This is a genomic window from Gottschalkia purinilytica (assembly GCF_001190785.1).
GTDB classification, from domain to species: Bacteria; Bacillota; Clostridia; order Tissierellales; family Gottschalkiaceae; genus Gottschalkia_A; species Gottschalkia_A purinilytica.
Genome location: NZ_LGSS01000012.1, coordinates 57,672 through 115,342, shown reverse-complemented (window position 1 = coordinate 115,342; position 57,671 = coordinate 57,672). Strand labels below are relative to the sequence as shown.

Annotated in this window: 52 protein-coding genes (2 of these 52 cut by a window edge); 8 read left to right on the top strand and 44 right to left on the bottom strand. The window is 28.6% G+C overall.

The window, feature by feature from the left end; translation table 11 throughout:
* From CLPU_RS12200 to purR, 27 genes are all read right to left on the bottom strand, one after another.
* Positions 1–212, bottom strand: the 5' end (the start) of a protein-coding gene (locus CLPU_RS12200) for a type III pantothenate kinase (protein ID WP_050355949.1). Its footprint begins 556 nt before the window's first position; 212 of the gene's 768 nt are visible here — the first part of the coding sequence; it begins with the start codon at positions 210–212; the stop codon falls past the left edge of the window.
* Between the two features lie 33 nt (positions 213–245).
* Positions 246–1,022: an ECF transporter S component gene (locus CLPU_RS12195; RefSeq protein ID WP_050355948.1), complete on the bottom strand. Its 777-nt coding sequence runs from the start codon at positions 1,020–1,022 to the stop codon at positions 246–248.
* Between the two features lie 159 nt (positions 1,023–1,181).
* Positions 1,182–2,150, bottom strand: a complete 969-nt coding sequence (locus tag CLPU_RS12190) for a P1 family peptidase (RefSeq protein ID WP_050355947.1) — start codon at positions 2,148–2,150, stop codon at positions 1,182–1,184.
* Positions 2,143–3,129, bottom strand: coding sequence for a biotin--[acetyl-CoA-carboxylase] ligase (locus CLPU_RS12185; RefSeq protein ID WP_050355946.1), 987 nt, complete (start codon positions 3,127–3,129; stop codon positions 2,143–2,145). Before CLPU_RS12185 ends, CLPU_RS12190 begins: the two co-directional genes overlap by 8 nt.
* 113 nt (positions 3,130–3,242) lie before the next feature.
* Complete coding sequence (ftsH, locus tag CLPU_RS12180; RefSeq protein ID WP_050355945.1) at positions 3,243–5,054, bottom strand: ATP-dependent zinc metalloprotease FtsH; 1,812 nt, start codon at positions 5,052–5,054, stop codon at positions 3,243–3,245.
* Positions 5,055–5,130: 76 nt separating this feature from the next.
* Positions 5,131–5,670, bottom strand: a complete 540-nt coding sequence (hpt, locus tag CLPU_RS12175; RefSeq protein ID WP_050355944.1) for a hypoxanthine phosphoribosyltransferase — start codon at positions 5,668–5,670, stop codon at positions 5,131–5,133.
* 53 nt (positions 5,671–5,723) lie between these two features.
* On the bottom strand, positions 5,724–7,109 hold the full coding sequence (tilS, locus tag CLPU_RS12170; RefSeq protein ID WP_050355943.1) for a tRNA lysidine(34) synthetase TilS: 1,386 nt from the start codon (positions 7,107–7,109) through the stop codon (positions 5,724–5,726).
* A gap of 73 nt (positions 7,110–7,182) precedes the next feature.
* A complete protein-coding gene (locus CLPU_RS12165) occupies positions 7,183–8,064 on the bottom strand; it encodes a protein kinase domain-containing protein (protein WP_050355942.1) in 882 nt (293 codons plus the stop codon).
* Between the two features lie 64 nt (positions 8,065–8,128).
* Entirely contained in the window at positions 8,129–8,866 is a 738-nt protein-coding gene (locus CLPU_RS12160; protein WP_050355941.1) for a vWA domain-containing protein, read from the bottom strand.
* A 171-nt stretch (positions 8,867–9,037) separates the two neighbouring features.
* Positions 9,038–11,428, bottom strand: coding sequence for a stage II sporulation protein E (gene spoIIE / locus CLPU_RS12155; protein WP_050355940.1), 2,391 nt, complete (start codon positions 11,426–11,428; stop codon positions 9,038–9,040).
* Positions 11,429–11,988: 560 nt separating this feature from the next.
* The gene (locus tag CLPU_RS12150) at positions 11,989–12,399 is read right to left on the bottom strand and encodes a S1 RNA-binding domain-containing protein (RefSeq protein ID WP_050355939.1); all 411 of its coding nucleotides are present in this window, start codon (positions 12,397–12,399) and stop codon (positions 11,989–11,991) included.
* 106 nt (positions 12,400–12,505) lie between these two features.
* Complete coding sequence (locus tag CLPU_RS12145) at positions 12,506–12,814, bottom strand: FtsB family cell division protein (protein WP_050355938.1); 309 nt, start codon at positions 12,812–12,814, stop codon at positions 12,506–12,508.
* 79 nt (positions 12,815–12,893) lie between these two features.
* Positions 12,894–13,373 carry a spore cortex biosynthesis protein YabQ gene (gene yabQ / locus CLPU_RS12140; protein ID WP_050355937.1) on the bottom strand — a complete coding sequence of 160 codons (480 nt, stop codon included), beginning with the start codon at positions 13,371–13,373 and terminating at the stop codon, positions 12,894–12,896.
* A gap of 40 nt (positions 13,374–13,413) precedes the next feature.
* Positions 13,414–13,698: a sporulation protein YabP gene (gene yabP / locus CLPU_RS12135; RefSeq protein WP_050355936.1), complete on the bottom strand. Its 285-nt coding sequence runs from the start codon at positions 13,696–13,698 to the stop codon at positions 13,414–13,416.
* A gap of 142 nt (positions 13,699–13,840) precedes the next feature.
* On the bottom strand, positions 13,841–14,080 hold the full coding sequence (locus CLPU_RS12130; RefSeq protein ID WP_050355935.1) for an RNA-binding S4 domain-containing protein: 240 nt from the start codon (positions 14,078–14,080) through the stop codon (positions 13,841–13,843).
* 149 nt (positions 14,081–14,229) lie between these two features.
* Positions 14,230–14,511: an HU family DNA-binding protein gene (locus CLPU_RS12125; protein ID WP_050355934.1), complete on the bottom strand. Its 282-nt coding sequence runs from the start codon at positions 14,509–14,511 to the stop codon at positions 14,230–14,232.
* A 115-nt stretch (positions 14,512–14,626) separates the two neighbouring features.
* The gene (gene yabN, locus CLPU_RS12120) at positions 14,627–16,105 is read right to left on the bottom strand and encodes a bifunctional methyltransferase/pyrophosphohydrolase YabN (RefSeq protein ID WP_050355933.1); all 1,479 of its coding nucleotides are present in this window, start codon (positions 16,103–16,105) and stop codon (positions 14,627–14,629) included.
* Between the two features lie 59 nt (positions 16,106–16,164).
* On the bottom strand, positions 16,165–17,778 hold the full coding sequence (locus CLPU_RS12115) for a putative polysaccharide biosynthesis protein (protein ID WP_050355932.1): 1,614 nt from the start codon (positions 17,776–17,778) through the stop codon (positions 16,165–16,167).
* Positions 17,779–17,963: 185 nt separating this feature from the next.
* The gene (locus tag CLPU_RS12110; RefSeq protein ID WP_050355931.1) at positions 17,964–19,574 is read right to left on the bottom strand and encodes a putative polysaccharide biosynthesis protein; all 1,611 of its coding nucleotides are present in this window, start codon (positions 19,572–19,574) and stop codon (positions 17,964–17,966) included.
* Positions 19,575–19,726: 152 nt separating this feature from the next.
* Positions 19,727–20,278 carry a stage V sporulation protein T gene (gene spoVT / locus CLPU_RS12105; RefSeq protein ID WP_050355930.1) on the bottom strand — a complete coding sequence of 184 codons (552 nt, stop codon included), beginning with the start codon at positions 20,276–20,278 and terminating at the stop codon, positions 19,727–19,729.
* 270 nt (positions 20,279–20,548) lie between these two features.
* Complete coding sequence (locus CLPU_RS12100; protein ID WP_050355929.1) at positions 20,549–21,496, bottom strand: peptidylprolyl isomerase; 948 nt, start codon at positions 21,494–21,496, stop codon at positions 20,549–20,551.
* Positions 21,497–21,535: 39 nt separating this feature from the next.
* A complete protein-coding gene (mfd, locus tag CLPU_RS12095) occupies positions 21,536–25,075 on the bottom strand; it encodes a transcription-repair coupling factor (RefSeq protein WP_200898580.1) in 3,540 nt (1,179 codons plus the stop codon).
* A 67-nt stretch (positions 25,076–25,142) separates the two neighbouring features.
* Entirely contained in the window at positions 25,143–25,703 is a 561-nt protein-coding gene (pth, locus tag CLPU_RS12090; RefSeq protein WP_050355928.1) for an aminoacyl-tRNA hydrolase, read from the bottom strand.
* Between the two features lie 53 nt (positions 25,704–25,756).
* On the bottom strand, positions 25,757–26,704 hold the full coding sequence (locus CLPU_RS12085) for a ribose-phosphate diphosphokinase (RefSeq protein WP_050355927.1): 948 nt from the start codon (positions 26,702–26,704) through the stop codon (positions 25,757–25,759).
* Between the two features lie 23 nt (positions 26,705–26,727).
* Entirely contained in the window at positions 26,728–28,113 is a 1,386-nt protein-coding gene (gene glmU, locus CLPU_RS12080; protein ID WP_082154212.1) for a bifunctional UDP-N-acetylglucosamine diphosphorylase/glucosamine-1-phosphate N-acetyltransferase GlmU, read from the bottom strand.
* A gap of 169 nt (positions 28,114–28,282) precedes the next feature.
* Positions 28,283–28,549, bottom strand: coding sequence for a septation regulator SpoVG (spoVG, locus tag CLPU_RS12075; protein ID WP_050355925.1), 267 nt, complete (start codon positions 28,547–28,549; stop codon positions 28,283–28,285).
* Positions 28,550–28,657: 108 nt separating this feature from the next.
* On the bottom strand, positions 28,658–29,479 hold the full coding sequence (gene purR, locus CLPU_RS12070) for a pur operon repressor (RefSeq protein WP_050355924.1): 822 nt from the start codon (positions 29,477–29,479) through the stop codon (positions 28,658–28,660).
* A 292-nt stretch (positions 29,480–29,771) separates the two neighbouring features.
* Between purR and murC the strand changes: the two genes are divergently transcribed.
* Positions 29,772–31,154, top strand: coding sequence for a UDP-N-acetylmuramate--L-alanine ligase (murC, locus tag CLPU_RS12065; protein WP_050355923.1), 1,383 nt, complete (start codon positions 29,772–29,774; stop codon positions 31,152–31,154).
* Positions 31,155–31,208: 54 nt separating this feature from the next.
* Here murC and CLPU_RS12060 read toward each other — a convergent pair whose 3' ends face one another.
* From CLPU_RS12060 to CLPU_RS12020, 10 genes are all read right to left on the bottom strand, one after another.
* The gene (locus CLPU_RS12060; RefSeq protein WP_050355922.1) at positions 31,209–32,171 is read right to left on the bottom strand and encodes an LCP family protein; all 963 of its coding nucleotides are present in this window, start codon (positions 32,169–32,171) and stop codon (positions 31,209–31,211) included.
* A 189-nt stretch (positions 32,172–32,360) separates the two neighbouring features.
* Positions 32,361–33,308 carry an LCP family protein gene (locus CLPU_RS12055; protein WP_050355921.1) on the bottom strand — a complete coding sequence of 316 codons (948 nt, stop codon included), beginning with the start codon at positions 33,306–33,308 and terminating at the stop codon, positions 32,361–32,363.
* A 203-nt stretch (positions 33,309–33,511) separates the two neighbouring features.
* Positions 33,512–33,682, bottom strand: coding sequence for a hypothetical protein (locus CLPU_RS17305; RefSeq protein WP_157857731.1), 171 nt, complete (start codon positions 33,680–33,682; stop codon positions 33,512–33,514).
* 80 nt (positions 33,683–33,762) lie between these two features.
* Positions 33,763–34,722, bottom strand: a complete 960-nt coding sequence (locus CLPU_RS12050) for an acetyl-CoA carboxylase carboxyltransferase subunit alpha (protein WP_268760470.1) — start codon at positions 34,720–34,722, stop codon at positions 33,763–33,765.
* Positions 34,706–35,635, bottom strand: coding sequence for an acetyl-CoA carboxylase, carboxyltransferase subunit beta (gene accD / locus CLPU_RS12045; RefSeq protein WP_050355919.1), 930 nt, complete (start codon positions 35,633–35,635; stop codon positions 34,706–34,708). The genes CLPU_RS12050 and accD overlap by 17 nt, the downstream gene beginning before the upstream one ends.
* A gap of 21 nt (positions 35,636–35,656) precedes the next feature.
* Complete coding sequence (locus CLPU_RS12040; protein WP_050355918.1) at positions 35,657–37,003, bottom strand: acetyl-CoA carboxylase biotin carboxylase subunit; 1,347 nt, start codon at positions 37,001–37,003, stop codon at positions 35,657–35,659.
* 8 nt (positions 37,004–37,011) lie between these two features.
* The gene (accB, locus tag CLPU_RS12035; RefSeq protein WP_235436171.1) at positions 37,012–37,503 is read right to left on the bottom strand and encodes an acetyl-CoA carboxylase biotin carboxyl carrier protein; all 492 of its coding nucleotides are present in this window, start codon (positions 37,501–37,503) and stop codon (positions 37,012–37,014) included.
* 275 nt (positions 37,504–37,778) lie between these two features.
* Positions 37,779–38,492: a coenzyme F420-0:L-glutamate ligase gene (locus CLPU_RS12030; RefSeq protein ID WP_082154211.1), complete on the bottom strand. Its 714-nt coding sequence runs from the start codon at positions 38,490–38,492 to the stop codon at positions 37,779–37,781.
* Positions 38,493–38,980: 488 nt separating this feature from the next.
* On the bottom strand, positions 38,981–39,724 hold the full coding sequence (locus CLPU_RS12025) for an ATP-binding protein (RefSeq protein WP_050355916.1): 744 nt from the start codon (positions 39,722–39,724) through the stop codon (positions 38,981–38,983).
* Positions 39,725–39,983: 259 nt separating this feature from the next.
* Positions 39,984–40,172 carry a hypothetical protein gene (locus tag CLPU_RS12020; protein ID WP_050355915.1) on the bottom strand — a complete coding sequence of 63 codons (189 nt, stop codon included), beginning with the start codon at positions 40,170–40,172 and terminating at the stop codon, positions 39,984–39,986.
* 779 nt (positions 40,173–40,951) lie between these two features.
* Here CLPU_RS12020 and CLPU_RS12015 point away from each other — a divergent pair.
* The 3 genes from CLPU_RS12015 (at position 40,952) to CLPU_RS12005 (ending at position 43,639) form a co-directional block, all read left to right on the top strand.
* Positions 40,952–41,590 carry a nitroreductase family protein gene (locus CLPU_RS12015; protein ID WP_050355914.1) on the top strand — a complete coding sequence of 213 codons (639 nt, stop codon included), beginning with the start codon at positions 40,952–40,954 and terminating at the stop codon, positions 41,588–41,590.
* A 75-nt stretch (positions 41,591–41,665) separates the two neighbouring features.
* The gene (locus CLPU_RS12010) at positions 41,666–41,866 is read left to right on the top strand and encodes an H-type small acid-soluble spore protein (protein WP_050355913.1); all 201 of its coding nucleotides are present in this window, start codon (positions 41,666–41,668) and stop codon (positions 41,864–41,866) included.
* Positions 41,867–42,082: 216 nt separating this feature from the next.
* Entirely contained in the window at positions 42,083–43,639 is a 1,557-nt protein-coding gene (locus tag CLPU_RS12005) for an ABC-F family ATP-binding cassette domain-containing protein (protein ID WP_050355912.1), read from the top strand.
* A gap of 118 nt (positions 43,640–43,757) precedes the next feature.
* Here CLPU_RS12005 and CLPU_RS12000 read toward each other — a convergent pair whose 3' ends face one another.
* Complete coding sequence (locus CLPU_RS12000) at positions 43,758–44,150, bottom strand: DUF2721 domain-containing protein (protein ID WP_050355911.1); 393 nt, start codon at positions 44,148–44,150, stop codon at positions 43,758–43,760.
* Between the two features lie 189 nt (positions 44,151–44,339).
* Between CLPU_RS12000 and CLPU_RS11995 the strand changes: the two genes are divergently transcribed.
* Complete coding sequence (locus tag CLPU_RS11995) at positions 44,340–45,134, top strand: nitroreductase family protein (RefSeq protein ID WP_050355910.1); 795 nt, start codon at positions 44,340–44,342, stop codon at positions 45,132–45,134.
* Between the two features lie 184 nt (positions 45,135–45,318).
* On the opposite strand, the gene CLPU_RS11990 is transcribed toward CLPU_RS11995, so the two are convergent.
* The 3 genes from CLPU_RS11990 to CLPU_RS11980 all read right to left on the bottom strand — a co-directional run bounded on the left by CLPU_RS11990 (position 45,319) and on the right by CLPU_RS11980 (position 48,694).
* Entirely contained in the window at positions 45,319–46,611 is a 1,293-nt protein-coding gene (locus CLPU_RS11990; protein WP_479691163.1) for a glucose-6-phosphate isomerase, read from the bottom strand.
* Positions 46,612–46,691: 80 nt separating this feature from the next.
* A complete protein-coding gene (locus CLPU_RS11985) occupies positions 46,692–47,501 on the bottom strand; it encodes a metallophosphoesterase (RefSeq protein WP_050355908.1) in 810 nt (269 codons plus the stop codon).
* 71 nt (positions 47,502–47,572) lie between these two features.
* Positions 47,573–48,694 carry a SpoIIE family protein phosphatase gene (locus CLPU_RS11980; protein ID WP_050355907.1) on the bottom strand — a complete coding sequence of 374 codons (1,122 nt, stop codon included), beginning with the start codon at positions 48,692–48,694 and terminating at the stop codon, positions 47,573–47,575.
* A 384-nt stretch (positions 48,695–49,078) separates the two neighbouring features.
* Between CLPU_RS11980 and CLPU_RS11975 the strand changes: the two genes are divergently transcribed.
* Both CLPU_RS11975 and CLPU_RS11970 read left to right on the top strand, forming a co-directional pair.
* The gene (locus CLPU_RS11975) at positions 49,079–49,489 is read left to right on the top strand and encodes a DUF5362 family protein (RefSeq protein WP_050355906.1); all 411 of its coding nucleotides are present in this window, start codon (positions 49,079–49,081) and stop codon (positions 49,487–49,489) included.
* Between the two features lie 162 nt (positions 49,490–49,651).
* Entirely contained in the window at positions 49,652–50,620 is a 969-nt protein-coding gene (locus tag CLPU_RS11970; protein WP_050355905.1) for a DUF4003 family protein, read from the top strand.
* Positions 50,621–50,655: 35 nt separating this feature from the next.
* Here the strand turns inward: CLPU_RS11970 and CLPU_RS11965 are convergent, their stop codons facing one another.
* The 3 genes from CLPU_RS11965 to CLPU_RS11955 form a co-directional block, all read right to left on the bottom strand.
* Complete coding sequence (locus CLPU_RS11965; RefSeq protein WP_050355904.1) at positions 50,656–52,482, bottom strand: ABC transporter ATP-binding protein; 1,827 nt, start codon at positions 52,480–52,482, stop codon at positions 50,656–50,658.
* Positions 52,483–52,529: 47 nt separating this feature from the next.
* Positions 52,530–54,332 carry an ABC transporter ATP-binding protein gene (locus tag CLPU_RS11960; protein WP_050355903.1) on the bottom strand — a complete coding sequence of 601 codons (1,803 nt, stop codon included), beginning with the start codon at positions 54,330–54,332 and terminating at the stop codon, positions 52,530–52,532.
* Between the two features lie 511 nt (positions 54,333–54,843).
* A complete protein-coding gene (locus CLPU_RS11955; protein ID WP_050355902.1) occupies positions 54,844–56,340 on the bottom strand; it encodes a B12-binding domain-containing radical SAM protein in 1,497 nt (498 codons plus the stop codon).
* 676 nt (positions 56,341–57,016) lie between these two features.
* Here CLPU_RS11955 and hcp point away from each other — a divergent pair.
* Positions 57,017–57,671 carry the beginning of a hydroxylamine reductase gene (gene hcp, locus CLPU_RS11950; RefSeq protein ID WP_200898583.1) on the top strand. 986 nt of this gene lie beyond the right edge of the window, so the window shows 655 of its 1,641 coding nt (coding positions 1–655); it begins with the start codon at positions 57,017–57,019; the stop codon falls past the right edge of the window.

Below are 57,671 nucleotides of genomic sequence, written 5' to 3'. Positions count from 1 at the left end.
TACATTATTGTAGGTACTACTGAAGATATTACTACTGACTCTATATTATTTATATCCATTGTACTATGTTCAAATAGTTGTCTAATTAAAACACCATACTCATCTGATGTTTTATCTCTATCTGTAGCTATTCTCCAAGATTTTAATAACTTGTTTTTATCATATACTCCTAGTACTATGTTAGTATTTCCTACATCACAAACTAAAATCATTGGTTCACCTCTTTAATATATATAAAATAGGATTTATCTCTTATCTGTTCTTTTTATTCCGATAACAACACTAGTGACTATAAGCATTCCTACTATTGCTTCTGGTATACCATTTGCTATAGCTACTCCTAGTATTGTTTTTCCCACCATTTCAGGATTACCTCCTGTTTTCTCTACAAACCATTTTCCGTATAGTAAGTATATCATCCCCAGCACTCCAACTGTGTTTGTAAGAGTACCTACTACTGCTGATAAAACTACTTCTATAGACTGTTCTTTAAATTTTTTATATGAAAAATATCCTATTAATAACGTAATTATTATTAATAACCCACTGAAAACTAACTGCCAAAGTCCAATTTCATTCGTATTATATGAATTTAATTGTATTACAAAATTTCTTATTAAGTATACTATAACTCCACTCCATACTAAAGTTACAACTATGGTTGAAAGTCTCTTACCAGCTTTTTTTAATGTTATAAAAGTATAGTAAGAAGTTATACCTATTAAAACCCTAGGTAATATTGAAACCAGTGGATTATAAAATACTGGTGAAATAACCGTAGGAGCCGTTATAGATCTTATTATGCTAAATATTCCAAATATAACTCCTACCATAGCACCAACAACTGGTCCTTCAAGTATTGCACCTATTATTACTGGAATATGCATTATAGTTGCATTAGTAGGTCCTACTGGGATAAAACCTATAGGTGTCATTCCCAGAATAGCTGATATAGCTCCTAATACTCCAATAATAGTTAACTTTCTTAACGAAAAAGATGTTTTACTATTTTGTTTTATCATAAAAAAACCTCCCGTTCTAGTTCCTAATTAGGATACTAGTCGTATTTACTATTTATTTTGCTATAAACATAAATCAAATAGTCTAGTTCTATTAAAGATACTAGCCATTTTACCTCATTATATTCTAGCAGTTTTACATTTTTTATTCAATAAATATATCTACACTTTTTGTTGTATATCCTTCCAACAATAAAACTTATCATATCTTTCAGCTGACTTTATAGCATTTGAAATAGCCATACATACAACTTCAGTAGCTAAAGTCCCTACTAGATTTATATCACTTTTAACTTTATTAGTAGCCATTGTAAAAATAGTATCTCCATCAAACATAGTATGAATAGGATTTATTGATCTAGCTAATCCATTTTGAGCTAACTGAGCTACTTTGTTTGCTTGAGATTTATTTAAGATAGCATTAGTAGCTACTACTCCTATAGTGGTGTTCTTTCCTGAAAATCCTTTAAGATATTTACTCTTTTGCATTACTTCATAAGAATTACATAGTTTTTTAGTATTTGAATCTATAGTTCCTGCCATTAAAGTGTTTGTTTTGTAATCATATACATCACCAAAACTATTTACAGCTATTATAGCTCCAACCCATAATTCTCCTATATTTATACTTGCACTACCTATTCCTGACTTCATAGAGCATTCTGTTCCTAATATTTTACCTATTGTGGCTCCTGTTCCACATCCTATATTCCCTTGTCTATTTTCATTCTCGGACGCACTTTTACATGCTTCATATCCCATATGGAGGTCTGGTCTTATTTTATAATCTCCTATACCCAAATCAAATATCACTGCACTACATACTATAGGAACTTTCGTTATGCCAACATCAAATCCTATATTTTTTTCTTCAAGGTACTTCATAACCCCAGAAGATGCATCTAGTCCGAATGCACTTCCCCCTGATAATACAACTGCATGTACCTTATCTACTGCATTTTCCGACTTTAACAAATCTGTCTCTCTAGTTCCAGGAGCCGAGCCTCTTACTTCAACACCAGCCGTAGCACCCTCTTCGCACATTATAACAGTGCACCCTGTCATTCCTTGTAAGTCTTGAGCATGGCCTACTTTTATTCCATGTATATCAGTTATATATCCCTTATACATACCCATTTATCCCCCTGACTGAAACTTCTCCTGATATTATTTTTGTTATTTCTCCTAGATTATCTTTTACTATTAACTCGCCAGTATCTGTTATATCAACTGCTAATCTTTCTATCTCTTTTCCCTTAGATATTATCTTTATCTTCTTACCTATTAATATAGACCTATCTCTACATATTTTTATTGAAGATTCTATGTTTCCCTTTTCTAAAAATTCATTATATAATTTTTCAAAGTTATTTAATATATTCCCTATTATTTGTTTTCTACTAACTTCTTTTCCTAATTCTTCTTTTATAGAAGTAGCCTTTTCCCTTACCTCTTTAGGAAAGTCATTATAATCTATATTAGCATTTATCCCTATTCCTACTACTAAATAGTTTATTTTTATCATTTCTCCACTCATTTCAGTAAGAATACCGCATATTTTTTTCCCATTTAAAACTATATCATTAGGCCACTTTATATGTGATTCTATACCTATTTCTTCTAATCCAGTATATACCGATGCAGCTGCTATTTGTGTTATCTTAGTAGCATCCATGGGATCTATATTAGGTCTTAAAATTATACTCATCCATATTCCTTTTCCTTTCGGGGATACCCAATTTCTTCCTAACCGTCCTTTTCCTCCTGTTTGCTCTTCTGCAATAACTACAACTCCCTCTTCTTCTCCATTGTCAGCAAGAGCTTTTCCTTTTATGTTTGTAGAATTTATAGAATCAAAATGTATTATTTTTTTCCCTATATTTTTCGTATTCAAAAACGGTTTTATTTCCTCATATGTAACTATATCTGGTGAAGATAACAGTCTATATCCTTTTCTAGATACAGAATCTATATTATATCCTTCTTCTTTTAATAATTTAATATACTTCCATATTGCAGTTCTGCTTACATTTAGCTTATTACTTATCTCTTGTCCTGAAATAAACTCCTCTTCATTTTCTTTAAGTATTCGTATTATGGCTTCCTTCAAGTTTTACCATCTCCTTAGTACATTTATCAACATTATTAGTATCATAAGTTTAATATAATATAATTCAACAAAAAAAAGAAGACTGATATCAGTCTTCTTTTAAATTGATAATGTTATGCTTCAACAAATATTCTTTCAAACTCTTTAGCATCTAGTGTTTCTTTTTCTAATAATGCTTCTGATAGTTTATGAAGTTTATCGATATTTTCTTTTAAAAGCTCTTCTGCTTTATTATAAGCTTTATCTATTATATTTCTCATTTCTTTATCTATAGAAGCAGCTACTTCTTCACTATAGTTTCTACTTCTAGCTAAGTCTCTTCCTATAAATACTTCATCATCATCTGCTCCATAAGTCATAGAGCCTAACTTATCACTCATACCATAGTGTGTAACCATATCTCTAGCAATGCTAGTAGCTCTTTCTAGGTCATTTTGTGCTCCTGTACTTATATCTTTTAAAACTAATTTTTCTGCTATTCTTCCACCTAGAAGTATTACTATTTGATTTTCCATTTCAGTTTTTGTAGAATAGTATCTATCTTCTTCTGGAAGATTCATAGTAAATCCTCCAGCTCTTCCTCTAGGTATTATAGTTACCATATGCACAGGATCTGCCCCTGGAATAAGTCTTGAAGCTAAAGCATGACCTGCTTCATGATAAGCAGTAAGCCTTCTTTCTTTTTCACTTATAACTCTACTTTTCTTTTCTGGTCCAGCTATAACTTTAGTAGATGCTTCTTCAATAAGGCTCATAGGAATTTTCTTTAAGTCTTTCCTAGCAGCTAATAGCGCTGCCTCATTAACTAAATTTTCTAAGTCAGCTGGAGTAAATCCTGGTGTTCTTCTAGCAACTACTTTTAAGTCAACATCTTCTTCTAGAGGTTTGCTTCTAGTATGAATTCCTAGTATAGCTTCTCTACCTTTTATATCCGGAACTCCAACATATACCTGTCTATCAAATCTTCCAGGTCTTAATAATGCTGGGTCTAAAATATCAGGTCTATTTGTAGCTGCTATCATGATTATTCCTTCATTTTCTCCAAATCCATCCATTTCAACTAATAGTTGATTTAGTGTTTGTTCTCTTTCATCATGACCTCCACCTAGGCCAGCTCCTCTTCTTCTTCCTACCGCATCTATCTCATCTATAAATATTATACAAGGTGAATTTTTCTTTGCTTGCTCAAATAAATCTCTTACACGAGAAGCACCCACTCCAACAAACATTTCAACAAAGTCTGAACCACTTATGCTGAAGAACGGAACTCCTGCTTCACCTGCAACTGCTTTTGATAAATAAGTTTTACCGGTACCTGGAGGACCTACCATTAAAACTCCTTTAGGTATTCTGGCACCTAATTCTATATATTTTTTAGGATTTTTAAGAAAATCCACTATTTCCTTTAGTTCTTCTTTTTCTTCTTCTAATCCAGCTACATCTGCAAATGTTACTTTTTTGGTATCGTCTTTATGCATCTTAGCTTTACTTTTACCAAATGACATTACACGACTACCGCCACCTTGAGATTGTTGCATAAAAACAAACCAAAATATTATAAACACAAGGATAATAAATATGGTTGGTAAAAATGACAAGAATATAGGTGTTTCTGGTTCTTGTTCACCTGCTATATGAGTTATTTTCCCTTCAGATATAGGTGTCTTTAAATGATCATTATAAAAAGTATCTGGAGTAACAGGTAATACTAGTGAAAAATTTGTTCCATTTTTAAGTTTTCCTTTTACTGTACCGTCTTTAACAATTGTTATTGACTTTACATTTTCTTTATCAATTTCTTTAATAAGTTGTGTATAACCTATAGTTTTCGGTTGATTAAAATCCTTTGAGACAAACGTTACTAAAAACGCTAAAGCTATGAATATAAGCAAATAAAAGCTTATACCTCTAAAAAACTTCCTCAACTATAGTCCTCCTTTCAAAGTGCCATTATAATATTTATTCATTGTACCACAAATGTAAAAATGTTACAACGACCTTTTATTTTGAGTATGTTTCCTCTTTTAAGATACATACATCTGGTAAATTTCTATATCCTTCTGAAAAATCAATTCCATATCCTACTACAAATTCATCTGGTATATCAAATCCCTTATACTTTAATTCTACATCTATTTTTCTTCTTTCTGGCTTATCAAGTAAAGTACATATTTTTACACTATTGGCTCCCCTAGATTTTAAGTTGCTAACTAAGTAACTTAATGTAAGTCCTGTATCTATTATATCCTCAACTATTAATATATCCTTTCCTTCTATAGTTAAATCTAAATCTTTTAAAATTCTCACTACTCCTGAAGATTCTGTAGAGTTTCCATAACTTGATACAGCCATAAAGTCTATTTCAAGTGGAATATCTATATTTCTTACTAGATCTCCTAAAAATACAAAAGCTCCTTTCAATACTCCTATAAGAACTAATTTCTTTCCTTTATAGTCTTCAGAAATTTGTTTTCCAATTTCCTTAGTTTTTTCTTCTAATTGTTCTTTTGATACGAGCACTTTTTCTATATCTTTTTGCATAGTTCTCCTCCTTTTAATTCTTTGAAATTTAAATTTTTATTAAAGTATAAAGCCTAAGTATTTATGTATTTTAAAACTAGTACATTTTTAGTATTAGAAGTAATTTTATATTTTTCACTTATCCTATACCCTACAATCCACATTATATCCCCATCATGTTCTATAATAGGGATTATATCTCTATATTCTTTTGGTATCTTTTCATCTATAAAGAAGTCTTTAAGCTTTTTACTACCATTCATACCCATTGGAGTAAATCTATCTCCATTCTTTCTATTTCTTATATAGATATTATCACTTAATTTATCATAATCAAAATATTTAATAAATCTATTACTAAAATTAAGATCGATTAAAGATACGGGCAATATTTTTGCCTCTATTTTAGCATCTAGCTCCTCTATCAATGTTACAGTGTTTATACCCACTTTATAATTATAACTGATTCTTTCTCTTATTGCATTTTTTTCTACGATTAAATTATTGTAATTTTTTCTTACAATTATATTATTAGATATATTTATAAGCTTACCTGTAGTTTTGGAGTTAGCTAATTTTATTATATCTTTTATATGTTTTTCTTCTATTCCTTGTAAATTACCATTTATTTTTTCTAAGGAATATCTTAAAACTCTATTTCTTATAGCATTATGTAGTTTTAAAAACTTCTCATTGTTAATATGTATTGATAATTCGTCTTCCATAATAACTATGTCTTCATAGCATTTTTTTGTATAACTTATCAAGAAATCGCTATCATTTTTCATAATTTTTGAAGTTCTTGACAAAGTATCTATAATTCCTAAATTAAAATTCTCTACTATGTATGGTATTAGTTCTAGTCTTACTTTATTTCTTCCATAAATAGTCTCAAAGTTAGTTCTATCTATTCTAGGTTCTATATTATTTTCTTCACAGTATTTTTCTATTTCTTCTCTTCCTACATCTAATAAAGGTCTTATAATATCACCATTTTTATATTCCATGCCTCTAAGACCATCTATTCCTGTACCTCTTATAAATCTCATAATAAGTGTTTCTGCCTGGTCATTTTTATTATGAGCTACTGCTATTTTACCTTTCTTAAATCTATTTAATATTTCTCTAAAAAATGAGTATCTTATTTCTCTTCCTGCCTCTTCTTTAGTAAGTTTATATTTTTTAGCATATTCATCCATGTTAACTTTCTTAGAGTAAAATGGTATATTAAAGTCGCTACAAACCTTCTTTACGTATTTTTCATCTTCATCAGCATCTTCCCCTCTTACCCCATGGTTCACATGAGCAACATGAATTTTAAAGTTAATACTACTTGAAAGATCCATAAGAACATATAGAAGTGTCATAGAGTCATGACCTCCAGACACTCCTATAATAATATTATCATCTTTTTCAATGAGATTGTATTGTATTATCGTATTCTTAACTATATGCTTCATCAGTTATCACCTAATAGTATATTATAATTAAATAAAATTCTACATATGCTTTCTATTTTCCTTTTAAGCTATACTATTTTATTCCTAAGATTAATACAGCTATGACAAAGCAAATACTCCCAGCTAATATCATATCTATCATGTCCACTTTTAAGTCATATGTAGTTTTATGTATATCTTTTTTAATGCATATTTTATTCTTTAAATCTTCTTTGTAATTATTAATTATATCATATTTCCCATTTAAAGCCTTAATTAATATTTTTTTTAGACTTGTATTTATCTTTAATTTATTAATTGAGTTTTTTACATCCCATATATTATCAACTAATGGGGTATATTCTTTCCCTAACAACATACTAACTATTATCATATTCACACTAAATATTAAATTTGAAGTATACCCTTTATTCAATCCAATTCCCCAAGATGCCATATTATAAGTTGGTGTATATTCTTTTATACAATATTTATTTTCAATAACGCTTCCATAGTCTATTAATAATATATTCTTATTAACTTTATCTATCATTATATTTTCTAGTTTTATATCACTATATATATATCCTAAATTATATATGCCTTCAAGAGAATTTAAAAGTGTTATCCCTATTATCAAAATATCATTTAATTTTAACTTCGTTAATCTTATAGCTTCTTTTAAATTATATCCTTCTACAATATCCATAACAAGAAAATAATAGATTTTTCCATATTCTTCATAGTCGTCTATATCATAAACACTAGGTGTACAACTTATTCCCTTTAATTTTTTCATATTTTCATATTCTCTTGTTATAGAATTCATATCATTACTAATTTTTAGTGCTTTATATGTACCTAATTCATCTTTTACTTTATAGACAGTTCCTACGCCTCCCTGTCCAAGTTTTTTTATTATAGTATATTTCTTCTTATTCCATTTACCTATAATACTTTGTGTAGTATAAATCATAGTATAATTACATCCTTTCCATGTATAAGCCTACATACCTTAATAGGATATGTAGGCCTATACTTTATATAATATTGCTACTTAATATTCCATCTTCTTTAAATTCTTCTATATCCTCATCTTCTCTATCCATAACTAGAAGCTGTATACCTGCTTTTAGTGCTGATGCTGTAGGAGTTCTTCCTCCAATTTCTATTTTCTGAAGTGCTTTCTCTAGTTCCACTATATTTTCAGTAAAATTACATAGTATATTGAAATCCTGTCCTTTATGTCCTGGATATCCTATAACAGAAATTTCAGTTTTACCTTTTCTTCCATTTAAGACTCTAAGCAAATTCAATATACTACTTTTGGCAATATTTATTTTGTTTTTCATACTTCCACTACAATCTATAATCACACAAGATTTTATATCTATTTCATCACCTAGCTTATCTATAACATCTGTTATTTTTTTTCTAGAACTTGGATGTATTTCATCTAACTCTGTTCCAACTATTTCCTTCAATTCTTTATTAACTGCTTCTTCTATTGTTTTATATACTGATTTCATAGTTACCATACTCATTGCTGAAGTTAACTCCTGTATGTTCGTATATTCCCATACACCTCCACCTAAAGTAGCTATATCTTGTATTTCAGCAAGAGATTCTTCTTTTTCTTCGTTGCTTATAATTCCTATAGTACTTATTGCTACTCCCCTTTCATTTCCTTCCTTCGCAATTATAGTAGGATCTCCTCCAATATTTGATTCACCATCAGTAACTAGTATAATTTGCTTAAATTCTATATTTTTATCCATAGCTATTCCCCCTAGCTTTTATATTTTTTATTCTTTCTTATTATTAACAATCAAAGGAAATTTAAACCATTTTATACAATGAAATTATTTTTAATTAAGGCAAAAAAGATAGATGAATTATTCATCTATCTTTTATAAAAGTTTAGGGGGCTATAGGTAAATCTATATATTCTAGACTCTTTTCCAAATTTTTGTAACTAAAACAGTCATATCATCTCTTTTTGAGCTTTCACTTATATCTATTGCTGCGTCCAGTATTTTATCTGCCATTTTTTGTGGATTTAATGTGTCTATGTCTAAAATAATATCTGACATCCATTTTTCCTTATCATCTGTAAATTCATTAGCATCTAGTATTCCATCTGACATAGTTATTATAAAGTCACCGTCATCTAGATCTTCTTCATATACCTGAAAATCAACATCCTTTAATATTCCAACAGGTAATGAATGTGAATTTATCACATCAACTCTATCCTTTCTTTTTATGAAAGTAGGTGCTGATCCTATCTTTATAAATTGAGTTTTACCTCTATATAGATCTAGAATAGACATATCTATAGTAGCAAGCATTTCATCAGTAGACTTTAGTACCAATATAGAATTTATAGTTTTAAGTGCTACTTCTTTGTCAAATCCTGCTTCAAGGAATTTTTCTAGTAGAGATATAGTTATATTACTTTCTTGATTAGCCTTATATCCCATACCCATACCATCACTTAGAGCAACAAAGTAATTATTTTGTCTTTCCCCAAATGTATAACTATCACCTGAAACATGATTAAATCCTTCATCTAGTCTAGAAACTTTAGTTATTGCTCCAAATCGATTTCCTTTTACAAGCTTTAATTTTGTTATTTCCTCTTCATAGTTAACATTTGAATAAAACTTATCACTAGTAAGCTCTATTCCAATTAGATCAGAAACTATAGATGAAATTTTCTTTATTTTATTTCTATCACATGTTGATGAAATATCTAAAAATATCTCAAAATCATCATCATCTGTTTCTGTTACTATAACCTCTAAAACATCTATGCCTAAGTTTCTTAGTCCTGTATAGATTGTCCCTTCAACATCTTGTTTAAATCTCACATCATTATCTATTTGATTTGCCAAATCCTTTATAATCTTAGATACTCCTTCAAGTTGTTGAGAAACTAATTGTCTACTCTCTAGTATTTTATTTTCCCATTTATAGTTAAGCTTGTACGTTTCAAAAAGGTTATTACATTTATTTGCTATTAAATCTGGCTTAGTACATCTTTTCTTAAAGTTTTGAGGTAAAGACCTTATGTCTATATTTCCTTTGAGTTCTATATGATTCATAATATCAAACATATCTTGATAAGTAATATAGAAATCTGCTTTCCAGCAAAAGTTACACAAACTACAATTAGAGCAAACATCATTAACTACTGTATCTACAAACTTAGAAATATCCTTTTGTTCAACTAACACGTTTTTATCAGATGCTTTTTGAAATGTAGCTGATAGTTCATTAAATACTTGAGATATTTCCGTTAATCTCTTATGAGTAATATCCTTTAGCCTGTTACTATATGCTTCTTCTATTTGTGTAGATTTTGAAACTCCTATGATTATCTTACTATTAAAAGCTTTTAATATCTTAGATAATAATAAAAATATAATCAGTCCTATTAGCGTTTCTTTTATTTTCAATACACTTTCCAAACTTCCATTTATATAAAATGACATTATAGAAGCACCTATAAAGAATCCTAGACTACTTCCTATTTTCCCTAAATCCTTAAATAATCCCGAAACTAATCCTCCAAATCCATAGACAGAAATTACAAAAGGCAAATTGTTATTAGACATTGCTGTCACTACTCCTACTGTAATACCTACTGTAGTTCCCACAGATGTACCTTTATTGTATGAAAATAATATAACTAAGACCACACCAACTATATTTTTTATTGAAGCACCATATAACGATAAATTATTAAATCCTGATATCGCCAAAGCTAACATTATAGCTCCACAAATTATTTCTTCATTTGTAAATACTCTGTTATATTCATTTTTTATAGTCGATATACTATAGCTAAATATGTAAGTCAAAGTAAATGTTATAATTCCTTCAAATATTGTAACTAGAATATCATATAAAAAATAATCTGTGATTAATATATATATTGATTTAGTTATTATAAAAGTTGCTACTCCAAACAATGCAAATTTTATAGTATTGTTTTCAAATTTCTTTCTCGTAACTTTATAAGTAGCAAAAATGAACCATATTGTTCCTAAGTAAGGTATAGATTTAATTCCATGTACACTTATTACTCCTATAGAAGCCATCAATGGAATACTTAACATCGCACTGAACTTACTTATATATGCTGTCATGAAAGCTATACCAAATGGAGTTAAGTTTTCCATTACTGTAGCTCTTGATAACAATAAAACTATACAGTGAATAAATATAGAGTTTAATTTTAAATTACTAAAAAATTCTTTGGAGTTTTTGAAAATATCTTTTCTTAACCTTTCATTTTTTGTATTGGCATCTAATATCCCCAACTTATTAATCATATATAACACTCCTCCTAAAATAATGTTACTTCGATTTCACTCTGAAGTCATTTTAGCAAAGGATATGTAAGATATTTGTCAATACAAGTTGTACTCAATAATTTACATTTAGACAATAGTCCATGATCTTTTATAAAAAATGATACTATTCCTTATATTAAAGTTACTTAAAGTTAATTTTAAGTCATTTTATTAAATTATATTTATACGCTCTATTCCTCATAATATGTACAATCGACATGTAATTGTAAGCATAAGTATAAAGTGATTTTAAATTTATTTTATGTACTTTTTTGTACTTATCTATCTATCCATTTGAGTTGGCGACCTTTAACTTAATATTATGTTATAGTCAAATTTATTTTTTTATAAATCTTTATACAAAAAAAGATAAAAGAACTGTAGTATCTCAGCTAAAATCCTGTTCAGCCTTTAAACCTTAATATCACTTATTTTTCAAGTAATGTTTAAGTACGTTTTTGTCGTTAAAAAGTTTTAAAAAATATATTAATTATATTCAAAAAACTAAAAAACTGGGTATAACCCAGTTATATTCTATGCTATATTTTTCGACCTCGTTGTGAAAATCCTCTTTTAGAATCTTTCTTTTTTAGTTGCTCTTGCTTTTCACTACTGTCTTTTAAAAATTTTGCCATTTTATCTTCGAAAGACATACTTTTGTGCCTATCATTATTTTTGGCCCAATCTATTTCTGCTGGTTTTCTTGATGTCTTTTTTGGCTCTGCTTGTCTTATAGATAAACTTATCTTTCCTTCTTCACTTATTGATATAACTTTTACCTTAACTTTTTGATCTTTCTTTAAATATTCACTCACATTACTAACATAATCATGTGATATTTCAGATATGTGAACTAATCCTGTCTTTCCTTCTGGTAGTTGAACAAACGCACCAAAATTAGTTATTCCTGTAATTGTACCTTCAACTACATTACCTACTAGAACGGGCATAAGTTAAATACTCCTCCTTTAAAATTTATCTCTTTTAACCTTCTTAAGTATATATTATAACTATAAATATGTCAATCTTGAAAAATTAGTTATTCATGCCCCTTTCTTATTTTTGTTTTTCCTGATTTTTGTCTATATATATAATCTCATTAGGTCTAACCATCTTTAGTTCTTCTCTAGCAAATTTCTCTATAACTTTAATGTCACTTTTTTTATCTATTTTATCTTTTATCTCTCCTATTTGTTTCTCTAAAACTTTTACTTCTTTTTTCTTTTCTAATTTCTCATTATTTAATTGTCTTATTATACTCTCTTGTTTCATAAACACAGTACCCGTGTAAATCATCAAAACTATGAACACAAAGCCCCATATATTAGGTCTCTTGCTTCTTTTACTTCTCTTATCGTTTTTCATAGAATTCCTCCTTACATAGCACGTTTTAATACCAAAAAAATTCTATATAGATAGCACAAATTCCTTTAATTTTTCATATCTATTTTTTTTTCATTATTATATTTTTTATATACTTTTTTATATTACCAAAAAAAATGGAAGGAATCCTTAAATATTTTTTGACTTTTTTGTATGGCTTTACTAGATATTTTTTCATAATTAGAAAAGGAGCTATTATAGTATCTATTAATTTTTTTAGACCCTTTATAATTAGATTAACTAAATTCACCAAGGAAGTTATTATAAATCTACTTAATAACTTATTATATAATAAAGCTCCACTTATGAATCCTAAAAAAACATATCCTCTCAATTCTCCCCAGCTACTAAATATAAGAATTATAACTGCAACTATAGATACTATCATCCAAAAAATAAAATCTTCTATAAAAGTAGCAATTTTTTTAGGTTTGGAGTAATATCTAAATATTCTATATAAATCATATATAAAAGCCATTATTATTCCACCATATAGTGTGGCTAGGAAAATATATATTTGTTTTTGAACGGAAGTGTCCATCAAATCACCTCAATAATAGCTACAATCAATTATACTTATACTATTTAAACATTTTACCTAAGAGCCCTCCCTTACCACTTGATGCTTCTTTATTGCTATATATAATACTATTAATTACCCCTTGTATAATTACATTCCCATCATCTAAATTAAGCTTACTTATATTTAGATCTTCACCTTTTATTGTCATTCCTCCCTTGATAGTACCTAATATTATAGTATTTTCGTTAAAATTATCCACATGTTCCACTCCAGAAATACTTAATTTGGATCTATCTTCCAGTATTATATTCTGATTTTTAGATGCTATATTTTTTTCGCTCATTGTACTCCTCCTAACATACTTTATGTTAAAGAGTATGCCTTTAAAAGTAATTTTATGATACTGTAAAACATATAGGGTGTTAGCTATAAAAAATATGAACATAATATTTTATAGCTAACACCCTATATTTATTAATGTAAATCTATAAATTTCTATATAAATCTTGTGCCTTATCTTTAGGAACATGCTCTAATATCTCTATTACTTCTATTTTTACTGTATTAGTTCCAAAATTCAGTTCTATCTTATCACCAATTTTGACCTCTGTTCCTGGTTTTGCTTCTTTTCCATTAACTAATACACGACCTTGCTCACATGCTTCCTTTGCAATAGTCCTTCTCTTAATTATTCTAGCATTTTTTAAAAATTTATCTATTCTCACAGTATTCCCCCTAAAACTTCTTATTTTATAGCTTTAATGGTTATAGAATCTATCTATATATGTTTATATACCATGATTTTTATATTTTAATTATAGTTATTAATAGTCATAATCACAGGCAAGAAAAAATCAGGTCTTTGACCTGATCTTTACTTGTTATTAACTGCTTCTTTTAATGATTTTCCAGCTTTGAATACTGGAGCTGATGAAGCTGGTATTTTTATTATTTCTTCTGGATTTCTAGGATTTCTACCTTCTCTAGCTTTTCTTTCTCTAACTTCAAAAGTTCCAAATCCTACTAATTGTACTTTGTCACCACCAGATAATGCTTCTTCTATGCTTTTCATGAAAGCGTTAAGAGCATTTTCTGCATCCTTTTTAGTTAAGTTACTTTTTTCTGCTATGCTAGCAACCAATTCAGCTTTATTCATAGATAAAACCTCCTCATTTTCAATTTTAAAATTTAAAAATAAATCTAGTAATACGTAAAATACGTATTTAACTATTCTATTTTTTTAGTTAAATTCCTTCTAAATTACATTATTTTTAATTTTTTTTTGAAATTTTATGTATTTTTGCCTTATCCCAAAGAGAATTCATCTCTTCTAGATTCATAGTTTTAATATCTTTATCCATCTTTATGCTCTCTTTTTCTATAAATTCAAATCTTTCTATAAATTTGTTTATAGCTTTATTTAAAGCATTTTCAGGATCAATATCTAAAAATCTACAAACATTAACTGTGGCAAAAATAAAATCTCCTATTTCTTCTTCAATTCTTTCTTTGTTGTTTTCATTAAGTTCATACTGAACTTCTTGAAACTCCTCATGAAGCTTTTCAATAGCTCCTGAAATATCATTCCAGTCAAACCCTACATCTGCAGCTCTTTTTTGTATCTTGTAACTCCTCATAAGTCCAGGAAGAACTCTTGGTACGTCTTTAAGTCTGTCTGTATAGGTTTTGAAGTCTTTTTCTTTGGCCTTTATTTCATTCCAACTTTCAAGTGCTTCTTGTGAATTATTAGCTTGATAATCGGAAAATACATGAGGATGTCTAGATATTAGCTTGTTACATATACCAGATATAACATCCCATATGTTAAAGTATCCTTCTTCTTTACCTATTTGACTGTGAAAAACAACTTGTAACAATACATCCCCTAATTCTTCTACTATTCCATCTATATCTTCGCTATCTATTGCGTCAACTACTTCATATGCTTCTTCTATTAAATATTGTCTTAAAGACTCATGAGTTTGTTTCGCGTCCCAGGGACATCCTTCCTTACTTCTTAATATTTCCATTATTCTTAGCAAATTATTCATATCATATTTATTTTTTTCTTCTTTTTTCATTTTAGGTATATACATACTAGTTAAATAGTCAATCCAGTCTAGCCTGTCTACCTGATACAAAGGAATTTTAACTTTTTTTTCTTCTTCTTTAATACCTGCAGATTTTATTACATATATTTGGTATTCATCCCCATATATGTCCATAAGTTGTAGTTTAAGTTCAGAAGCCCTAGCCCTATTATAAACTTGTGTTACGATATTATCAACATTAATATCAATATTTTGTTCTAAAATATCAAGACCATCCACAATCTTAAGCCCATTTACAGGGTCACAGCCTACTGATAATATTACAGGTTCTATAAAGCTAAGTCCTGGAATAATATCTAAATCTATTATTCCTTTATTGTTCATGTCCATCAGAATCGACACTGTTCTTTCTGCTACTAGCGGATGTCCTGGTACACAATAATTTATAATACCATATTTCTGAGATTTTTCAAATAAATCATTAACAATTGTTTGATATACTTTATCAAAATCTTCTTCTTCTTCGTATATGTGATCGTATGTTTCATAATCTATTTGTTTTTCTCTTAAGTATTTTACTGTAGGATGTTTATCTGTTCTTAAAAAAACTTTATTTCCATCAGTTATTCTCTCTACTGCTTCCATTGTAAGAGAACCTATATCTCCTGGTCCTAATCCTATAATTACTATTTTAGCCATTAAAATCCCTCCGCTCTTCATTATAGTTTACAAAATAAGCTAGGATTATACCTAGCTTATTATTTTCTTAAAAGTCCTATAGATTTTAGTCTTCGTGCTAATTTTTCTCCCTTTGGCAATAGCTCAAAATCTTCTGAAGTAATTGCTCCTGTTATAAGTAAAGCCAATCCATAAACAATACCACCTATACCAATTGCAATTATCGTTGCCAATTTACTTCCAACCATAGACTGAGTAAATGTAAAGGAGATTTTTACTACTATGGCCATTAAGGTTACTGATATTATTGGTTTTATAAATGTATCCATTAACTTTAAGTCAACCTTAGTATACTTCTTAACATATATAAAGTTCAAAAATGAAGCTACAACATAAGTGGCTACTGTACTTATAGCTGCCCCTTTTATGTTTATAGCAGGAATACCTGTTAATGTATAACTTAATACAGCCTTAACCACTGCACCTATAGCTAAATTCCTAACTGGTATCATTGGCTTACCAATTCCTTGAAGTATAGCTGTTAAAGACTGAACTAATGTTAAAAATATTACACTTATAGATAATACTTGAAGAAGCATTCCTGCACCTAATTGCTCTTCAACAGTATTCTTAAAATACAACAGATTTATTATTGGTGTTGATAATACAAATAATCCTATAGCTGATGGTAATCCTATAAGTAAGGTTACTCTTATACCTGAATTAGTCAGATTCTTTATATCATTATACTCTCGTCTCACAAATGCTTCAGATATGGCTGGAACTAAACTCATTGATACCGCTATAGATAATGCTTGTGGTAAGTTTATGAGAGTTTGTGCATTTCCTGTAAGTTGTCCATATAAGCGTGTAGTCTCTTGTGCAGTATATCCTATTTCTTGAAGTCTTTTCATAATTATTACAGTATCTATACTACTTATAATTGGCACTATAGATGCTCCTATTGTTATAGGAATTGCTATAGCTAATATATTTCTAATTATATTTGATGTACTTTCTTGTTCACACTTTATACTCTTTTGAGCTTCTTCAGCTCTTATTCTTCTTTCCTTAAAATAAATAATTAATATCAAAATTGTTCCTACTATAGCTCCTGCAGATGCTCCAAAAGTAGCACCTCCTGCTGCCTTTGGAAGTCCACTACTTAGCAGCAAATATGCTAATGGAAACCCAACAATCAACTTAAATAGTTGTTCTATAAGTTGTGACAAAGCTGTAGGTACCATATTTTGTTTACCTTGAAAATATCCTCTGAATGCAGACATAATTGGTACAAATAATAATGCTGGTACTAAAGCTAATAGTGAATAATAGCTATTTTCATTACCTATCATATAAGTTACAATAGGTTTAGACAATAAAAGAACAGCTATGGAAGTTGTTAGTCCCGCTATTAAAAATCCCAAGAAGGATATTTTGAATATTTTCTGTGCTCCTATGTAATCTTTTATAGCTCTCTTTTCTGCTATTAATTTAGATACAGCTGTTGGAAGTCCTGATGTTGATACTGCCAATAATAAAGTATAATAGGGATTTACAGTTTGATAATACCCAACACCTTCAGTAGTTATTATGTTTGAAAGAGGTATTCTATAAAATGCACCTATAATCTTTATAATTATACCAGAAATACCTAATATTGCTGCTCCTTTCAAGAAACTATTCTTACTCATGGTTATCCTCCTAAGGGCAAGTATTAGAACCTTCACCGAATTACATTATATCAAAATTGTATAAAATAATAAATGAAAATGATAGGTTAGTTAAATATTGCATACTTACCTTATTATGAGTTATATCCAATTCCATGCTTTTTCATTACAGATTAATAAAACAAGCTAGGATTAATCCTAGCTTATTATTTTCTTAAAAGTCCTATAGATTTTAGTTTTTGTGCTAATTTTTCTCCTTTTGGTATTAACTCAAAGTCCTCTGAAGTAATTGACCCTGTTACAAGTAGAGCCAATCCATAAACAATACCACCTATACCAATTGCAATTATAGTTGCCAATTTACTTCCAACCATAGACTGAGTAAATGTAAAGGAGATTTTTACTACTATAGCCATTAAGGTTACTGATATTATTGGTTTTATAAATGTATCCATTAACTTTAAGTCAACCTTAGTATACTTCTTAACATATATAAAGTTCAAGAATGAAGCTACAACATAAGTAGCTACTGTACTTATAGCTGCCCCTTTTATATTTATAGCAGGAATACCTGTTAAAGTATAGCTTAATATTGCTTTAACCACTGCTCCTATAGCCAAGTTTCTAACTGGTATCATCGTCTTACCAACCCCTTGAAGTATGGCAGTTAAAGACTGAACTAATGTTAAAAATATTACACTTATAGATAATACTTGGAGAAGCATTCCTGCACCTAATTGCTCTTCAACAGTATTCTTAAAATACAACAGATTTATTATTGGTGTTGATAATACAAACAATCCTATAGCTGCTGGAAGACCCATAAGTAAAGTTACTCTTATACCTGAATTGGTTATATTCTTCATACCCTTGTAGTCTTTTCTTACAAGAGATTCAGATATTGCTGGTACTAAACTCATTGCTACAGCTGTAGATAATGCTTGAGGTAAGTTTATAAGAGTTTGTGCATTACCTGTAAGTTGTCCAAACATCATTGATGCTTGTTTAGCAGTATATCCTATAGATTGAAGTCTATTCATTATAATCCAAGTATCTATTGTACTTGTAATAGGAACTATAGATGCTCCTATCGTTATAGGAATTGCTATTGCTAATATATCTTTAATTATAGTTGATGTACTTTCTGGTTCACATTCTATACTATTCCTAAATTCTCTAACTCTTTTTCTTCTTTGTTTTGAATATATAAATATGACTAATAATGTTCCCCCTATAGCTCCAGCCGATGCTCCAAAAGAAGCTCCTCCAGCTGCCTGAGGTAACCCTTCACTTAGTAACGCATATGCTAGCGGAAATCCTATTAAAAGTCTAAACACTTGCTCTACTAATTGTGATAAAGCCGTAGGGGCCATATTTTGCTCACCTTGGAAGTATCCTCTAAATGCAGACATAATAGGAACAAATAATAAAGCTGGTACTAACCCTAGCAAGGAATAATAACTATTTGCATTTCCTATCTTTATCGCTATTGATTTAGCCCAAATTAATACCACTAATGAGGTTGTTACACCTGCTATTAAAAACCCTAAAAAGGATATCTTAAAAATTCTATGTGCTCCTCTATAATCTTCTATGGCTCTTTTTTCTGATATAAGTTTAGATACGGCTGTTGGAAATCCTGATGTTGATACTGCAACCAGTAAAACATAAAAAGGATATGCTGACTGATAATATCCAACACCTTCAGTAGTTATTATGTTTGAAAGGGGAATTCTGTAAAATGCGCCTATAATTTTTACGATTATACCAGCAATACCTAATATTGCTGCCCCCTTTAGAAAGTTATTTTTGCTCATAAATACCCTCCCTAAGTATAGGTCTTCAAATTTTTAGCAACCAAAGAGTATTATATCAAAATTATATTACATAATAAACCTAATTATATTACAATTCTAAATCATGACATAAAAAAACTAGACCTACTCAATATAGGTCTAGTTCATAATTTCTATTGTTCCATTTGTTTTGATAAAAATCCTGCAGCTGTTTGAGCTACCTTAATTTCTAACTCTCCCATGCTAGCATCACTTTCTTTTGATATAAGTACAACTGCACCTATAGGATCTCCCTGAGTTACTATAGGAATGATAACTTGAGCTGTGTATTTATCTGGATTTAAATCTTCACTTGATACTCTAATAGGTTTATTTGAAGCATCAGCAGCATAATTTTCTCTACTCTCCATGATTCTTTCTAGTTCTGAGCTGATTCTTTTATCCATATATTCTTTTTTAGAGCCCCCAGCTACAGCTACTACACTATCTCTATCACATATAACTGTAGTATATCCTATATTTTCATACAATGCTTCTGCATATTCAGTAGCAAATTCACTTAACTCACTTATAGGAGAATATTTTTTAAGTATAACTTCTCCCTCTCTGTCAGTAAATATCTCTAAAGGATCACCTTCTCTTATCCTTAAAGTACGTCTGATCTCTTTTGGAATAACTACTCTACCTAAGTCATCAATTCTTCTAACGATTCCTGTCGCTTTCACGTTTAAACCTCCTTAAATATTAAGCTTACTAATATATTTTGTTCTATTAGTATTTTACTTTTATTATTGTTTTATACATTAATGGAATTTTTTAAAAGTTATATTTTAAACTATGTTTTTATTAAAGTAAACCTTTAAAGTAATACTTTAATTCTATTGTTACCAGTTATTACTTAAATAATTCAAAAACACAAAAAACTTCCAAGTTTATTTAATATATTTTAATTAAATAATAAAACCCCATTGATTTAAATCAATGGGGCTTTATTATTATTTAGATTTTTCAGTTTTTAAAAATATATCTACCTTTGCTTCTTTCTTTAATTCTTGCATTTTATCATTATATTTAGTTTCTTGTAATTGTTTAGCTATTGTATCTTTTAATTCTTCTAGTGTACTTTTTTTATCTGTAACTTTTATTATATGATAACCATATTTAGTTTTTACAACGTCACTTATTTCTCCAGGTTTTAGTGTAAAAGCAGCTTTCTCAAATTCTGCAACCATTTTACCTCTTGTAAAATAACCTAGATCACCTTTTCTTTCCGCTGCATTTGGTTCTTTCGATTTCTTAGTTAATTCATCAAAGTTAGCACCATTTTTTATTTGATTTAATATTTCTTTAGCTTCGCCTTCCTTATCTACCAAAATATGGCTTGCCTTAACTTCTTCAAGATTATTCTTATTTTTATCGTAATACTCTTTTATTTCTTTATCTGTTAGCTTTAAATCTTTAATGTATTTTTCTTTATATTTATCTGTAATCATTTCTCTTTTTAGATTTTCTTTAAAAAATGATTCTGTAAGATCGTTGCTTTTTAAAAACTCCTTAAACTTTTCGTCTCCTCCTAATAAAGTTTTAAAACTATCAACTTGTTTCTGTACTTCCTCATCTTTTACTTTTATTTTTTGTTTTTCAGCATCTTGAATTACTAATTCTTGAAATACAAGCATATCTATTATGTTATCTTTTAAAGCTTGATCCATAGTCTTTCCATCTTTATCTTTTTGATTGAAAACCTCTTTACCATATTGGCTTTCATATGTTTTTTTCATCATCTGATAGTTTTTATCAAAATCTGTTCTTGAAATACTTTTACCATTTACTCGTGCTACTTCTTTAGATGTATCAGCCTTGCTACAGCCTGTTACAATCATAGTACCTATAACAACCATTGATGTTATAGCAACAAGTTTTTTATTAAACTTTTTTATCAACCAAATCATCTCCTTTGTAATATATAGACATACTTTATATTATAGCTTAGATACATAAGACTGAAAACTACTAATTTTTCCAATAACATCCTCTAATTCTTCTAGTATATCACTTTGTTTTTGTTTCATAAGCTTATACTTGATATATGGAGTTTTAGAAATATCAAATTCAACTCTTCTACCAAATCTTTGTGAAAGCTCATTTACAAGCTCTGGTGTCATATCTCTATACTCATTGAATACTAGTTTTACAATATATTCAGACTGGGTAACATGAGATATTCTAGCCTTATTACATAGTGATTTAATATAAGATATCTTTAACAGGTTAGTAACCTGGTTAGGAACATCACCAAATCTATCTATAATTTCTTCTAGTATATCAGAATAGTCAGATTTATTTTCAATAGCTGATATTTTTTTATACATTTCAATTTTATGATCTTCATTTTTAATATATCTGTCTGGTATATAACCATCTACATTCAATTCTATAGTAGTATCTATTTGCTCTACTCTTTCTTCGCCTTTTAACTTTCTTATAGCTTCGTCTAGGTATTTAACATACAAGTCATACCCTATTGCGGACATTTGTACATGCTGCTCTGCTCCTAGTAAATTACCCGATCCTCTTATTTCTAAATCTCTCATTGCGATTTTGAATCCTGAGCCAAACTCTGTGAATTCTTTAATAGCTTTTAATCTCTTTTCTGCTACTTCTGTCAATACCTTATTTCTTTCATACATAAAATAAGCAAAAGCAACTCTATTTGATCTTCCTACTCTACCTCTTAACTGATATAACTGTGAAAGTCCCATTTTATCTGAGTCATGAATTATTATAGTATTTACATTAGGAATATCCAATCCTGTTTCTATGATAGTTGTACATACTAAAACATCATACTCTCCATCTAAAAAGTCAAACATAACTCTCTCTAGCTCTCTTTCACTCATTTGTCCATGTCCAACTACTACCCTAGATTCAGGTACTAAGTTTTGTATTTTAGATGCAAATTGGTCTATACTTTGAACCTTATTATATAAAATATATATCTGACCATTTCTATTTAACTCTTTTATAATTGCATCTCTTACAATCTGTTCATTATGTTCAACTACATAAGTCTGGATAGGATATCTTTCTTCTGGTGGTTCTTCTAAAATACTCATATCTCTTATTCCTATAAGTGACATATGAAGTGTTCTCGGTATAGGTGTAGCTGTTAACGTTAGTACATCTATAGATTCCTTCAATATTTTTATAGCTTCTTTATGTTTAACTCCGAATCTTTGTTCTTCATCCACTATTAATAATCCTAAGTCGCTAAATTTAACATCTTTAGAAAGTAATCTATGTGTGCCTACTATTATATCTAAGTTTCCACTTTTTAAATCATTTAGAATTTTCTTTTGCTGTCCAGGAGTTCTAAACCTACTTAACATCTCTATTTTTACAGGAAAATTTGCGAATCTTTCCACTAAAGTATTAAAGTGCTGCTGTGCTAATATTGTAGTAGGAACTAGGAATGCCACTTGCTTCCCATCCATAACTGCTTTAAATGCTGCTCTTACTGCTACTTCTGTTTTTCCATATCCAACATCTCCACATAATAATCTATCCATAGGCCTTTCTTTTTCCATATCTACTTTTATTTCTTCTATACATCTTAATTGATCCTCTGTCTCTTCATAAATAAAAGCCTCTTCAAATTGCTTCTGCCAAGGAGTATCTGGCGAAAATTTATAGCCTTTTACTGTTTCTCTTGTAGCATATAGCTTGATCAAATCTTTAGCCATATCTTCTATAGCTTTTTTCACTTTAGTTTTAGTTTTAGCCCAATCTCCACTACTTAGCTTATTTACCTTAGGTTCTACAGAATCAGCACCTATATATTTTTGTATCAAATTCATTTGATCAACTGGAACATACAGTCTATCTTCTCCTGAATATTTAACTGCTATATAATCTTTTTTAACGCCTTGTACATTTAGCTGATCTATTCCTACATATTTTCCTATACCATGAGACTCATGAACTACATAATCTCCTATTTTTAAATCTGTAAATGAGGTTATCTTAACTGCATCTTTTCTTTTCTTGTTGACTTTTTTCTTTTTATAGGTTCCAAATACTTCCTTGTCACTTATAATCGCAAATTTTAAACTAGAATACTCAAATCCTTTACTTATACTTCCTGAAGTTATAACTACTTGCCCCGGATGAATTTCTTTATCCGAATCTTCTGCAAAAACACAGTCTACTCCCTTATCCAGAAGTTCATTAACTAATCTTCTACCACGTTCTTCGACTCCGGAAAGTAGTATTACTTTATATCCTCTAGTTTTATAGAACTTCAAGTCATCTATGAGAATATCTATTTTGTTATGAAACGATTGCATACTCTTTACTGTAAAATTTAAAATCGATTTAGGCTTAAATATACTATCATTCTTTAGTAAATTTGTTACTGTTAAACATACTCTATTGTTTATTTTATCTATAATATCATCATAGTTATGATATATTTCTTGTTGTCTTACTAACACTTCTCCCCGTTCAAATAAATCTGTATATTTAGTTGTGAAAGATTGTTTAATTTCTTTTACACTAAGTTCTATTTTTTGTGGCTCATCCACTAATATAATCGAGTCTTTTTTTAAATAGTCAATTATACTAGAACTATTATCAGGAATATAAGGTAATATTAAATCTAAGTTTTCTATATTTACTCTATTACTTATCTTTTCTATATATGAATTAAATTTTTGAGATAAATTTTCCTTTACTTCCTCAATACTCTTCTTTCTCTGTAATTTTTTTAATGATGAATTTAAATCTGATTTAATATTATCAACAACTTCACTTATATAAGTATCCTCTATCAAAACTTCTTTTGCTGGTGGAATACTTATTCTTTCTATATTTTCTATTGATCTTTGAGTTTTAAGATCAAATTTTCTTATAGAATCTATTTCATCATCAAATAATTCTATTCTATATGGATTATCAGTATTTATAGGAAAAAAGTCTATTATTCCACCTCTTATACTAAATTGTCCCTTGCCTTCTACTATGTCCACTCTTTCATAGCCCTGAGTTACAAATACTTTTGTTAATTTAGATAATTCAATTGTATCCCCAAAGTTCAAATTAATAGTATATTTTTTTATAATAGATGAGTTAACTATTCTATTTACAATTCCATGTATAGATGCTACAACCACTATATTTTCCTCATTTGATAATCTATCCAAAACTTTCAATCGCTGATTCGATATATCATGACTATATGCATCTATATTGTAAAAAATTATTTCCCTTGTAGGAAAAAGCTCTGTATTATTTTTACTAAATAATCTTAAATCTTCTGATATCTTTTTTGCTCTTAACTCATCATAAGTGATTATTAATATTTGTTTATCTAAATGTTGATTTATACCATATGATATGTGTGATATGTTTTCTTCAGATAGTCCATGAACTGATATAGGTGAAATTCTATCTTCTATATTTTGTATAAGTTGTGAATATGAAGCTAAATCTTTTAAACTATCTATAAACATATTTTTAGACATCAAATCAGCTCCTTAAATAAAAAAACACTCCAAGCCCAGGTTTCTTTTATCCCTGGGCTTAAGCTTATTATCCATTGTATTTATTCATTGCTTTATTTATTCCATCAGTTATAATTAACTCTACTGCACTTGCTGCTCGTTCTATAGCCTCATCTATATAAACTCTTTCTTCTTTACTGAATCTTCCTAAAACAAAATCTGCTAGATCTTGCCCATTTTCAGGTTTTCCTACTCCTATTTTAACTCTAGGGAAGTTATCATTTTGAATATGATATATAATTGACTTCATACCATTGTGACTTCCTGCACTCCCCTTAGCTCTTAATCTTAAAGAAGCAAAGCTTATATCTATGTCATCCACTACTGCTATTATATTTTCAATTGGAATTTTAAAAAAATTATATATATCAAGAACACTTTGTCCACTATTGTTCATAAACGTCTGAGGCTTTACAAGTAACACTTTTTCATTACCTATATTAACCTCTGCGTATACAGACTTAAACTTTATTTTAGATATCTTAGTATTATATTTTTTCCCTAATAATTCTATTACATCAAATCCTACATTATGTCTTGTTCCATCATATCTACTTCCTGGGTTTCCTAATCCTACAACTGCATACAACTCATCAACCCCTTAACCTATGTCACAAATATATTAATCTGTTTTATATAATTTTAGTCAAATAGTTTACTTACTGATTCATTTTGATAAATTCTTCTTATGGCCTCAGCAAATATTGGTGCTACTGAAACTACTTCTATTTGATCTATTTGTTTTTCTTTAGTAAGAGGTATTGTATCTGTTACAACCAACTTTTCTATAACTGAATCTTGTATTCTTTCTATAGCTGGTCCTGATAAAACAGCATGTGTACAACATGCATATACTTTCTTAGCTCCAAAGTCTTGTAATACCTTAGCTGCTTTAGTCATAGATCCTGCTGTGTCTATTATATCGTCAACAATTATAACATCTTTTCCTTCTATATCACCAATTACATTCATTACTTCTGAAACATTAGCTTTAGGTCTTCTCTTTTCTATTATTGCTATTGGTAAATCCAACATACTAGCAAAGTTTCTTACTCTTTGTACTCCCCCTACATCAGGTGATACTATAACTGTATCTTTTGATATTTTATCTCTAAAATAATCTGCTAATATTGGTCCTCCCAATAAATGATCTACAGGAATATCAAAGTATCCTTGTAACTGAGCAGCGTGTAAATCCATACATAATACTCTATCCGCTCCTGCTACAGTTAATATGTTTGCAACTAGTTTTGAAGTAATAGGATCTCTAGCTTTAGCTTTTCTGTCTTGTCTTGCATAACCATAATAAGGTATAACTGCACTTATTCTGCCAGCAGATGCTCTTCTTAATGCATCTATTAGTATTAAAAGCTCCATTAAATTATCATTTGTAGGTGGACAAGTAGGTTGAATTATAAATACGTCTGAACCCCTTACAGTTTCATTTATGTTTACTGCAGTTTCTCCATCACTAAACTTTAAAACCTGGCTATCTCCTAATTCTGCATCTAAATGCTCACATATTTTCACAGCTAAATCTCTATTAGCATTACCTGTGAATATTTTGATACATTTTCCACTTAAGTTCATACGATTTCTCCTCCTATTTTTTCCTATTTATTTTTTAATAAACCTTTTTTTTCTACCCAGTTTTCTTTATTAACTTGTTTAACCCTTGCAATTGATAAACTTTTTTCCTCAACATCTTCAGTAATAGTAGACCCAGCTGCAATATAGGCATTTTCCTTTACAGTCACAGGAGATATTAGATTTACGTTACATCCTATAAAAGCATTATCTTCTACTATAGTTTTATTTTTATTCTTTCCATCATAATTTACAAAGACAACTCCACAACCAATGTTCACATTTTTTCCGACTTCTGCATCACCTATATATGAAAGATGCGACGCTTTAGAGCCATCATTTATTTTAGCATTTTTTACTTCCACAAAGTCACCTATTTTTACATTTTTACCTATATCACTATTAGGTCTTAAATATGCATAAGGACCAACTTTAGTGTCATTATCTACTTTACTATCTAATATAGTAGATGATTGTATTTCAACTCTATCTTCTATTTTACTATTAGATATTCTAGTATTTTGACCTATTATACAGTCTTCTCCTATTTCTGTCTTTCCTTCTAGTATAACTCCTGGATAAATTACAGTATCTCTACCTATTTTTACATCAGACTCTATATAAGTATTATCAGGATCTATAATAATAGCCCCTTCAGCCATAAGGCTTGTATTTATTCTTTTTCTCATTATCTTTTCAGCTTCTGCTAATTGAATCTTTGAGTTTATGCCTTGAATTTCTTCATGTCCAGATATTTTATATCCTCCAACTTTGAATTCTTCTTTATTTAAGATTTCAATAGCATCAGTTATATAGTATTCTTGTTGTGAATTATTATTGTCAAGCTTTCCAAGAATTGATTTTAAGTTTTTACCTTTAAAACAATATACTCCTGAATTTATTTCTGTTATTTTTCTTTGCTCTTCTGTAGCATCTTTTTGCTCCACTATTGCAATTACCTGATCATTCTCATCTCTTACTATTCTACCATATCCTGTTGGATCTTCAACTTCAGCTGTTAAAACAGTAGCTTCATAGTTTCCTGCTTTATGATACTCAACAAATTCTTTAATAGTTTCACTTTTTATAAGCGGAGTATCTCCACATAAAATTACAACATAGCTATCATCTTCTATATGATCTTGTGCTTGCATAACAGCAAATCCCGTACCATAAGGATCATTATCTCCTACAGGCTGATTTACATATATAATATTATCACTCTTTACAATTTCTTTAACTTTATCTGCTTTGTGTCCAACAACTACTACATTTTTTTCTATGCCAGCTTCTTCAGCACTATCTATAACATGATTTAATAAAGGTTTTCCACAAATTTTATGAACGACTTTTGGAAGTTTAGACTTCATCCTAGTACCTTCTCCAGCCGCTAATATTACAGAAAGTATCATATTCAACACTCCTTCTTTTAAAACAAGGTTAAAATAAAATCCGATTTCACATAATAATCAAAAGTCACCAATATAAATATAATCTAATAATAGCAAAAATACAAGTTATTCATTCATATATTCTATTTATATGTTAATATTCCAATAAAAAAAAGGGTCATCTGACCCTTTAGTTGTTTTCTGCTAATGCTTTTTCATATTCTTTAAATATAGCTTCTTGAATATCATTTCTAGTTTCGGCATTTATAGGATGTGCTATATCTTTAAATTCTCCATCTGGCATTTTTCTACTAGGCATCGCTATAAACAGTCCATTTTGTCCTTCTATTATCTTTATATCATGTACAACAAGTGCATTATTAAATGTAACCGAAACTATTGCTTTCATTTTCCCATCATCAGTTATCTTCCTAATTCTAATATCTGTTATATTCATGATATTATCACCACCTTCCCTGTTTAGGTCTCATTCCCACTAGCTTATCATGTTATATTCTTCAATCACTTTAAAAAACCTTCTATTTTTTCAACAAAATAGAATTTTTTAGTATATTTTTTCCAAATTTGGTTTTATTATTAATTTCCCTTCATTTTCATCAAGTTCTTCTAATACTAAAAGTGAGATAAAATCATCTATTAATTTATTTTCAGGAGTTCTAGTAGAAATAAATACCCCTACACCTTTTACCTCTGCTTTAAACTCTTTCATCATATCTACCATTCCTTTGGCCGTTCCTCCGCCTTTCATAAAATCATCTATGATAAGAACTCTCGCTCCCTCTTTCATAGCTCTCTTAGATAGTGACATAGTTTCTATTTTCTTTGTAGAAGCAGATATATAGTTTATACTAACTGTTGCTCCCTCTGTAATCTTTGCGTCCTTTCTTACTATAACAAGAGGTACATTAAGTATTTGTGCTGTCATTAAAGCTATTGGTATTCCTTTAGTTTCTATAGTAACCACATACTCTATTTCTTGTGAAATAAATTTAGATGCGAATATTTTACCTATTTTTTTAGCTATTTCTGGAGAATATAGCAAATCCATCATAAAAATAAATCCACCTGGCATCATTCTATCATTTTCAGAAATCTTTTCACAAATACTACTCAAAAATTCTTCTTCTTCTTCTTTGGAGATATTTGGTAAATATATTACTCCACCGGCCGCTCCTGATATAGTTTTTATATATCCAATTTTTAGCTTCTCTACCAAATCCTTAGCAACAATTATATCTTCACTTATTGTAGACTTGGCAGCATTAAACATATCTGTAAAGTGATTATAAGTAAATACCTTACTAGGGTTAGTAGTAAGGATATATAGTATTGAAGCTATTCTTTCATTTCTTTTAAACTTATCCACTTAAATCCTCCTAATACGAATATTCTCATTAACTATAACTAATTTTATTCGTTATTATTAATTTATTCAATAGTTATAGTAATATATTTTCTTTATTTTAATAGTATTAATATGATATAATCATCACAGTGTCAATTTAATTTTACAAAATTAGTTCAATTAAATTGAATAGATGCAATAAAGAGTAAATCGTAAATTATAATCAATAAAATTAAATAATAAAATATATGATAAATAAGATGAATATCATGATATATAGTTATATTATTACCAATTGTAGGAGGTAGCTAGTATGATTTCTTTTGATATATATAAAAATAAATTTTCGAGTGTTCACTTTATTGGAATAGGCGGTATAAGCATGAGTGGACTAGCTGAAATATTAATTAATGAAGGATATAATGTATCCGGATCGGATATGAAAGATTCACCTCTATTAGATAGATTGAGAGAAAAAGGTGCTAAAATCTATATAGATCATAAAAAAGAAAATATAAAAAATCCAGATTTAGTTGTATATACAGATGCAATTAGTAATGATAATCCTGAGTATTTGGAAGCTTTGGACAAGGGATTAACTACAGTAGATAGAGGATCATTTTTAGGTCAGTTAATGCGAAAATATGAAAATTCCATAGCTGTTTCTGGAACTCATGGAAAAACCACTACTACAGGTATGCTCTCTGTTATATTAAACGAATCCTTTTTAGATCCAACTATACTCTTAGGGGGACAGCTTGATCAAATAGGAGGAAACGTTAGAATAGGAAAAACTAAACTACTTCTAACTGAGGCTTGTGAATATAAAGGAAATATTCTAAAGTTTTATCCTACTATTGGAATAATTCTAAATGTAGAAGCTGACCATTTAGATTATTATAAAGATTTAGATGAAATTATAGATACTTTTTCTAAATTTGTAAGACAAATTCCTGAAGAGGGATACATAGTAGTAAATAACGATGATAAAAACACAGTAAAATGTCTTAAAAATCCAAGTTGCAATGTAGTTACTTTTGGTATAAACAATGATAGTGACTATAAAGCAAGTGATATTAGATTTGATGAAAGTGGATATTCTCATTTTAAATTAACTATAAATAATAACGAATCCTATGATGTCTCTTTAAATGTTATGGGTATTCATAATATATATAACTCATTAGCTGCAATTGCAGCATCTCATGTATCTGGAGTTAGTATAAATGAGGTATTAAGTTCAATAAAAAACTATACCGGTACTCACAGAAGACTAGAAGATAAAGGCTCTTTTAATAATATTAGAGTCATAGATGATTATGCTCATCATCCTACTGAAATAAAAGCAACTCTTTCAGCAGTTAAAGAATTGGGGCTAAATAACACTTGGTGTATATTTCAACCTCATACCTATACTAGAACCAAAACTCTTTTAAAAGAATTTGGAGAATCTTTTTTCGATGCCAATAAAGTATTAATATCTGATATATATGCTGCTAGAGAAAAAGATACAGGTATGATACATTCTAAAGACTTAGTTGATCTTTTAAAAACTAATGGAATAGATGCTCTATATTTTGACTCATTTGATAAAATCAAAAGTTATATAAAAGAAAATGCTAAAAATGGCGATTTAGTATTAACTATGGGTGCAGGAGATATTCATAAAGTTGGAGAAATGTTAGTTAACAAATAATTTAAAAAGGGATTTAAGTAAAACTTAAATCCCTTTAACTTAATTTGCTTTCTTTTATTCTTTTATATTTGAAAGATCATTTCCAAATATATCTTCCATCAATTTTCTCGTTTCTTTCTTATCATATACAAAGTATGCTAGCTTTTGCTTTCCATATTGCTTATATTCAGCTTCTCCTGGTAAAGTAGTCATTTTTATATCGTTTTTATCTATACCCATTGCTTTAGTTCCATATTCTAATGCATCAGTAATTCTTATATCTGTTTCAACTTCTTGTATTGAAGTCTTAACAAGTGATAAGAACTTCAAACTTAATGCCTTATCTATGAAAGATGTTACAAATCCTTGCTGTGCTTTTATTCTACCTAAATCACCTTCACTGTATCCAACCTTATATGAATTATCATGTCTGAATCTTAAAAATTGTACAGCTTTCTTACCATTTAGCGTTTGTTTTCCTTTCGGTATATCTATACGTAATGGTGGTTTATCCGTAGGATCAAAATATTTCATATGAAAAGGTACGTCAACCTCTACCCCTCCAACTGAATCTACTATATTTTCTACTCCCTTATAATCTATCATAGCATAGTGATCTATTAAACCTTCTACTCCTAATACATCTTCAACGGCATTTATAGTACCTTTTATCTTTTCAGCACCATAAACAGCATTTATCTTTCTTTGATCTGCACGTTCATATCCACTTCTATAATAATAAGTATCCCTAGGTATAGAAACTACGTCAACCTTTTTATGTTCCATATCGAAACTACAAAACATCATGGTATCAGTTCTTGCTCCTTCCATTCCTAAGAGTAAAACATTAACTCTCTTATGTCTACTAGATTTTGCTGCTTTTTCTAGTGGATCTTTTATTTTATCTAATTCTTCTTGTGATAGTGTTGGGTTTTTTCCTTCTTTATCAAATATTTTATAATAAGTAGCCATTCCAGCACCTATAGTCAATGCAAAGCAAATAAATGCCATAAAAAAGATTTTTAAGAATCGCTTCATCACTTTCTCCTTTCACCTTGAGTATCATTTTGCAAAATTCTACATTATTTGTCATGTTGAGATTATATCATAAATCTAAATATATAAAAGTTAAAATTAAATTACATTTTATATCTATGTAATTTACAAAATAAAAAACAGTCTAGATTATAGACTGTTTCATTCAATAATTTAGACTGTATATTAATCCTATTCATTTACGCTATATACTTCCATCATAAGTCTTCTTACTTCTTTAGGATTGTGTATAAAATAGGATAGTTTTGACTTTCCATATCTTCTATCTTCACTTGCCCCTGGAAGAGTAGTCATAGTTATGGATTCTGATCCTATTCCAATAGCTTCTGGACCATAGTATAACGCATCTTTTAACTTTATGTCAGTTTCTACATTATCAAGAGCAGTGCTAATAACTTTCGGTAACTTTATACTTAATGATTTTTTAATAAAAGAAGATACAAATTGTTGCTGAGCTTTTATTCTTCCAATATCCCCTTCTTTATAACCTACAGTATAATCATTATTATGTCTAAATCTTAAAAACTCTATGGCTTTTTTACCATTTAATGTCTGTCTTCCTTTTGGTATATTTATACGTAACGGTGGTTTATCTGTAGGATCAAAATATTCCATGTCAAAAGGTACATCTACTTCTACTCCTCCAACTGAATCTACTATCTTTTCTACTCCCTTATAATCTATCATAGCATAATAATCAATAGAAATATCAGTTCCTAATATATCTTTTATAGCACTTTTTACTCCTTCTATTTTTTCAGCTCCATAGACAGCATTTATCTTTCTTTGATCTGCATATCCATATCCTTTTCTATAGTAATAAGTATCTCTAGGTATAGAAATTATATGTAGTTTTTTATTCTCCGTATCAAAACTACCAAACATAATAGTATCAGTTCTAGATCCATCCATTCCTAATAACAACGCATTCACTACTTTATTTCCCTTTGTCTTTATAGCTCTTTCTAAGGGATCTTTAATTTTGTTTAGTTCTTCTTCAGATAATGTAGACTCTTTTTCCATTTTAGAGTGAGTTCTATAATAGACACCTGCTCCAATTCCAATTACAAAGGTAAATAAAATAAAAGCTACAACAAAGATTTTAAAAAAGTACTTCATTACTTTCTCCTTTCATCTTCTAGCTTTTCTAACCACATAAAAGTGAAAAATCTAGTTTAGTCAAACTGTGTAGTTAAAAAGTATCATATATTATATTAATAATAACCTCTAACTTCAATTTAATACAAATTATCTATTCCTAGATTTTATCACTTTTAACTAAAAATTTCTATATTTATTTACCAAAATGTCTTAATTATAATCTATATCTTTATTTTTTGTAAGTTAAACGTTTTCTTCTCTAGTCCTATAGTATTTCGTTTTGATTCATTATCCACATTATCATTATCAAATCCAATGAAAATAGCTAGGATAACAGCTACACCTATAAAAATTAAAAATCTATATAAAGTATTCTTTTTTCTATAACTCATAATTTTCCTCCTTTTTTAAAAAACAGGGTAAAAAATATGCTCACATATTCTTACCCTGTTTTTATCCAAATAAATATTTTTTATTTCCATACACCTATTGCTCTTATTTTTTCATATCTTTTTTGAACAAGTTTTTCTACATCAATATTCACAAGACTAGGTAAGACTCTTAATATATAATCCTTAATACTTTTTGACATATCATCTATATCTCTATGAGCCCCTCCTAAGGGTTCCTCTATGATATCATCTATTACCTTTAACTTCAATAGGTCTTGTGACGTAAGTTTCATAACTTCAGTAGCATCTTTAGCAAGTCCTGAATCTTTCCATAATATACTTGCAAGTCCTTCAGGTGTTATAACCGAATATATAGAGTGCTCTAACATAGCTACTTTATCTGATACGCCTAGTGCTAAAGCTCCACCACTTCCACCTTCACCAATAACTATAGATATAACTGGAGTTTTTAGCTTACTCATTTCTAAAAGGTTCATAGCTATTGCTTCTCCTTGACCTCTTTCCTCAGCTCCTAGTCCACAGAAGGCTCCTGCCGTGTCTATAAAAGTAACTATAGGTCTTTTAAACTTTTCCGCTTGTTTCATAAGTCTCAAAGCTTTTCTATATCCTTCTGGATGTGGCATTCCGAAATTTCTCTTTATATTTTCCTTTGTATCTTTCCCTTTCTGATGTCCTATAACAGTCACAGGTACTCCTTCTAGTATTCCTATTCCTCCAACTATAGAACTATCATCTGCATATAGCCTATCTCCATGAAATTCTATAAAATTTGGTACTATTCTTTCTATATACTGTAAAGTCGTTGGTCTTTCCTGTGCTCTCGCTATTTTAACTTTTTGCCAAGGAGTTAGATTAGTATATATCTCTTTCTTCATTTTTTCTACTTTATTTTTTAAAATATTTATTTCTTCAGATAAATCTACATCTTTATCCTTAGCAAAGCACTCTAATTCATAGATTTTATTTTGTAATTCTACTATAGGCTTTTCAAATTCAAGGGTATTATTCAACTCCTTCACCCCCTAATGAGTGAATAAATAGTATATTAGCTAATGTATCTTTCATGTCTTTCCTATGAACTATTTTATCTACAAATCCTTTTTCTTGTAAGAACTCAGCTTTTTGAAATCCATCTGGTAACTTTTGTCTTATCGTTTGTTCTATAACTCTAGGCCCTGCAAAACCTATTAAGGCTTTAGGCTCTGAAATTATTATATCTCCTAACATAGCAAAGCTAGCAGTTACTCCTCCAGTAGTTGGATCAGTAAGAACAGATATATAAGGTAGTCCTTCTTCTCCTAATTTTCCTAATGCAGCTGATGTTTTTGCCATTTGCATTAAAGACAGTATACCCTCTTGCATCCTTGCTCCTCCTGATGCAGAAAATATAATCACAGGTAACCTCTTCTCAATAGCTTTTTCTATAGCTCTAGTAATTTTTTCTCCAACTACTGATCCCATACTTCCCATCATAAATTTAGAATCCATAACACAAATTACACATGGGTTATCTTTTATTTTTCCTTCTCCGGTTATAACAGCATCTTCTAAATTAGATTGAGCTTTAGCTTTATCAATTTTTTCCTCATATTCAGGAAAATCAATAGGATTAGCTGAACTCATATCTTTATCGTATTCTACAAATGTACCTTCATCTATTATTAAATTTATACGTTCTTTTCCACCAATTCTAAAGTGATGATTACATTTTGTACATATGTTAAAGTTATCAGCTATATCCTTTTTTAATACTATTTCTTCACATTCACCACATCTTGCCCATATATTCTCATCTAGCTTTATTTCAATCTTTTCTTTCTTATCTTCACTATTATTAGTTTTATACTCCATATCATAGGAAGTTTTATTCTTACTTTGATATAGAGTTATCGTTGCATATTTTTTCTTTTTTTGGAACAAGTCTTTTAGCATATTGTTCCTCCTCTCAACCATTTACCTTGATATTATCTCTTTTTCTAGAAAAGATGTATCTATCTTATTTTTTACAAAGCTTTCATTCTCCAGTATTTGTTTATGAAACTCTATATTAGTATGAATTCCTGTTATTATAGTCTCATCTAAAGCTCTTTTCATTCTACTTATGGCTTCTTCTCTATTACTTCCCCACACTATTAATTTGCCTATCATTGAATCATAAGTAGGTGGTATTTTATATCCGCTATATATATGACTATCTATTCGAGTACCATATCCTCCAGGAATAAGTAAATCTTCTATAGTTCCTGGAGATGGTCTAAAGTTCTTGTCAGTATCTTCGGCATTAATTCTACATTCTATAGCATGACCATTTATTTTAATATTATCTTGACTAACTTCTAGTTTTTCTCCATAAGCTATTCTAATTTGCTCTTTTATTAGGTCCAAACCTGTTATTAGTTCTGTTACGGGATGTTCTACCTGAATCCTAGTATTCATCTCTATAAAATAAAAGTTATTATATTTATCTAATAAAAATTCAATTGTCCCAGCACTTACATAATTAACTGCTTTAGCTGCTTTTAACGCTGATTCCCCCATTTTGCTTCTAAGGTCATCTTTCATAATACTACAAGGTGCTTCTTCTATAACCTTTTGATTTCTTCTTTGTAATGAGCAATCTCTTTCTCCCAAGTGAATTGTATTCCCATACTTGTCAGCAAGTATCTGAAATTCTATGTGTCTTGGCTCTTCTATAAATTTCTCTACATACATTAAGTCATCATTAAATGCAGACTTAGCTTCAGCTTTAGCAGTGTCAAACTTTTCTATGAATTCCTCTTCATTATATACAATTCTCATTCCTCTACCACCACCGCCGCTAGCAGCTTTAATCATGACAGGAAATTTAATTTCTTTTGCTACTTTTAAAGCCTCCGATGAATCTGTAGTAGAACTCTCAGATCCTGGTACAACAGGTACACCTGCTTCTATCATAGTTTTTCTAGCCTCTGATTTGTTTCCCATTTTGTTTATATGTTCTTCATCAGGACCTATAAATGTTATATCATGCATCTTACATACTTCTACGAGTTTTGGATTTTCTGATAGAAATCCATATCCTGGATGTATAGCCTCTGAATTAGTTATTAATGCAGCAGTTATTATATTTTTTATATCCAGATAACTTTTAGAAGAGTTAGCAGGGCCTATACATATAGCTTCGTCAGCCATGTGAACATGCAAGGAATCTCTATCTATATCCGAATATACTGCTACTGTTTCAATTCCCATTTCCTTACATGCTCTTATAATTCTTAAAGCTATTTCACCTCTATTGGCTATAAGTATTTTTTTAAACATTTATCAAACTACCTCCTAATTATCATCAAAGGCTGGTCATATTCTACTATATCTTCATTTTCTACTAAAATTTCAAATATTTCTCCTGAAACTTCACTTTCAATTTCATTCATTATTTTCATAGCCTCTATTATACAAAGAGTTTGACCCTCGTTTACTTTACTTCCTACTTTAACAAAAGGCTCTGCATCTGGGCTAGATGCTCCATAAAAAGTCCCCACTATTGGAGATTTAATTATATACATATCCTCTGATAAAGCTCTTTCATCATCTTCTACATTTAAATCTTTTACTTCTATAACTTCATCTTTATCCTCTATATCTTGTATTTCATCTTTTATAACATGTGATTGACTATATACCTTAGTATTCTTAGTTTCTGAAACTTCACTATTTTTTGAAATACTTATTTTAAAATTTCCATTTTCTATATCAACTTTATCTATTTTGGTCTTATCAATTGTTAATATTAAATCTTTTATATCTTTTATATCCACCATCTATTCCTCCTAGGATAGTTTGTTGTATGATTTTAGTACCTACTACTAATAGTTGTTCCCATTGTATCATATTATTCTTACCTTTGGCAATTAGAAATAAAGTAGAATACTGTCATATTGTAAAAAAACTCCTTTTTAAAGTATAATTTTATTACTTAATAGTAATTAATATAATAGTTTCAATTAAAATAAATATCCATAAGCCTCGCTTATGGATCTCTCTATGTAACAAAAAACTACCTATGCAGGTAGTCTTTTCTTATCTAATTAATATATTATTTTAATTCTCTTATTATTCCCATAGGAGTCTGTTCTCCCCCTTGACCTAAAGGATTGTCCTTTAAAATTTTAATCAATTCTTCAGTATCTATACTATCATGAGATACACCTAAAATATTTCCTCCAATATCATTTATATCTACTACAGCTACTTTTACATTGCCTAAAGACTCACTTAAAGTTTTAGCTACTTGATCAGGATTTTTAGGTCCCAAAACTACATGAGTATCATAAGGAGGAATAGTTCCTTCCGTAGGTCCATCAATTGAACGAGCTTTGTATCCAGCTATACGATAAAAGTCTCCTCTTCTTCTAAAAAGCACCTTAGTAATAGCTCCTATAATAGACGCAAATAAAATTCTTAATACACCACATTCTCTTAAAGCCATCTCCATAGTTTCAGGCATTCCTAAGCCTATCCCTGCAGGAGTTTTCGTAACAAATTTAGATAAAAATACAGCTAAAGAGCTTGGCTTAATATCTTTTAAAGGAATAGCTCTCCCTTGAGTAATAGCAATAATCTTCTCTGTTACAAATACTATATCGTCATTTTCTATTTTGTCTTTTACATATTTACAAACTACATCTACAATATTATCATCTTTAGTAATTAAGTGAGTTTTTACAGGGATACGAACAAATTTTCTTTCACTTAACTCAATACTTAGTTCTTTTCCTTTATTGGCCATCATTGGTTGAAATTGGTCCATAAAATATCCTCCTGTTACATTTAAAATACACATTATTTTAAATTATCTTTTTAAAGTTACCTCAATTTATATTATAAACTATATCTTTAATATTTCTATTAAATTTATTCTAACTTTAATTATATCCTATAAGTTTAACAATTTTATTAAATTTATCTTAATATTTTTTTAATTTTTATAGGTGGTTGTCTATTCAAGCAAATTATATATAAGATATTCAATATAATATTAAAAATAAGTAACTTTTTAATAAATTTATCTCTTTATATTGTAAGATAGATTTATATAAAGGTCTATAGTCTTCTTTTATTTAAACATAATTTATCAAGGAAAGAAATTATGTTAAATTAGTATTAATACTAATTCTTTAAAATCATATCCATAAATTATTAAGCTAGATATAATAAAAAAACACTGTCAATATCATTAAACCTAATTGATATTAACAATGTTTTTATAATTATAAAAATAAAATATAAAATCTTCTATTAGTGTTCTTGTTTTTCTCCATTTATAGTTATCCTAACTTTTTTTACTTCTAAATTTTTACCTGATAATCTTACTGCCTCTTCTGCTGCCATAACTATTCCAGTACAACATGGTACTTCCATATGTGCTACAGTTATTCCTTTTATGTCATTTAACTTAATCATATTAGTAAGCTTTTCAATATAAAATTTTATATCATCAAGTTTTGGGCATCCTACTACTACTGATTTGTTTTTTAATAAATCTAAATGAAAGTTAGGGTAAGCAAAAGGTACACAATCTGCCGCAATCAGTAACTCCCTACCATCTAGAAAAGGAGCAAGCTCTGAAACTAGTTTTAATTGTACTGGCCACTGAGTTAATTGTGGTTTGATCTTTATTTCTATGTCCCCTGATGATATTGATTGATGACTTTCATCACTATTTGATTGTCTATTTAAAACCATAGTTCTAGTTCCTGGACATCCGCCACCTATATTATGATTACTCTTAGAAGCTTTCATATTATTTAGATGATCTTCAACTGCCTTTTCATCAAATTCATCAGCATCTCTTTCTATTAGCTTTATAGCATCTTTAGGACAATGTCCTAAACAGTTTCCAAGACCATCGCAAAGATTATCTGCTATAAGCTTTGCTTTACCATTTACTATTCTTATAGCTCCCTCTTCACATTTTGGAATACAAAGTCCACAACCATCACATTTTTCTTCATCTATCTCTAAAATTTTTCTAATAGCCATATCTAACCACTCCTTCTTCGTATTAATACTTTAAATATATTAATATCTAAAATGTAAATTATATTTAAGTTAATCTTTAATTATTTTCGTTCTAAATTAAATACTCAAATTTCTTTATACCAAATATTATATATTAATTATAACCTTTGTGTATAAGCTAAATATGTGAATTAAAACAAAAAAAAGTGTGAGATTAATCACACAAAAAAGCTATTGGAATAAATAAGAATAAATCTTTAATTACACCAATAGCCTAATATTATAAAAACAATCCTTCTACTACAATTTCTTGATCTGGTAAATCTGAAACCCTATCAGATAATTTTATTGTTATTGTATCTTCCGTTTCAGCATCTTCAAATAAATATACAGTATATTCTTCTACTTCATATTTTTTATATTCTTTAGGATCCACCGGTTCCTTTAGCCTTACAAATATCTCTGGCAAGGAACCTCAGCAACTACCTAAAAGTTCCTTATCTATCGTTATATTATTTCTTCTTCTCCCTCTCAAAACATCTTTTACTTCATCATCTATTATAATATTCATCATAACCCTCCACTCAAGTAGAATTTATGTTTATAATATACCCACTTATAAATATAACCTACCAAATATATTCTTAAAATATCTCTACTATAAAACTCAGAGGTTTATATAGTATAAATTATGTATCTTATTAGTTAAAACTATTACAGGCAATTATTTACTAAATAAATTTTTAAAAATTATTCTTACATAAATTATTAAAACTCAACTTAGTCCATCATAATATTTAATATATTATAAGTTAGTTTTCTATGAATATCTAGTTTTAACTTCAACGAAAATTTTTCCATACATTTCCACCATAGTTTCTTTCTATTAATACTCTAGTTAAAAAGCTTAAAATATAATAATTTTTAAACTTATTTTCTGTTAGTTATATTTTTATTTATATGTAATTATTTTAACATACGATCTAGATAATATTCTTTTTTAGTATGTAAATATTATAGTATAATTTAATGTAAATAAAAGTTTTTATATAAATGTCTATTTTTTTACTCAAAGTTATCATATATATTTTTAGACTTCAAATAATAAATATACAATACTTTATTTTAAGTATTATATTTCTATATTTTAAATATCTTATACTATTTAACTATATATGATAAATTAGTAAATATTTTAAAGTTAAACTTTAATTTGAAATGTATTTTTTATAGTCAAGGAGGAATAATATGAGTAATTTAGATTTCATCTATAAAAGACATAGTGTAAGAAAGTTCAAAGACAGAGATGTTCCTATTGAAGACTTAAAAGAAATTTTAAAAGCAGCTACATATGCTCCTTCAGGCAAAAACCTTCAGAACTGGCACTTTGTAGTAATAAAAAATAAAGAAAAAATAAATCAACTAGCCGAAATAGTAGAGAAAAAAAATGAAGAACTTGCTAGTTCTACTTCAGATGAAGAGCTAAGTAAGAGCTTTAGAAAATATGTTAAATATCACACTGTATTTAAAAATGCTCCTATAGTAATATTAGTCTATGCTGGACCTTATCCTATTACTGGCATTGATCTTCTAAAATCTAAGGGATTATCTAATGAAGAACTAGAATATTATTCAAAACCATCACCAGGTATTCAAAATATAGCTGCTGCAATGGAAAATCTTCTTTTAGCTGCCGCTAATATGGGATATGGCACTTGCTGGATGACTGGACCGATATATGCTGGTAAAGAAATAGAGAACTTTATAGGATTAAAAAAAGAAGATTATCATCTAGCTGCTATTACACCCCTTGGAGTTCCTGAAGATTCAAAGATAATTAGTCCTCCTAGAAAACCGCTAGAAGATGTAATAACTATCATAGATTAGAAAATTTTTATAAGGATATTTTCTTTCTTTTATTCCAAACTATAAGTATAGGATATAATGAAAGGAGGAAAATTTATGTTTCTTTATAGAGCAGATAGTATCCTTAATGGAAATCAAAATATAAAAGTAACATATAAAAATAAAGAAGTATGGCTTGAAAGTTTAGATAGCCGTAGTGGTGAAGCTGAAGTTAAAATGCTTGATAGTAATGAAGTAATAAAAGTTCCAGTAAGTGAATTAAAAAATCATGGGCCTCAAATAGAAGGACTTAAATAAATTTATAATGGATTTTTATACTAAATAGTTTCTTAAGGTGTCGGCAAAGTCGACACCTTTTAATTTTTTAATATAATCTTTAAATAAGAAATGTTGATTATTTAATATTGTAACTATACATACTTTAATTCTATCAAATTTTACTTTGAAACAACTGTTAGCTCGTATATAATTTACTATGTAATATATGATTAATGTTAACGAAGGGAGTACAAGATGAGTATTTTAACAGTAAAAAATCTAAGTCATGGATTTGGAAATCGAGCAATTTTAAATGATGTTTCTTTTAGACTTTTAAAAGGTGAACATATTGGTCTTATTGGAGCAAATGGTGAAGGTAAGTCTACTTTTATGAATATAATAACTAGAAAGTTAGAACCAGATGAAGGTCAAGTTGAATGGGCAAAACGAGTTAGGATCGGTTATTTAGATCAACATACTGTACTTGAAAGAGGTTTAACTATACGTGACGTCCTAAAAAATGCATTTAAATATCTTTTTGACCTTGAAATAGAAATGAATCAAATATGTGAAAAGATGGGAGAAGCTAGCCCAGAAGAATTAGAGCAAATGCTTGAAGAATTAGGAACAATTCAAGATACATTAACAAATAATGATTTTTACATTATAGATTCAAAAGTTGAAGAAATTGGTCGTGGTCTAGGTCTAGATGATATTGGACTTGACAAGGACGTACAAGATCTTAGTGGAGGACAAAGAACTAAAGTCCTACTTGCCAAATTACTTCTTGAAAAGCCAGACATACTTCTTTTAGATGAACCTACAAACTATTTAGATGAAAAGCATATAGAATGGCTAAAACGTTATTTACTAGAATACGAAAATGCTTTTATCCTTATTTCACATGATATTCCTTTTTTAAATAGTGTTATTAATATTATATATCATGTAGAAAATCAAGAACTAAATCGTTATGTTGGAAACTATGATGATTTTCTTAGGGTCTACGAAGCAAAAAAACAACAATTAGAAGTAGCTTATAAAAAGCAACAACAAGAAATTGCGTCTCTTAAAGATTTCGTTGCTAGGAATAAGGCACGTGTATCTACTAGAAATATGGCAATGTCAAGACAGAAAAAATTAGACAAGATGGAAATTATAGAACTTGCAAGAGAAAAGCCTAAACCTGAATTTAAGTTTAAAGAAGCTAGAACCTCGGGAAAAATTATCTTTGAAACAAATAACCTAGTCATAGGATACGATGAGCCACTCTCTAAACCTCTAAACTTGGTCATGGAACGTGGACAAAAAGTCGCACTTGTTGGAGCAAATGGAATTGGGAAAACTACGTTATTAAGAAGTATACTTGGTGAAATAAAGCCGAGTTCTGGTTCTGTCCTACTTGGTGATTACCTAAACATAGGTTATTTTGAACAAGAAATTAAAGAAGCAAATTATAATACTTGTATCGAAGAAATCTGGGAGTGCTTCCCATCTCTTAGTCAATATGAAGTTCGAGCTGCTCTTGCAAAGTGCGGTTTAACAACTGAACATATAGAAAGTAAAGTAGTTGTTTTAAGTGGTGGTGAGCAAGCTAAAGTACGTTTATGTAAGCTCATTAATAAAGATACTAATCTTTTAGTTTTAGATGAACCAACAAACCATCTTGATGTAGATGCAAAAGAAGAGCTTAAACGTGCCCTTAAAGCATATAAAGGAAGTATTCTTATTACATGTCACGAACCTGAATTTTATAAAGATATTGTAACCGATACTTGGAATTGTGAATCTTGGACAACAAAATATTTTTAAAATAAAATATATTTAACTCACAGTTGTTTATTTATCTTGCCAAAATTATATTAGTTTATATTCTCTTTATAATCTTGGCAAGGTTTTAATTAAAATTTCTATCATTATTACATAATTTTTATTTCTCTTCACAATCACTTAATTGAATATTTAGTGCATGAATAGAAATAGTCAATTCTTTTATTGATAATGCTAAAGAACTCATCAACAAGATAAGTGCTAATCCAAAAGTGATATTAGCTATTAAAGCTCTATCTTGAAAAATCATAAACATAGAAAAAACACACAGAAAGAAAGATAATACACCTAGAACTTGCATATTTCTAATAATCCTAATTCTCTTTTTTAGATTATCTATCTGTTCTGATAGTTTTTCATCAGGAATTTCCTTATGCTTATCATAAAGTTTTCTAACTAATTCTGCTAATACTAAAAAACGATTAGTATAAGCAAGTAATAATAGTGAAATTGCCGGAAATAATAATGCTGGTGTAGTCAAAGTTAATTTCATAATAATTACTCCTTGTATAAAATTTATATATGTAAATTCTTATAATATGTATAAGATATATTAATTATATGTTTTATCATTCTATAATAATATAATTGTATATATGTTTTACCACTTTATTCATATATAATTTTATACACTTATTATATTAAATTAAATCATAAGAAATTTTAAGTAAGGAGGAATTATATGAATTTATTTGATGCTATTTATTTAAGAAAGTCTATACGAAAATATAATCCACAAAAACTTTCTAAAGATTTATTAATAGAAATCGAAAACTTAGCAAATTCATCAAATGTACTTTACGAAGAAATTGATATGAAAGTTCATTTAGTAGAAGATGGAGAAAAAATACAAAAAATTATAAAAGGGATTATTGGAAGTTATGGTAAAATAATAGCCCCTCATTATCTAGTAGTAACTTCGGAAGAAAAAGACGGACATCTTGAAAATGTGGGATTCGCTATTGAAGAAGTAATTCTAAAGCTTACAACAATGGGAATAGCAACTTGTTGGATTGGAGGACATATAAAACCTGAGCTTTTATATGATATAGTAGATATTCCACAAAATCATGCACCTGTTATTTTAGTATCCTTTGGATATCCAAAAAATAAAGAAACTTTTTTAAGACAAACATCTCATGAAAATAAAAGAAAAAAGTTATCTGAAATTATAGAAGAAAAATCAAACGATACATGGGATAATATATTAGACGCTGCTAGAGTTGCTCCATCTGCTGTAAATAGTCAGCCTTGGAGATTTGTTGTTGAAGATCAAGCTATACATACTTATGTAGTTAAAAGATCTAATTTCATAACAAAAAAAGTGTTAGAAAGAATTAACCAAATTGATATAGGTATTGCATTAAGTCATATCAATATAGCTTCAAGTCATTTTGACAAAAATATAGAATTTAAAAAATTACATCAATCATCCAACAATAAAAATAACTATGTTATGAGTGTCGTAGATGTATAGATTTACATCTTAAAGTTGAGAAATTACATAAGATTATTTGTAGAAGAAATAAAAAAAATCCCATATTATTAGCAAAATAGCTAGTAACATGGGATTTTTTATTTAACCTATTTATTAGTATTATATGTAACATACTTTTTTAACTATTTATATTAATTATATGCATAATTTAATTCTTAATTTTTTATTGAGCACTTTTTATTAACCTGATCATATTTCTTTTGTATTCTTCTACTCCAGGTTGGTCAAATGGATTAACTCCTAGTAAATATCCACTTAGTGCACATGATTTTTGAAAAAAGTATATAAGCTTTCCTAAATAATACTCATTAAGTTCAGGAATAGTTATTACTACATTAGGGACATTTCCTTTTATATGAGCCATTTTAGTTCCTTCAAAAGCTTTTTTATTTACATAATCAACACTTTTACCATTTAGAAATTCAAATTCTTTATCATCATCTTCATCTTCACATATTCTTATATCTGATCTTACCTTTTCTATATTTATTATAGTTTCAAATAAATTTCTTTTACCATCTTGTATATATTGTCCTAGTGAGTGCAAATCAGTTGAATAAGTTAATGATAAAGGCATTATTCCTTTTCCGTCTTTTCCCTCACTTTCAGCAAAAAGTTGCTTCCACCATTCTGAAAAAAATTGAAGTGAAGGTTCATAATTGACTAATATTTCTAAGTCTTTTCCTTTTCTATAAAAAATATTTCTAATAGCTGCATATTTGTAAGAATTATTTTCAAATACATTTTGATTACTATATTCTTCTAAAGCATCCTTAGCCCCATTAATAAGTTCATCTATATTTACTCCAGATACCGCCATAGAAAGCAATCCTACAGATGTAAGTACCGAAAATCTTCCTCCAATATCATCTGGTATAACAAATGTTTCATAACCTTTTTTATCTGCTAAAGTTTTCATTAATCCCTTTTCTTTATCTGTAGTCACATATATTCTTTTATATGCTTCTTTCCCATATTTTCTTTCCATAAATTTTTTTAATATTCTAAATGCAATTGTAGTTTCCATAGTAGTTCCAGATTTAGATATAACGTTTATACTTATATCTTTATCCTCCATGATCTCTATTAAATCATTCATATAGTTACTACTTAAGTTATTACCAGCAAACAATATTTGTGGATATTTTCTCTTACTTTTAGGTAACAAATTATAAAAAGTATGATTAATAGCCTCTATAACTGCACGAGCTCCTAAGTATGATCCTCCTATACCTATGACTACTAATATATCTGAATCATTTTTTATTTTTTTTGCAATCTTCTTTACCTTATTAAATTCTTCTTTATTGTATGTATTAGGATAGTCTAACCAACCTAGGAGCTCATTACCTAACCCAGTTTTGTTATGTATTTGGTTATGAGCTAATATTACTTGTTCCTTCAATGCTATAATCTCGTGGTCTTTTAATAAATCATCTGAGTAAGACAAGTCTATTTTCCTCAATTTTATCCCCCTTTAACAGTCGCAAATTTGTGTCCTAATATTTTATTAACTGTATTAAGGGTTTATGACTTTTATATTTTATTTCCACGAATACTTATATAGCTTACTTGAACTCTATTAAAAGTTCTTAGTGGTTTTACGCTATTTCCAAGTCCACTATCAATATATAATTTTCCACCTCTAATATTATATAATCCTTTATCATATTTAGGAAAAAATCCTTGATCAGGAGAAAGAATAGCACCTATTATTGGTATTCTCACTTGTCCTCCATGGGTATGTCCGGATATTGCAAGATCACACTTTATATTTTTATTTTCCACTACCCTACTAGGTGAGTGAGATAGTAATATAGTGAAATTATCTTTATCTATATTTTTAAAAATTTCTTCTACTTTATTGTCCTTACGCTTGAATCCAATTCCACATAAGTTTATTTTATTTCCTTTTATATTTATAATCTGTTTATCATAATCCAATACTTTTATTCCTATATCTTTTATTTGATCTATAAATTTTACCCCTCTTCTATTTCTTTCTTCATGGTTTCCTCTTACAAAATAAACATTATCATTAATATCCTTTATCTTTTTTAAAAACAGTAATGTATTACTAAAATCGTTAGTTTTTCCATCTATAATATCTCCAGTTAGAACTATTAAGTCAGGTGACAATTGTCTTATATCATATAACAATTTTTCTATATTAATAAATCTACTATTATGATAATCAGATATTTGTAATATGTTAATGTCATTCCCTTTAGAAACTTTATTTGTATTTATTGAAACTTTACTTATCTTAAAGTAACTAATCTGATAATACAAGTACAATAATGCTATTATTAAAATTACTACTAAAAAAATATATACTTTTTTCATTCTTGTGTTATCCTTCCAATATTTTATTTGCAAAAAGGGTATTAGCTTAACGTTAAGCTAACACCCTTTTATTATATTACTTTTAACTGGAGTATTGTAAAGTCATCTTCTAATTCATCATATTTAAATTCATCTATTTTTTCTTTAATAGAATTTATTAGATCTTTATCAGAATTTTTAACAGTTTGTACAAGTCTATCTATCCCAAATAACTCTTTATCTTCATTCTTAGCTTCTATTATTCCATCTGTATAAAGTAGTATCTTATCATCTTTGTCCAACTTTATAGCTTGTTCTTCATATTTAACCTCATTAAATAATGATGTTATAGGATATCCAGTAGCTTCTAAAAAGCTTACTTTATCATCTTTTATAAGTAACGGTATACTGTTATGTCCACCATTTACATATGTAAATGTGTTATTTTTAGTATTTATTACTCCATAAAATATAGTAAAGTAATTTTCATCATCCAAATTTAAATCTAAAAAATTCTTATGAAGTTGAGATATTGCCTTTGATGGTGATAAATATTCACTTGTTATTCCAGCCATAGACTGTTTAACAAACATCGTCATTATTGATGCCGTAACTCCATGACCAACAACATCACTTATATATATACCAATGTGATCTTGATCTATTCTACAAATGTCAAACATATCTCCACTTAACATCTCTGATGGACTATACAAATAGTCTACATCTATAGAACCATAACTACCTTTTTTAGGTAGAATTGTTTTCTGTATCTTTCTAGCAAAGGCTAAGTCTTTACTCATTTTTTCATTTTTCTTTATTATCTCTTTTTCTAGCTTTCTTTCCCTTGTTACATCCCTAAATACCTCAACTACAGCATATATATTGTCGTCAATATCTCTAACAGGAGAACTCTTTATAGAATAAATTTTATCACCTATTTCTTCCTCTTTCTCTGCAATCTCTCCAGTACTTACCGTTGTATCTGTTATACATCTTACACAAGGACATGACTTTCCAAACACAGAATAGCATTTAGCTCCTACTATGTTTTTTCCTAATGCTTCTTCCATTGATTTATTAGCATAAATTATTATACCATTATTATTTATAACTCTAACCCAGTCTACCATTCCATCTAGTATGTCATAAGTCAAAGTCCTATGGCCTTTTATCTTTTGTCGTGAGGTTAATTTTTCTTTCTGACGTATCATAGTCTCCCCCTCTTAAAAATATCTTTGAATTTGTACTAAAACTTACAGCGTGAGGATTGTTCATCCTATATCGTCAGTTTCTGTTTAATTTAGTTACATGTTTTATCGTACTATAATTATAACATAGTGATAATTTTTTTTCTTGCTTTCTTTTGCTTTTCATGAAATTTAACAATTTTGATATAATAATTTAATATTATTTAAATATGTAACTTTTTTTAGTATTAAGCATATTATGTTTTGGAAGCAAATTTTAAAAATGCTAAAACACTTGTAGTAATTTTACCAATATGTATCAATGAAGTTATTTATAGATATTTTTCATTGATAATTGGGTATGTTATGTTATATAATTTTTCTTGTGCTATTTAAGGAGGTGAAAAAATGAATAATGTTAATGGAACTGATAGTAGTAATAATATATCTGGAGTAAATAATACTCAGATTAATAAAGAAGCTTTATCTTCTCTTTCTAGCTGGTCTAGCTTTATATCTATAGTTACTATAATATCAGGAATACTTACTTGCTTAGGATCAATATTTACTTTTGGATTATCTTTAATCCCTGGAATCATTACTATTATTTTAGGTGTAAAACTTAATAATGCTAAAAATTCTATAAGAAATTACTTAAATGGAAATGAAGCTGAAATTAATATGATATTTGAAAACATGAAAGGGTACTTTAAGCTTCAAGGAATACTTATAATAGTAGGTTTCGTGCTAGTAATACTAGGTATAATAATTTCAGTAGCATTTGTAGGAACTTTCATAGAAGCTTTTGGAACATTATAGAAAAATACTTACTTAAATAAAAAAGATAGAGAATTTCTCTATCTTTTTTATTTTTAACTTATGATATAATATATCTTAAGTTAATCTTAAATTGAATAAAAACTTATAGCTCTGTTGGTCATTGCGTAAAAAATCTTATAAATTACTTCAAGGAGGATTTTTATGATTGGTTCCATAGGGGATAGTGTTGATAGGTATCTTGATATTTACTATAAACTAGTTAATAGGTTAAAGTGGCATACTCAAAAAGAGATACTTATGGTAATCCCTTTAGTTTATATTTTTAACAATAAGGAGTTTGACTTAGAAGAACTAATTAATATAAGTAAGGATATAAATAAAAAATCTAGTAACTTTTCTCCACTTGAATCTCATCAAAGATTTTACATTGCATCTATGTTAATAAGTAGATATAGTGATCCTAAAGAAAAAGTTAACGAATTAATTGAATGTCAGAATAAATTAATAGATGAAGGATTTAAAAATTCTTCTCATTTGACTATGTCAGCTTTAGCTCTTATTAGTTTTAATAATATTAACGATAACTTAGATGAAAAAGTAGACAGAGCAATCAGCATATATAAAAAGATAAAAAGTAATTATAGTATGCTTAACTCAGCCTATAGTGACTACTTAATATCTATACTATTTTCTCACTATGAAGATTCTATTGAAGATTTAGCTAGTGACATTGACTATTATTATTCTCTTTTATCTCAAAAACAGTTTAAAAAGGGAAGTAGCTTACATCTTTTAAGTTATATACTTATGTCTGCAAAAATAGAAAATAAAGATTTTATAATAAACAAATGTTGTGAATTATATAAGTATATAGTGGATAACAATATTAAAATTAAAAGAATACATTATTCTCAGCTTGGTCTCATGTCAATAATAGATACTGACTTAACTGAAGATATTCAATTCATAAATTCAGCTTTAGAAATACTTTTAAAGGAGAAAACATTTAGATGGCATAAGGATATGAGTTTGGTAGTAGCAATATCCTTAGTTATTTCTAAAGTTATAAATTGTGTACCTTATGATGCTACAATAATAGAAACAGGTACTAAAACCCCTTTAGAAAATATAATAATGGCACAAAATGCTACTTTATTGGGAATAATATAAAAAGCTGAAGAAAACTTTCTTCAGCTTTTTATCTTTTATGAACCTAAACACATCGCTTCTTGACTTTCCTTGAATTGATTTGTGTAAAGTCTATAATAATATCCTCTAAGTTTTAGAAGATCTTTATGATTTCCTTGTTCTACTATCTTTCCATTCTTTATAACCAATATTTTATCAGCAGATTTAATAGTAGATAGTCTATGAGCAATTATAAAGCTAGTTCTTCCCTTTAAGACTTTTCCAATAGCATCTTGAATTATCTTTTCTGCTTCAGTATCTATAGAAGATGTAGCTTCATCTAATACAAAAATCTTAGGATTTGCCAGTACTGCTCTAGCAAATGATATAAGTTGCTTCTCTCCTGTAGATAATTTACTTCCACCCTCACCGACTTCTGTGTCATATCCTTTTTCCATGTTTTTAATAAAATCATGAGCATTGACCAGCTTAGCCGCTCTTATAATATCAAGGTCACTTGCATCTAAGTTTCCATATAATATGTTTTCTTTTATAGTTCCACTAAAAAGTTGTGGGGACTGTAATACATAGCCCAAATTAGATTGAAGCCATAATAAAGACCTCTTCCTATAATCTACTCCATCTATTAATATCTCACCTTTAGTTGGCTCATAAAAACGACAAGCTAAGTTTATTATGGTACTTTTTCCTGACCCAGTTTCTCCAACTAAGGCTATAGTTTCTCCTTTATTTACCTCAAGATTAAAATCTTCTAAAATCTTTTCTCCAGTTTTATATGAGAAAGAAACATTCTTAAAAGTAATATTACCTTCAATATCAACCCAGTTTTCTTTTTTAGGATTAAACACATCTCCATATTCTTCTACAACTTCCTTAGTATCTTCTATTTCAAGCTCAGTATCTATCATGGATAATACTCTTTCTGCTGAAGCTTGAGCAGACTGAACTTCTGAAAATATACGGGCAAGTTCTCTTATTGGCTCAAAGAACTGAACTGTATAAGATATAAAAGCTACAAGTGTTCCATAACTAATTGTTTCTAATAAAACACTTTTACCGCCAAACCAAAGTGCAAGTCCTGTACCTATACTTCCTATAACAAGAACTACAGGTTGATATAAAGATGAAAATATAGCTGCTCTTACAGAATGGTATTTCATCTGACCAGTAATATCCTTAAATTCATTTAGATTTTCTTCTTCTCTTACTAGTGTTTTCGTAGTCTTAGCTCCCATTATACCTTCATTGAAAGCTCCAGTAATTCTTGAATTTATCTTTCTTACTTGACGATGTGACTTTAGTATTCTCTTTTGAAAATACATACTAACAATAATTAAAGCTGGTATAACCGATAGTGTTATCAAAGCTAACTGCCAATTTAAATAAAATAATATTCCTACTATAGCCATCATCATAGTAAGTCCCCATACCATATCTACTAATCCCCATGCTATAGTATCACTTAGTCTTTGTATATCTGATGTCATACGAGCCATTATCCATCCTACAGGTGTTGTATCAAAATATGAAAAAGAAAGCTCCTGTAAGTGTTTAAATCCTTTATCTCTTATATTATAACTAATTCCTATTTCAATTTTCCCAGCTACATTTATTAATAACCATACATTAATTACTTGTATTATTATTACTACTAAGTAAAATATACTAAATGGTATTAGCCCTTTTAAATTTCCTTGAGTTATAAAGTTATCAATCGCATATTTAGTCATAAGCGGAATTAATGCATCTATTCCAGCCACTGATATCATAACAATACCAAGAATAACGATTAACTTTTTAAAAGGCTTTGCATAATGTAATATTTTTTTCCATAGTTTCAAATTAAATTTATTATTATATTCTTGTTCCTTAAAACCAGACATCTCAATCCTCCTTATACTGCTTCTTGTACTTAAATAAGCTTTACTTTTTACACTCCTACATCTAATAATTCATCTTCTAATGAATTCTGAATGTTCCATATTTTTTTATATAATCCTGATACATTCATTAACTCATCATGTGTTCCAATCTGAGATATTTCACCCTTTTCTAGTACTATTATTAAGTCAGCTTCTGCAAGTGTAGTTACTCTATGTGATATTATGAAAGTAGTAGTATTTTTATTTCTTTCTTTTAGTGTCTTACGAATTATAGAGTCAGTTTCTGTATCTACAGCACTTAAAGAATCATCAAATACTAAGATAGGATAGTTATTTATAAGAGCTCTAGCAATAGATACTCTCTGCTTTTGACCTCCTGAAAGAGTAACTCCACGTTCTCCAACTAAAGTATCATATCCTTCTTCAAAATCTAATATTACATCATGTATACATGCATCTTTAGCCGAATCGAATATATCACTTTCCTTAGCATATTTTTTAGAAATTCCAATATTATCTTTTATAGATTTTGCATATAAAAATGGCTCTTGTAGAACTATTCCAATATGTTTACGTAACCATTTTTTATCTATAGATTTTAATTCTACTCCGTTTATTTTAATTGATCCTTTATCGTAGTCATATAACCTTCCTAATAAGTTTATTAAAGTGGTTTTACCAGAACCAGTTGGACCTAAGATAGCTATAGTCTGACCTTTTTTCACTTTAAAAGAAATATCTTTTAATACTGTTCTATTTTTTTCATATTCAAAGGTAACATTATTAATCTCTATATCACCATTTATTTCAGGTTTTAATAGCTGTCTATTTTCAATTTCAATAGGTTCATCTAAAATTTCTTTTATACGTTCCAACGATACTCTTGATTTACTCATATCAGCAATAATTCTTCCCATTTGACGAACTGGCCATAAAAGCATACTCTCATAAGAAATAAATGCTACTAAAGTTCCAAGTGTTAGTGTTCCACTTGATACCCAGTATACTCCAAGTATAAGTATTCCTGCCATTTGTAATAAACATAAAAAATCTGATATTGACCAATACCATCCTAACTGTTTTACTAAATTATAAGTTAGGTTTTTATAGTCCCTATTCTTTTCATCAAATTTCTTTATTTCATAATCTTGACGACCAAAAGCTCTTACAACTCTCATTCCTGTAAGATTCTCTTGTATTACTGTTGTTAATCTACCTTCTGCTTTATCTGCTAATTCAAAAGAGCTTCCTACTTTTACAAAGAATACTGCTCCAAATATAAATATTAATGGAACAATAGACATGGAAATAATAGTTAACCTTGTATCTAAAGAAAACATTATTACTAATACAAATGCCAATATAAGTATCGCTTGCCCTATTTCAACAAGTTGTATTGCTAAAAACTTACGTATGGTTTCTATATCTGAAGTACACCTTTGTACAAGATCACCTGTTTCAACTTTAACATGATAGTCGTATGATAAATGTTGCAAATGATCATAGACCTTTTCCCTCATTTTTTTCACTATGGATTCTGAAGCTTCTGCTGACCACTTACCTTTAAAATATAAAAATATTCCTCTTCCTATGGTAAGCAATACTAAAACTAAACCACAAATCCAAATATTTTGTACAAGTACACTTTTACCTCCTAATTTGTTTATAAAATTCACTACATAATTTGGTGCATTTATTGGTGCATTTCCAATTATAGAATCTATAGTAACCCTTATAACTAAAGGTCCAATTATGCTAAATATAGTTGCTAAAGCAACGCATATTATTGATCCTATGTATTTTAGTTTATCTCCTTTAGTGAACTTAAGTAAAAGTCTAAATCCATTCAATCTTCTCGCTTCCCTTCTTCGTCTAATATCGTTTTAAACATCTGCATATCTCAGCTATCCTGTTTCTTCTCCATATAATATTTCTTTTAATCTTTTTCTTGTCATAATAATTCCTCCTTTTGTTTTTAAATAAAAAATAAAAGCCACGAGTAAAATACCCATGGCTTCTATACGCATAAGAATAGATATACATTGTAATATAAATTACCTTAAAAATATTACAAAAAACCATAGGAAGACATACATCAACCTATGGTTATATTAACAACATCTATAAAATTTTCAACTATAGAGTAGTCTATATACCGATACAGGTCGTGTATAAATATTTATTTATATATTTACTTTTACTCTGTTTAGATATGCCAAACATTGAAATTGTAATTAAGATTAATAATAAAGCTAACATTTACACGACCTCCTTTTATGTATATTTTTATAGTAATATAAGTTTATCATGTGTTGGAAAATAATGCAACACAAATAGTTCTATTTTTTATATATTTTTAATTTAATTAGTTGCAGCTACAGCTAGTTTAGCTTTTTTAGCTAAATTCATTACCCTATTTGCTTGTTTCATTAGTTTCTGAAGTCTAATAACCGTATTTATTTTGTTACCACTTTCTACTTCTTTTGAAAGTTTTCTAATTATATTTCTTAGGCTAGGGAACTGTGAAAGATATATTAAAGCAATCCATATATTATCCTCATCTATTTTATTAGCAGATGGTCCCCAGTACTTATCGTATTGATCTTTAATAGAACTATACATAATTTGTTCTAACTCTTCTCTTGTTAGATGTCCTTCTTCTATAGCCATAGGAACTATATCTGTTCCTGGTAAAAAGTTCAATCCGTGAATCTGTAATTCAAAAGGTGGTTCCATAGACATACATAAATCAAATGTATATTTTAGATCTTCAGTAGTTTCAAAAGGATGCTGAAGCATTAAATCATAAATTATTCTTGGAACTTTACACTTAGATAATATTTTACTAGATTTTATTATTTCTTCTTGTGTTTCTGGTCTATGAAATATCTCTTTTCTAATTCTTGGAGAACCACTTTGGATTCCCACGACAATTTGATATAGTCCTGCATCTACCAAATTACTTATTATGTTTTCGTTTATTTTTAAAGGATGTCCCCATATTTTAAAAGGCAATCCAATTTCTTTTTTATATCTTAAATTAAACTCTTCAATCCATCCAGGTTCATCTGAAAATATCTCATCCCAAAAATGAACTACTTTCAAATTTTTCAGTTGCTGTTTCGCTTCATTTAATTCCTGCATAACGTTTTCTACACTTCTAAATCTTACATATCTTCCCTTTTTAATATATAGTCTCTTCAAATTGATAGAACTACAATATGAACATGTAAACGGACATCCTCTTGATGCACTTAGTTCATATGTTAATGATTTAAGCTGTGGATCTCCCGTTGTTAGAGTATCTTTATCTATAAGATAATTATTTATACCACCTATTTCTGGATATCCTAGCATGTCTAAATCTTGAACAAGTGGTCTTAGATCATTTACTATAAGCTTATTATCTTTATCTAAAAAAGCTACATTTTCTATTTGTGAAATATCTTCTTTACTTTCTATAGATTTTATGAAGTTTACTATTGATTTTTCTCCTTCTCCTCTTATAACATAGTCACAATAATCTAGCGACTCTTTTGGAAATAGTGTAGGATATACTCCTCCCCAGATAATAGGAATATTAAATTTTTCTTTGATTCTATTATTTACCATATATACCGATTCTAAATAAAGAGATGACATTATACTCAATCCTATATATGAAGGATTAATATCTTTTATAAGCCCTTCCAACAGTCCTAATTCATGCTCTGTAGCTATTTCTGGAGTATTGCTGTTAAATCTTTTAAAATAAAGAATATGGGGCTCATATCCCTCTTTTTCAAGTTCTCTCGCAATATATTTTACCCCTAATGCTTTCTCATTATAGAATCCAATAAGTAGTATAGATTTTCCCATTTTAAAGCCCCCTTCTACTTAACCTTTATAGCTTAGTTTTCCTAGTTTACATAATATAAGAAAACATGTTAACATATTTAATAATATTACAACATATTCCTTTTTCTATTACAACTACAATAGAATATAGTATTCTAACTTTCATAACATCATCCATATAGTTTTGATATTATCGTATCAACTAATTATTAATAATTTATTTCTAATATGTAAATTTTTAAAAATAAAATAATTTTTTAAAAGTATTTAACAGATTTCCATTAACTCTCATAATTCTTAATATTTCATATCCATTAACAATTAACAATTTTTATATGACTTTATAAAACCTATATACTAAATTTTATAATATAAGTAACTAAGAAACTTTATCTTATATGAATTGATATTACTGGACTTAACTACATCCATCAAAGATAAGTGTGATATATATCACACTTATCTTTGATGGCAATCACAGTACAATATATTTATCTTTTATATCATATAATCATAATCAATAAGACATTTAAAATAATGATTAATAGAAATAAGTATATATACTAGTAGCCATATTTTTTATGGCTGCAGGTTATTAGGAGGCTACTTAATCATGGGTATGATTTCTTTAATTAAAAGTAAATTATTTAATATTAAGAATGAAGATTTAGATAAAGGGAGGATTACAAATATGAGTATGTTTTGTTTTCAATGTCAAGAAGCTGCTAAAGGAACTGGCTGTACAGTAAGAGGTGTATGTGGTAAAACATCTGATGTAGCTAACCTACAAGATTTATTAATATATGTTCTAAAAGGAATTTCTTTTTATAACATAAAAGCTAGAGATTTAAATCTTGATACATCCAAAGCAGATACTGCAATAATGGAAGGACTATTTGCTACTATTACAAATGCTAACTTTGATCGTAATCACTTTATACAAAGAATAAAAGATGCTTTATCTTTACGTGATGAAATTAAAGAATCAGTAAGAAAAGCTGGAGGAAATGTAGAAGATATTACTCACGATGCTGCTACATGGTATGCAGACTCAGCTGAAGCTTTTGATGCTAAAGCTATTAATATTGGAGTATTATCAACAGAAAATGAAGATGTAAGATCTTTAAGAGAACTATTAACATATGGATTAAAAGGTATGGCTGCTTATGCAGAGCATGCTCACAACTTAGGATATAAAAATGACAGTATCCATGCTTTCATGCAAAAAGGTCTAGTTTCAACTTTAGATGATTCTTTATCAGCAGATGATCTAGTAGCATTAAATATGGAAGCTGGTAAATATGGAGTAGATGTTATGGCTTTACTTGATAAAGCAAATACTGACACTTATG

Bases quoted from the DNA above. Each gene is read 5' to 3' on its own strand.
- CLPU_RS12010 (WP_050355913.1), top strand. From the start codon at position 41,666: ATGTTTCTTTATAGAGCAGATAGTATCCTTAATGGAAATCAAAATATA.
- yabQ (WP_050355937.1), bottom strand. From the start codon at position 13,373: ATGGACACTTCCGTTCAAAAACAAATATATATTTTCCTAGCCACACTA.
- spoIIE (WP_050355940.1), bottom strand. From the start codon at position 11,428: ATGATTAATAAGTTGGGGATATTAGATGCCAATACAAAAAATGAAAGG.
- CLPU_RS12195 (WP_050355948.1), bottom strand. From the start codon at position 1,022: ATGATAAAACAAAATAGTAAAACATCTTTTTCGTTAAGAAAGTTAACT.
- CLPU_RS12040 (WP_050355918.1), bottom strand. From the start codon at position 37,003: ATGTTTAAAAAAATACTTATAGCCAATAGAGGTGAAATAGCTTTAAGA.
- hpt (WP_050355944.1), bottom strand. From the start codon at position 5,670: ATGCAAAAAGATATAGAAAAAGTGCTCGTATCAAAAGAACAATTAGAA.
- CLPU_RS11955 (WP_050355902.1), bottom strand. From the start codon at position 56,340: ATGGGAAAATCTATACTACTTATTGGATTCTATAATGAGAAAGCATTA.
- CLPU_RS12015 (WP_050355914.1), top strand. From the start codon at position 40,952: ATGAGTAATTTAGATTTCATCTATAAAAGACATAGTGTAAGAAAGTTC.
- CLPU_RS12000 (WP_050355911.1), bottom strand. From the start codon at position 44,150: ATGAAATTAACTTTGACTACACCAGCATTATTATTTCCGGCAATTTCA.
- yabN (WP_050355933.1), bottom strand. From the start codon at position 16,105: ATGGCTAAAATAGTAATTATAGGATTAGGACCAGGAGATATAGGTTCT.
- CLPU_RS17305 (WP_157857731.1), bottom strand. From the start codon at position 33,682: ATGAGTTATAGAAAAAAGAATACTTTATATAGATTTTTAATTTTTATA.
- CLPU_RS12165 (WP_050355942.1), bottom strand. From the start codon at position 8,064: ATGATTTATACTACACAAAGTATTATAGGTAAATGGAATAAGAAGAAA.
- CLPU_RS12125 (WP_050355934.1), bottom strand. From the start codon at position 14,511: ATGAATAAAGCTGAATTGGTTGCTAGCATAGCAGAAAAAAGTAACTTA.
- accD (WP_050355919.1), bottom strand. From the start codon at position 35,635: ATGCTAAAAGACTTGTTCCAAAAAAAGAAAAAATATGCAACGATAACT.
- CLPU_RS12005 (WP_050355912.1), top strand. From the start codon at position 42,083: ATGAGTATTTTAACAGTAAAAAATCTAAGTCATGGATTTGGAAATCGA.
- glmU (WP_082154212.1), bottom strand. From the start codon at position 28,113: ATGATACTTTCTGTAATATTAGCGGCTGGAGAAGGTACTAGGATGAAG.
- murC (WP_050355923.1), top strand. From the start codon at position 29,772: ATGATTTCTTTTGATATATATAAAAATAAATTTTCGAGTGTTCACTTT.
- CLPU_RS11965 (WP_050355904.1), bottom strand. From the start codon at position 52,482: ATGTCTGGTTTTAAGGAACAAGAATATAATAATAAATTTAATTTGAAA.
- CLPU_RS12030 (WP_082154211.1), bottom strand. From the start codon at position 38,492: ATGGACCAATTTCAACCAATGATGGCCAATAAAGGAAAAGAACTAAGT.
- CLPU_RS12060 (WP_050355922.1), bottom strand. From the start codon at position 32,171: ATGAAGCGATTCTTAAAAATCTTTTTTATGGCATTTATTTGCTTTGCA.
- CLPU_RS11975 (WP_050355906.1), top strand. From the start codon at position 49,079: ATGAATAATGTTAATGGAACTGATAGTAGTAATAATATATCTGGAGTA.
- CLPU_RS12115 (WP_050355932.1), bottom strand. From the start codon at position 17,778: ATGAGTAAGAATAGTTTCTTGAAAGGAGCAGCAATATTAGGTATTTCT.
- tilS (WP_050355943.1), bottom strand. From the start codon at position 7,109: ATGAAGCATATAGTTAAGAATACGATAATACAATACAATCTCATTGAA.
- spoVG (WP_050355925.1), bottom strand. From the start codon at position 28,549: ATGAATATAACAGATATTAGAATTAGGAAGATAACTGATGATGGGAAA.
- CLPU_RS12085 (WP_050355927.1), bottom strand. From the start codon at position 26,704: ATGAACTTAAGTGGAAAATGTATCAAAATATTCACAGGTAATGCTAAT.
- CLPU_RS12025 (WP_050355916.1), bottom strand. From the start codon at position 39,724: ATGGCTATTAGAAAAATTTTAGAGATAGATGAAGAAAAATGTGATGGT.
- CLPU_RS12150 (WP_050355939.1), bottom strand. From the start codon at position 12,399: ATGCCCGTTCTAGTAGGTAATGTAGTTGAAGGTACAATTACAGGAATA.
- mfd (WP_200898580.1), bottom strand. From the start codon at position 25,075: ATGTCTAAAAATATGTTTATAGATAGTTTAAAAGATTTAGCTTCATAT.
- CLPU_RS12160 (WP_050355941.1), bottom strand. From the start codon at position 8,866: ATGGATAAAAATATAGAATTTAAGCAAATTATACTAGTTACTGATGGT.
- yabP (WP_050355936.1), bottom strand. From the start codon at position 13,698: ATGAGCGAAAAAAATATAGCATCTAAAAATCAGAATATAATACTGGAA.
- CLPU_RS12145 (WP_050355938.1), bottom strand. From the start codon at position 12,814: ATGAAAAACGATAAGAGAAGTAAAAGAAGCAAGAGACCTAATATATGG.
- CLPU_RS12110 (WP_050355931.1), bottom strand. From the start codon at position 19,574: ATGAGCAAAAATAACTTTCTAAAGGGGGCAGCAATATTAGGTATTGCT.
- CLPU_RS12055 (WP_050355921.1), bottom strand. From the start codon at position 33,308: ATGAAGTACTTTTTTAAAATCTTTGTTGTAGCTTTTATTTTATTTACC.
- CLPU_RS11985 (WP_050355908.1), bottom strand. From the start codon at position 47,501: ATGAAAAAAGTATATATTTTTTTAGTAGTAATTTTAATAATAGCATTA.
- CLPU_RS11970 (WP_050355905.1), top strand. From the start codon at position 49,652: ATGATTGGTTCCATAGGGGATAGTGTTGATAGGTATCTTGATATTTAC.
- CLPU_RS12190 (WP_050355947.1), bottom strand. From the start codon at position 2,150: ATGTATAAGGGATATATAACTGATATACATGGAATAAAAGTAGGCCAT.
- accB (WP_235436171.1), bottom strand. From the start codon at position 37,503: ATGGTGGATATAAAAGATATAAAAGATTTAATATTAACAATTGATAAG.
- CLPU_RS11980 (WP_050355907.1), bottom strand. From the start codon at position 48,694: ATGATACGTCAGAAAGAAAAATTAACCTCACGACAAAAGATAAAAGGC.
- CLPU_RS11995 (WP_050355910.1), top strand. From the start codon at position 44,340: ATGAATTTATTTGATGCTATTTATTTAAGAAAGTCTATACGAAAATAT.